Source organism: Vreelandella aquamarina, from assembly GCF_900110265.1.
GTDB lineage: Bacteria > Pseudomonadota > Gammaproteobacteria > Pseudomonadales > Halomonadaceae > Vreelandella > Vreelandella aquamarina.
The window spans coordinates 1-57,671 of the sequence record NZ_FODB01000010.1 but is presented as its reverse complement, the minus strand read 5'-3'; the positions used below and the strand labels follow the sequence as shown (position 1 = coordinate 57,671).

51 protein-coding genes (1 of these 51 running past the window's edge) are annotated in these 57,671 nt (G+C 56.6%); 44 read left to right on the top strand and 7 right to left on the bottom strand.

Annotated elements, in window-relative coordinates:
* From BMY49_RS04385 to lpxC, 13 genes are all read left to right on the top strand, one after another.
* On the top strand, window positions 1-825 hold the 3' end of the coding sequence (locus BMY49_RS04385) for a peptidoglycan D,D-transpeptidase FtsI family protein (RefSeq protein ID WP_044629183.1). 882 nt of this gene lie to the left of the window's left edge; 825 of the gene's 1,707 nt are visible here — the last part of the coding sequence; its start codon lies beyond the left edge, outside the window; it ends in the stop codon at window positions 823-825.
* Between the two features lie 16 nt (window positions 826-841).
* Window positions 842-2,332: a UDP-N-acetylmuramoyl-L-alanyl-D-glutamate--2,6-diaminopimelate ligase gene (locus BMY49_RS04380; RefSeq protein ID WP_089674979.1), complete on the top strand. Its 1,491-nt coding sequence runs from the start codon at window positions 842-844 to the stop codon at window positions 2,330-2,332.
* Window positions 2,332-3,687, top strand: a complete 1,356-nt coding sequence (locus BMY49_RS04375) for a UDP-N-acetylmuramoyl-tripeptide--D-alanyl-D-alanine ligase (RefSeq protein ID WP_089674977.1) — start codon at window positions 2,332-2,334, stop codon at window positions 3,685-3,687. Before BMY49_RS04380 ends, BMY49_RS04375 begins: the two co-directional genes overlap by 1 nt.
* 9 nt (window positions 3,688-3,696) lie before the next feature.
* Window positions 3,697-4,779 (top strand): phospho-N-acetylmuramoyl-pentapeptide-transferase, encoded by a 1,083-nt coding sequence (gene mraY / locus BMY49_RS04370; RefSeq protein ID WP_044629186.1) that lies wholly within the window; start codon window positions 3,697-3,699, stop codon window positions 4,777-4,779.
* Window positions 4,780-4,837: 58 nt separating this feature from the next.
* A complete protein-coding gene (gene murD / locus BMY49_RS04365) occupies window positions 4,838-6,217 on the top strand; it encodes a UDP-N-acetylmuramoyl-L-alanine--D-glutamate ligase (protein ID WP_089674976.1) in 1,380 nt (459 codons plus the stop codon).
* Window positions 6,214-7,410 carry a putative lipid II flippase FtsW gene (gene ftsW / locus BMY49_RS04360; protein WP_058577882.1) on the top strand — a complete coding sequence of 399 codons (1,197 nt, stop codon included), beginning with the start codon at window positions 6,214-6,216 and terminating at the stop codon, window positions 7,408-7,410. Before murD ends, ftsW begins: the two co-directional genes overlap by 4 nt.
* 18 nt (window positions 7,411-7,428) lie before the next feature.
* Complete coding sequence (gene murG / locus BMY49_RS04355) at window positions 7,429-8,526, top strand: undecaprenyldiphospho-muramoylpentapeptide beta-N-acetylglucosaminyltransferase (RefSeq protein WP_089674974.1); 1,098 nt, start codon at window positions 7,429-7,431, stop codon at window positions 8,524-8,526.
* A 17-nt stretch (window positions 8,527-8,543) separates the two neighbouring features.
* Entirely contained in the window at window positions 8,544-9,992 is a 1,449-nt protein-coding gene (gene murC / locus BMY49_RS04350; RefSeq protein ID WP_089674985.1) for a UDP-N-acetylmuramate--L-alanine ligase, read from the top strand.
* On the top strand, window positions 9,989-10,924 hold the full coding sequence (locus tag BMY49_RS04345) for a D-alanine--D-alanine ligase (RefSeq protein WP_044629190.1): 936 nt from the start codon (window positions 9,989-9,991) through the stop codon (window positions 10,922-10,924). Before murC ends, BMY49_RS04345 begins: the two co-directional genes overlap by 4 nt.
* A 25-nt stretch (window positions 10,925-10,949) precedes the next feature.
* Entirely contained in the window at window positions 10,950-11,678 is a 729-nt protein-coding gene (locus BMY49_RS04340; RefSeq protein WP_044629191.1) for a cell division protein FtsQ/DivIB, read from the top strand.
* Between the two features lie 309 nt (window positions 11,679-11,987).
* On the top strand, window positions 11,988-13,277 hold the full coding sequence (gene ftsA / locus BMY49_RS04335) for a cell division protein FtsA (protein WP_044629192.1): 1,290 nt from the start codon (window positions 11,988-11,990) through the stop codon (window positions 13,275-13,277).
* A gap of 34 nt (window positions 13,278-13,311) precedes the next feature.
* A complete protein-coding gene (gene ftsZ / locus BMY49_RS04330; RefSeq protein WP_044629193.1) occupies window positions 13,312-14,493 on the top strand; it encodes a cell division protein FtsZ in 1,182 nt (393 codons plus the stop codon).
* A gap of 158 nt (window positions 14,494-14,651) precedes the next feature.
* Complete coding sequence (lpxC, locus tag BMY49_RS04325; protein ID WP_054641053.1) at window positions 14,652-15,563, top strand: UDP-3-O-acyl-N-acetylglucosamine deacetylase; 912 nt, start codon at window positions 14,652-14,654, stop codon at window positions 15,561-15,563.
* Between the two features lie 110 nt (window positions 15,564-15,673).
* On the opposite strand, the gene BMY49_RS04320 is transcribed toward lpxC, so the two are convergent.
* Window positions 15,674-16,144: a DUF721 domain-containing protein gene (locus BMY49_RS04320; RefSeq protein WP_058577884.1), complete on the bottom strand. Its 471-nt coding sequence runs from the start codon at window positions 16,142-16,144 to the stop codon at window positions 15,674-15,676.
* A 547-nt stretch (window positions 16,145-16,691) separates the two neighbouring features.
* Between BMY49_RS04320 and secA the strand changes: the two genes are divergently transcribed.
* The 3 genes from secA to BMY49_RS04300 all read left to right on the top strand — a co-directional run bounded on the left by secA (window position 16,692) and on the right by BMY49_RS04300 (window position 21,715).
* Window positions 16,692-19,415, top strand: a complete 2,724-nt coding sequence (gene secA, locus BMY49_RS04310) for a preprotein translocase subunit SecA (protein ID WP_058577885.1) — start codon at window positions 16,692-16,694, stop codon at window positions 19,413-19,415.
* A gap of 36 nt (window positions 19,416-19,451) precedes the next feature.
* Window positions 19,452-20,681: a bifunctional glutamate N-acetyltransferase/amino-acid acetyltransferase ArgJ gene (gene argJ, locus BMY49_RS04305; protein ID WP_089674972.1), complete on the top strand. Its 1,230-nt coding sequence runs from the start codon at window positions 19,452-19,454 to the stop codon at window positions 20,679-20,681.
* Window positions 20,682-20,758: 77 nt separating this feature from the next.
* Window positions 20,759-21,715 (top strand): Nudix family hydrolase, encoded by a 957-nt coding sequence (locus BMY49_RS04300; protein WP_174524459.1) that lies wholly within the window; start codon window positions 20,759-20,761, stop codon window positions 21,713-21,715.
* A gap of 111 nt (window positions 21,716-21,826) precedes the next feature.
* Here BMY49_RS04300 and BMY49_RS04295 read toward each other — a convergent pair whose 3' ends face one another.
* Window positions 21,827-22,729: a carbon-nitrogen hydrolase gene (locus BMY49_RS04295; protein WP_044629199.1), complete on the bottom strand. Its 903-nt coding sequence runs from the start codon at window positions 22,727-22,729 to the stop codon at window positions 21,827-21,829.
* A 10-nt stretch (window positions 22,730-22,739) separates the two neighbouring features.
* Window positions 22,740-23,804, bottom strand: a complete 1,065-nt coding sequence (locus tag BMY49_RS04290) for an agmatine deiminase family protein (protein ID WP_089674971.1) — start codon at window positions 23,802-23,804, stop codon at window positions 22,740-22,742.
* A 204-nt stretch (window positions 23,805-24,008) separates the two neighbouring features.
* Here BMY49_RS04290 and BMY49_RS04285 point away from each other — a divergent pair, with 204 nt between their 5' ends.
* Together BMY49_RS04285 and BMY49_RS04280 are read left to right on the top strand one after the other, a co-directional pair.
* On the top strand, window positions 24,009-25,250 hold the full coding sequence (locus BMY49_RS04285; RefSeq protein WP_089674969.1) for a lipoprotein-releasing ABC transporter permease subunit: 1,242 nt from the start codon (window positions 24,009-24,011) through the stop codon (window positions 25,248-25,250).
* Window positions 25,251-25,260: 10 nt separating this feature from the next.
* Window positions 25,261-25,959: an ABC transporter ATP-binding protein gene (locus BMY49_RS04280; RefSeq protein ID WP_044629202.1), complete on the top strand. Its 699-nt coding sequence runs from the start codon at window positions 25,261-25,263 to the stop codon at window positions 25,957-25,959.
* A gap of 12 nt (window positions 25,960-25,971) precedes the next feature.
* Here the strand turns inward: BMY49_RS04280 and BMY49_RS04275 are convergent, their stop codons facing one another.
* Window positions 25,972-26,523 (bottom strand): DUF2062 domain-containing protein, encoded by a 552-nt coding sequence (locus BMY49_RS04275; protein ID WP_058577888.1) that lies wholly within the window; start codon window positions 26,521-26,523, stop codon window positions 25,972-25,974.
* Window positions 26,524-26,620: 97 nt separating this feature from the next.
* On the opposite strand from BMY49_RS04275, the gene BMY49_RS04270 reads away from it, so the two are divergent.
* The 7 genes from BMY49_RS04270 to murB are packed head-to-tail and all read left to right on the top strand — an operon-like array spanning window position 26,621 to window position 34,163.
* Window positions 26,621-28,891 (top strand): DNA internalization-related competence protein ComEC/Rec2, encoded by a 2,271-nt coding sequence (locus BMY49_RS04270; RefSeq protein WP_089674967.1) that lies wholly within the window; start codon window positions 26,621-26,623, stop codon window positions 28,889-28,891.
* A gap of 56 nt (window positions 28,892-28,947) precedes the next feature.
* Window positions 28,948-30,684, top strand: a complete 1,737-nt coding sequence (msbA, locus tag BMY49_RS04265) for a lipid A export permease/ATP-binding protein MsbA (protein ID WP_089674964.1) — start codon at window positions 28,948-28,950, stop codon at window positions 30,682-30,684.
* Window positions 30,681-31,697 carry a tetraacyldisaccharide 4'-kinase gene (lpxK, locus tag BMY49_RS04260; RefSeq protein ID WP_074210476.1) on the top strand — a complete coding sequence of 339 codons (1,017 nt, stop codon included), beginning with the start codon at window positions 30,681-30,683 and terminating at the stop codon, window positions 31,695-31,697. The genes msbA and lpxK overlap by 4 nt, the downstream gene beginning before the upstream one ends.
* Window positions 31,690-31,899, top strand: coding sequence for a Trm112 family protein (locus BMY49_RS04255; protein ID WP_044629207.1), 210 nt, complete (start codon window positions 31,690-31,692; stop codon window positions 31,897-31,899). Before lpxK ends, BMY49_RS04255 begins: the two co-directional genes overlap by 8 nt.
* Window positions 31,899-32,690 (top strand): 3-deoxy-manno-octulosonate cytidylyltransferase, encoded by a 792-nt coding sequence (gene kdsB, locus BMY49_RS04250; RefSeq protein WP_089674963.1) that lies wholly within the window; start codon window positions 31,899-31,901, stop codon window positions 32,688-32,690. The genes BMY49_RS04255 and kdsB overlap by 1 nt, the downstream gene beginning before the upstream one ends.
* Window positions 32,687-33,154, top strand: a complete 468-nt coding sequence (locus BMY49_RS04245) for a low molecular weight protein-tyrosine-phosphatase (RefSeq protein WP_044629209.1) — start codon at window positions 32,687-32,689, stop codon at window positions 33,152-33,154. Before kdsB ends, BMY49_RS04245 begins: the two co-directional genes overlap by 4 nt.
* Window positions 33,144-34,163, top strand: a complete 1,020-nt coding sequence (gene murB / locus BMY49_RS04240) for a UDP-N-acetylmuramate dehydrogenase (protein ID WP_244154911.1) — start codon at window positions 33,144-33,146, stop codon at window positions 34,161-34,163. Before BMY49_RS04245 ends, murB begins: the two co-directional genes overlap by 11 nt.
* A gap of 63 nt (window positions 34,164-34,226) precedes the next feature.
* Here the strand turns inward: murB and rne are convergent, their stop codons facing one another.
* A complete protein-coding gene (gene rne, locus BMY49_RS04235; RefSeq protein ID WP_089674962.1) occupies window positions 34,227-37,469 on the bottom strand; it encodes a ribonuclease E in 3,243 nt (1,080 codons plus the stop codon).
* A 690-nt stretch (window positions 37,470-38,159) separates the two neighbouring features.
* Between rne and BMY49_RS04230 the strand changes: the two genes are divergently transcribed.
* The 3 genes from BMY49_RS04230 to sppA are packed head-to-tail and all read left to right on the top strand — an operon-like array spanning window position 38,160 to window position 40,915.
* Window positions 38,160-39,101 (top strand): RluA family pseudouridine synthase, encoded by a 942-nt coding sequence (locus BMY49_RS04230; RefSeq protein WP_054645061.1) that lies wholly within the window; start codon window positions 38,160-38,162, stop codon window positions 39,099-39,101.
* A gap of 12 nt (window positions 39,102-39,113) precedes the next feature.
* Window positions 39,114-39,767, top strand: a complete 654-nt coding sequence (locus tag BMY49_RS04225) for an HAD family hydrolase (RefSeq protein WP_054641056.1) — start codon at window positions 39,114-39,116, stop codon at window positions 39,765-39,767.
* 32 nt (window positions 39,768-39,799) lie between these two features.
* On the top strand, window positions 39,800-40,915 hold the full coding sequence (gene sppA / locus BMY49_RS04220) for a signal peptide peptidase SppA (RefSeq protein WP_089674961.1): 1,116 nt from the start codon (window positions 39,800-39,802) through the stop codon (window positions 40,913-40,915).
* Window positions 40,916-40,917: 2 nt separating this feature from the next.
* Here the strand turns inward: sppA and BMY49_RS04215 are convergent, their stop codons facing one another.
* Window positions 40,918-41,520 (bottom strand): Maf family protein, encoded by a 603-nt coding sequence (locus BMY49_RS04215; RefSeq protein WP_074210477.1) that lies wholly within the window; start codon window positions 41,518-41,520, stop codon window positions 40,918-40,920.
* Between the two features lie 159 nt (window positions 41,521-41,679).
* Here BMY49_RS04215 and BMY49_RS04210 point away from each other — a divergent pair, with 159 nt between their 5' ends.
* The 15 genes from BMY49_RS04210 (at window position 41,680) to BMY49_RS04140 (ending at window position 54,749) form a co-directional block, all read left to right on the top strand.
* Window positions 41,680-42,228, top strand: coding sequence for a YceD family protein (locus BMY49_RS04210; protein WP_044629215.1), 549 nt, complete (start codon window positions 41,680-41,682; stop codon window positions 42,226-42,228).
* 36 nt (window positions 42,229-42,264) lie between these two features.
* Complete coding sequence (rpmF, locus tag BMY49_RS04205; protein WP_009099300.1) at window positions 42,265-42,435, top strand: 50S ribosomal protein L32; 171 nt, start codon at window positions 42,265-42,267, stop codon at window positions 42,433-42,435.
* Between the two features lie 40 nt (window positions 42,436-42,475).
* Window positions 42,476-43,489: a phosphate acyltransferase PlsX gene (gene plsX, locus BMY49_RS04200; protein WP_062373486.1), complete on the top strand. Its 1,014-nt coding sequence runs from the start codon at window positions 42,476-42,478 to the stop codon at window positions 43,487-43,489.
* 156 nt (window positions 43,490-43,645) lie between these two features.
* Window positions 43,646-44,605: an ACP S-malonyltransferase gene (gene fabD / locus BMY49_RS04195; protein ID WP_089674960.1), complete on the top strand. Its 960-nt coding sequence runs from the start codon at window positions 43,646-43,648 to the stop codon at window positions 44,603-44,605.
* Between the two features lie 52 nt (window positions 44,606-44,657).
* Entirely contained in the window at window positions 44,658-45,401 is a 744-nt protein-coding gene (gene fabG / locus BMY49_RS04190; RefSeq protein ID WP_058577892.1) for a 3-oxoacyl-ACP reductase FabG, read from the top strand.
* Window positions 45,402-45,525: 124 nt separating this feature from the next.
* Window positions 45,526-45,759 carry an acyl carrier protein gene (gene acpP / locus BMY49_RS04185; protein WP_008956801.1) on the top strand — a complete coding sequence of 78 codons (234 nt, stop codon included), beginning with the start codon at window positions 45,526-45,528 and terminating at the stop codon, window positions 45,757-45,759.
* A gap of 194 nt (window positions 45,760-45,953) precedes the next feature.
* A complete protein-coding gene (gene fabF, locus BMY49_RS04180) occupies window positions 45,954-47,192 on the top strand; it encodes a beta-ketoacyl-ACP synthase II (protein WP_044629218.1) in 1,239 nt (412 codons plus the stop codon).
* A gap of 6 nt (window positions 47,193-47,198) precedes the next feature.
* On the top strand, window positions 47,199-48,023 hold the full coding sequence (gene pabC, locus BMY49_RS04175; RefSeq protein ID WP_089674958.1) for an aminodeoxychorismate lyase: 825 nt from the start codon (window positions 47,199-47,201) through the stop codon (window positions 48,021-48,023).
* 18 nt (window positions 48,024-48,041) lie between these two features.
* Window positions 48,042-49,046, top strand: a complete 1,005-nt coding sequence (gene mltG / locus BMY49_RS04170) for an endolytic transglycosylase MltG (RefSeq protein WP_089674956.1) — start codon at window positions 48,042-48,044, stop codon at window positions 49,044-49,046.
* A gap of 52 nt (window positions 49,047-49,098) precedes the next feature.
* Window positions 49,099-49,752 (top strand): dTMP kinase, encoded by a 654-nt coding sequence (tmk, locus tag BMY49_RS04165; RefSeq protein ID WP_044629221.1) that lies wholly within the window; start codon window positions 49,099-49,101, stop codon window positions 49,750-49,752.
* Window positions 49,743-50,726 (top strand): DNA polymerase III subunit delta', encoded by a 984-nt coding sequence (locus tag BMY49_RS04160; protein ID WP_044629222.1) that lies wholly within the window; start codon window positions 49,743-49,745, stop codon window positions 50,724-50,726. The genes tmk and BMY49_RS04160 overlap by 10 nt, the downstream gene beginning before the upstream one ends.
* A 23-nt stretch (window positions 50,727-50,749) precedes the next feature.
* Window positions 50,750-51,085 carry a PilZ domain-containing protein gene (locus BMY49_RS04155; protein WP_089674954.1) on the top strand — a complete coding sequence of 112 codons (336 nt, stop codon included), beginning with the start codon at window positions 50,750-50,752 and terminating at the stop codon, window positions 51,083-51,085.
* Between the two features lie 36 nt (window positions 51,086-51,121).
* Entirely contained in the window at window positions 51,122-51,955 is an 834-nt protein-coding gene (locus BMY49_RS04150) for a TatD family hydrolase (protein WP_074210481.1), read from the top strand.
* 29 nt (window positions 51,956-51,984) lie between these two features.
* Window positions 51,985-52,545, top strand: coding sequence for a DUF1285 domain-containing protein (locus BMY49_RS04145; protein WP_089674952.1), 561 nt, complete (start codon window positions 51,985-51,987; stop codon window positions 52,543-52,545).
* Entirely contained in the window at window positions 52,542-54,749 is a 2,208-nt protein-coding gene (locus BMY49_RS04140) for an ATP-dependent helicase (RefSeq protein WP_089674949.1), read from the top strand. The genes BMY49_RS04145 and BMY49_RS04140 overlap by 4 nt, the downstream gene beginning before the upstream one ends.
* 40 nt (window positions 54,750-54,789) lie before the next feature.
* Here BMY49_RS04140 and BMY49_RS04135 read toward each other — a convergent pair whose 3' ends face one another.
* Entirely contained in the window at window positions 54,790-56,454 is a 1,665-nt protein-coding gene (locus tag BMY49_RS04135; RefSeq protein WP_089674947.1) for an electron transfer flavoprotein-ubiquinone oxidoreductase, read from the bottom strand.
* Between the two features lie 374 nt (window positions 56,455-56,828).
* On the opposite strand from BMY49_RS04135, the gene BMY49_RS04130 reads away from it, so the two are divergent.
* Window positions 56,829-57,578, top strand: coding sequence for an electron transfer flavoprotein subunit beta/FixA family protein (locus BMY49_RS04130; RefSeq protein ID WP_062373473.1), 750 nt, complete (start codon window positions 56,829-56,831; stop codon window positions 57,576-57,578).
* Window positions 57,579-57,671: the final 93 nt, after the last annotated feature.

Below are 57,671 nucleotides of genomic sequence, written 5' to 3'. Positions count from 1 at the left end.
CTAGTGGATGTATTCGAGCCTGGTTCGGTCATGAAGCCGTTAGCCATGGCAGCGGTGCTTGAAAGCGGTATTGTTGGCCGTGATGCTGTGGTAGATACATCGCCTGGATGGATGAGGCTTGATCAATTTACGATCCGAGACTTCCGTAACTACGGTGAACTGGATCTCGCGGGTATTCTTGAAAAATCTTCTAACATTGGCATGTCTCGCTTGGCTCTGCAGCTAAGCGATACGGCTATTTGGGAGAAGTATAACCAGCTCGGTCTGGGGCAAAGCCCCGGAACAGGCTTCCCAGGGGAGTCTACGGGCAATCTGCCGGCTCGGATTCAGTGGTCTAGAAGTGAGCGAGCAGCTCTCTCTTATGGTTATGGTTTATCGGTAACGGCCGTTCAGCTAGCCAGTGCTTATACTGCGTTGGCTAATAATGGTGAACGCTTACCCCCTTCGCTGTTAAGGTTGTCAGAGCCGCCCCAAGGTATCCCGGCCATTGAGCCGAGTGTTGCCAACGACTTACTAGAAATCTTAGAAACCTCGGTTGGCGCCTATACAGGTGGGCGACGTGCCCGTGTAGAAGGGTATCGCGTTGGCGGAAAAACCGGCACCGTGCGTAAAACGGGCCAGCAAGGCTACGCCACCGATGCGTACCGCAGTGTCTTTGCGGGGATTGCGCCCATTTCGGACCCGCGTATCGTGACGGTGGTGATGATTGACCATCCCAAAGCAGGCGAATTTTATGGTGGAGCGGTGGCAGCGCCGGTGTTCTCTAGTGTCACCGGTAATGCGTTGCGGCTACTGGATGTGCCGCCTGACTACGAGGTCGAATAGTGTTTAAGGAGATGGCATGACCATATGCCCAGACCAGTTATGGAAAGCGTTGCACCACGTCTGGCCCAGCGCCAAGCTGCCAGCATTGCCTGACCTGCCTCAGCAGCTCAGTTTAAGAACGGATTCTCGCGCCCTGGCCGCTGGAGACGTGTTCGTGGCCGTGCCTGGTAGTCAGCGCGATGGACGCGAATATATCGAACAAGCGCTGGCCAAGGGTGCCTCGCTGGTGCTGGCTCACACCAAGGATAGCGACATAGGGCTAGAGGAACGGGTGTTATTTCTCCCCCATCTTTCGCTACGCCTAGGCGAATTAGGTCGAGCGCTATTTGATGTTCCTCGTGGTCTGGAGGTCATTGCTGTTACGGGAACGAACGGCAAAAGTTCGGTGACTCACTATGTGGCCGAGCTAAGTGAGCAGTTAGGCACCCAAGCGGGTGTGATTGGGACGCTGGGCGTGGGTCGGCCAGGTAAGCTGCTTGAGAGCGGTCTAACCACGCCAGGCCCGTTGGCACTGCAAGCAACACTAGGTGAGCTAGCGCGTCAGGGCGTTAAGCGCGTTGCGCTTGAAGCCTCTTCTCATGCGTTAGATCAGCAGCGTTTGGACGCAGTCGATGTCAACGTCGCGGTCTTCACCAATCTGACGCGAGATCATTTGGATTATCACGGCAGTATGGCGGCTTACGCGGCCGCTAAAGCCAAGCTGTTTAGACGCACCGAGCTATCTCTTGCGGTGGTCAATGGTGATGATCCTCTCGCTAAGTTGATGCTGGCGGGCTGCGATAGCGATGTACGCGTACTAGCGACAGGTACCGATGAGGCAGTGACGCTGCGCGTTTTAGATTGGCAGCCCCATGCCCTTGGGCAGCAGGCGCTGATAGCCACCCCAGAAGGCGAAAAAGTCCTGCGGCTAGGGCTCGTGGGGCGTTTCAACCTGGATAATGTACTACTTGCCATGGCCGTACTTTACGGATTAGGTGAGCCGCTGGATGCGATCTTTGAAGCAGCAGCAGTGCTTTCTCCTGTGCCGGGGCGCATGGCCTGCTACGGTGGTGATAACGCCCCTAGCGTGGTGGTAGATTATGCCCACACGCCAGATGCACTGCAGAGTGCGTTGGGTGCTTTGCGTGCCCATTTGGGCAGTCAAGGCAAGCTATGGTGCCTGTTTGGCTGCGGCGGTGAGCGGGATACAGGGAAGCGCGCTGAAATGGCGAAAGTAGCAGAGCAACTGGCTGATCACGTGGTCGTCACCGATGACAACCCACGCAGTGAGTCTGCCGAGCAGATTCGTCAGCAAATCCACGCAGGCTTTGCTGGTAGTGTGCCAGTAGATGATAGAGGTGACCGCCGACAAGCCATTCTTTACGCGGTTCATCAAGCCGCTCCTGACGATGTGATTCTCGTTGCAGGAAAAGGTCATGAAACCTATCAAGAGATAGACGGAGTTCGCCACCCTTATCAAGATGTCGAGCAGGTGCTCCACGCCCTTGCCACACGGGGAACCCCCTAATGTGGGCGTTGGTAGAAGTAGCCGCCGCCCTTGGCTGCGATATCTCGGCTGAGAGCGCCAACTTGCCCATTTCAGCGGTAGTGACCGACACGCGTAAAATTGTGCCGGGCTGTCTATTTATCGCGCTAAAAGGGCCGCGCTTTGATGGCCATGAGTTTGTAGAGCATGCCAAAGAGCAAGGGGCCGCAGCAGCCCTGGTAGAGCGTGAGGTGGATAGCGCTCTACCTCAGTTGGTGTGCGCCGATACGCGGTTAGGACTTGGGCTGGTCGCGCGGGCTTGGCGTCAGCGCTTTATCCTGCCGCTGGTGGCGGTGACGGGTAATAGCGGTAAAACCACGGTAAAAGAAATGACTGCTGCGCTGTTAGCACCGCTAGGTTGCGTGCTGGCGACAGCAGGCAACTTGAATAACGATATTGGTGCGCCGTTAACCCTGCTGCGCTTATCGAGCGAACATCAAGCGGGCGTTATTGAGCTAGGCGCTAATCATTTAGGCGAGATCGCTTGGACTAGCCAGCTCACTGCACCGCAGGTCGCTATTATCACTAACGTGACTGGCGCTCATGTGGGCGAGTTTGGCGGCATGGGCCAAATTGCTCAGGCGAAGAGTGAAATTTTCTCGGGTCTTAGCGGTCATGGTACTGCCGTCATTAATAGGGATGACCGCTACTACGCTTTTTGGGCCGCCTGTGCTGCCCCTCGGCAAATTGTAAGCTATGGCTTACATGATGATGCGGACGTTCACGCGAGGGCACTTTCCTGCGACCCCCAGGGGCGGTATGCTTTCACGCTTGTTGCGCACGGCCAAATCATGGGTGAAGTGCAGTTGCCGCTTATCGGCAAACATAATGTCAGTAATGCCCTGGCCGCATCGGCAGCAGCGCTAGCGCTAGGAGTAACGCCAGAGCACGTCGTGACAGGATTAAGCTGTTTAACCTCGCTTTCGGGGCGGCTAAGCGTGGTGCCAGGGTTACGCAATGCAACGTTGTTGGATGACACTTACAATGCAAATCCAGGGGCGGTTAAAGCTGCCTTGGACGCGCTCGCGAGCTTCCCAGCGCCACGCTGGTGTGCACTCGGGGCAATAGGTGAGTTGGGTAGCGAGTCCCAAGCTTTACATGCAGAGATTGGCCGCTACGCCGCGTCGTTAGGCATCGATACGTTATTAACGTTTGGCGAGGCGGCGCGCGCGGCTTCAAGTGCCTTTGGTCGCGGGCAACACTTTGACGATCACGAGACGCTTGTGCGTCATGTTATTAATACTCTTCCGCCTAACACCACTCTGCTGGTGAAAGGGTCACGTAGTGCAGGCATGGAAACGGTCATTGCTGCGCTGCGTGCGGATGAAACAAGGTAAGCGCCGTTCATGTTACTTCACTTGGCGAATTTTTTAGCTCAATTCCAAACTGCGTTTCAGGTGTTCAATTATTTGACGCTGCGCGTCATTCTCGCCGCGCTCACCGCGCTGATGCTGTGCCTTTGGCTGGGGCCCTGGGTGATACGTCGCCTGGTCGAAGGGCAGATTGGCCAGGCCGTTCGCGACGACGGCCCACAGTCGCATCTTTCCAAAGCAGGTACGCCGACCATGGGCGGCGCCATGATCCTGCTGGCGATTGCGATCAGCACCTTGCTGTGGGGTGACCTGACCAACTATTACGTCTGGATCGTGCTGCTGGTGACGCTGGGCTTTGGCGCCATCGGGTGGGTCGACGATTATCGTAAAGTGGTTGAAAAGAACCCACGAGGCCTGCCTGCACGTTGGAAATATTTCTGGCAGTCGGTGGTCGGCCTGGGAGCCGCCATCATTCTGTACGCCACGGCCACCACGCCCGCCGAAACCAGTCTGCTCATTCCGCTGTTCAAGGACGTTGCGCTGTCGTTGGGCTTGTTCTACATCGTATTGAGCTACTTCGTCATCGTCGGTAGCTCCAACGCCGTCAACCTTACCGACGGTTTGGATGGCTTGGCGATTATGCCCACTGTGCTGGTGGCGATGGGGCTCTCTGTATTTGCTTATGCCAGCGGTAATGCGGTGTTTGCCAACTACCTACATATCCCTTTTATCCACGGCACCGGCGAGTTGGCAGTATTTTGTGCCACCATCGCGGGTGCAGGTCTTGGCTTTTTATGGTTTAACACCTATCCCGCCCAGGTATTTATGGGCGACGTAGGTGCCCTTGCCCTTGGGGCTGCGTTAGGGGTGGTCGCGGTCATTGTCCGTCAAGAGATCGTGCTCTTTATCATGGGCGGTATTTTTGTACTGGAAACCGTCTCGGTGATCCTCCAGGTAGGCTCCTACAAACTAACTGGACGCCGCATCTTCCGCATGGCACCGCTACATCACCACTACGAGCTGAAAGGGTGGCCAGAGCCGCGGGTTATCGTGCGCTTCTGGATAATTACCGTGGTACTTGTGCTGCTAGGCTTGGCCACGCTCAAAGTTCGTTAATCAAAGAAGATAGTAGGCGGCGCACAGGCCGCCTTTGGCGTATGGCAGAAGGAGCCACATGGTGCAGGTACCGAACGGATTTACGGTAGTCGTTGGGCTAGGGCTCTCTGGTCAGGCGATTTGCCGCCATCTTGCCCAGCTGGGTAGGCCGTTTATGGTGGCTGACACCCGTGAAGCGCCGCCAGGGGTGGAGGCTTTTCGCCAAACGTACCCGGATGTTCAGGTGCATTGTGGCTCTCTGGCTGCTGTAGATTTTTGTCAGGCCTACGAGGTCGTGATTAGCCCAGGTGTAGATCCTCGCACGGCTGGTTTGGAGGGGCTGCTTGAGCGCCATAACCCTGCCACTGGCGAGCCCATGCTGGTAGGCGAAATCGCGCTGTTCAAACGTGCCGTGAAAGCACCCATTGCGGCCATTACGGGCTCCAATGCTAAGTCCACAGTGACGACGCTACTTGGCGAGATGGCTGCCGCATCTGGCATTAATGCCGCTGTGGGCGGCAATCTAGGTACACCCGCGCTTGATCTTCTGGCGCAACAGCCAGACGCCGACCTATACATCCTAGAGCTATCCAGCTTTCAGTTGGAAACCACGCCCTCTTTAGGCGCGGCCTCGGCGGCCTTCTTAAATCTCTGCGATGACCATCTAGATCGCCACGGCGATCTAGAGGGCTACCGACAGGCCAAGCAGCGTATTTTTATCGGCGCAGAGCACGCCGTGGTGAATGCTGACGATCCGCAAACATGGCCGGATCAGCCGCTAGAGCATATCGAGCACTTTGGGGTGCATACTCCCCGTGATGCTGCGTGGGGACTGGTCGAGCAACAGGGCCATTGGTGGCTAATGCAGGGCAAAACGCCATGGCTGTTGGCCGATGAACTGCGTATAACTGGGCAGCATAATTACGCCAATGCGTTAGCGGCGCTGGCGATGGGGCGCGCATTAGGCTTTGATAAAGCCAGTATGTGCGGTGCCCTAAAAGCGTTTGTAGGTTTGCCGCACCGCAGTGAAACCATTGCCGAGCTAAACGGCGTTCGCTGGGTCAATGATTCCAAAGGAACCAATGTGGGCGCGACGCTGGCTGCCATCAACGGGATTGGCACCACCCTGCAAGGAAAGCTGCTTCTTTTGGCAGGCGGCGTTGGCAAGGGGGCGGATTTTTCTCCGTTGGCTGCACCGCTAGCGAATAGCGCTCGCACTGCTATTGTGTTTGGGGCCGATGCGCCGCGCCTTGCCGAAGCGCTTAATGAGGCGATTCCGGTTGAGCGTGTGGAAAACTTAACGCAAGCCATGGAGGTTGCTTTCGCCATGGCCAAGCCCGGTGATTGCGTGCTGCTGTCACCCGCCTGTGCGAGTTTGGATCAATTCGCCAACTATCAGGCACGAGGTGACGCTTTTCGTCACTGGGTTGAGCACAAACGCAGCGAGTTGACGCCATGAGCGATGAATCTCTCAGTAGAGTACAGCGGCTGCGCGCTGCCTTAACGACCCAGCACCTGCCTTGTGATATCTGGCTGATTGTTGCGGTGGTGGCGTTGGCGGGGCTTGGCTGGATTATGGTCAGCTCTGCGTCGGTGGGGCTGCTGGAAAACAGCTACCACTACTCCCGTCAGCACGGCATCTTTCTATTATTAGCCATTGTTGCCTGCCTCTTTATGTTATGCGTGCCTTTGGAGCTGTGGCGGCAGAACGCAGCGCTTATTCTACTCGTCAGCATTTTTATGCTGGTGGTGGTGCTAGTTATTGGCCAAGAGGTGAACGGCAGTAAGCGTTGGATTTCACTGCCTGGGCCGCTGCCGAGTTTGCAGGTGTCGGAACTGGCGAAAGTGGGCCTTATTTTTTACATGGCGGCATTTATGTCGCGCTTTACCTACGAGCTGCGGCAGCGGGCGTTTACCATGTGGCGGCCATTGGCCGTGCTTGCCGTACCCGCGAGCCTGCTGTTCTTAGCTCCAGATTTCGGTGGCATGGTGGTTTACGCCGTGTGTGTTATTGGCATGTTAATGATGAGTGGCGCCTCGCTGACCTTACTGCTCGGCAGTGGAAGCGTGCTGGGGGTTGGGGCGGTGATGATGGTAGTAATGGAGCCCTACCGCTTGGCCCGCTGGACAAGCTTTCTTGACCCCTGGGCCGATCAATTTGCCACCGGCTATCAGTTAACCCAGGCGTTGATTGCGTTTGGTCGTGGGCATGTAACAGGTACCGGTCTTGGCAATAGCGTTCAAAAGCTTCACTACCTGCCGGAAGCCCACACCGACTTTATTTTTGCTGTAGTGGCCGAAGAGCTAGGGATGATTGGTGCCATTTTAGTGGTGCTACTGTTTACTCTATTTATTGTACGCGCCATGTGGGTCGGCCGCCGCGCGGAGCTGGCAGGGCATCTGTTTGGCGCCTACGTTAGCTACGGCATTGGGTTTATTGTGGCGGCTCAGGCGTTCATTAACATGGCCGTAAGCTCTGGGTTGCTGCCCACAAAAGGGCTTACTCTGCCGCTAATCAGCTATGGCGGCTCAAGTCTGTTGGTGACGGGCATGATGATTGGGCTACTGCTGCGTGTGGATGCTGAGACTCGGCACCGCCCCCGGCGTACGCCCACCCCCTACCGAGCACGCCGAGAACCGCGTTTATCGTAATTATTCAAGGAGTCGTTTGTGGCGACGAACTCGCGTCGACGGATATTGATTATGGCCGGGGGAACCGGTGGGCACGTTATTCCTGCGCTCTCTTTGGCGCATGCTTTACAGGCCAAGGGTGTCGACGTTGAATGGCTGGGAAGCCCGCGTGGTATCGAAAATCGGCTAGTGCCTAATGCTGGTATTATGCTACACACGATTGCCATTGAAGGGCTGAGGGGCAAAGGGCTGGCAGGCTGGTGCAAAGCGCCCATCAATCTTTCCCGAGCGGTGATGCAGGCGCGACGCATCATTAAACGCTTTAAACCTGATGTTGTGGTCGGCCTGGGGGGCTTTGCCAGTGGCCCGGGTGGGCTGGCGGCGCGGCTGTCGGGTGTGCCGCTGGTCATTCATGAACAGAATGCCGTCGCAGGCCTCACTAATAAAGTGCTTTCGCGCTTGGCGACGCGTACTTACGCCGCCTTTGAGGATGCGTTTGGCAGTCGTGCAGTAGTTATTGGTAACCCCGTGCGTGAAGAGATTGCGGCGCTAGGCGAGAGCCCTAAGCAGGTGGCTGAGATGTCTAATAGGCCGCTTAGGCTGCTGGTTGTGGGTGGCTCGCTCGGTGCTGTAGCACTAAATGAGCGCCTGCCGCCAGCGCTTGCCGCGCTACCACCAGAGCGGCGCCCGGATGTGCGCCATCAAGCCGGTAAAGAGCGCGACGTAGCCACCGCCCAGGCATATACAGAACTTGGCATTGTGGCCGATGTTAGCCCCTTTATCGATGATATGGCGGCCGCCTACTCATGGGCGGATCTTGTGGTTTGCCGCGCTGGTGCGTTAACGGTTGCCGAGTTGGCTGCAGCGGCAAAGCCTGCGCTGTTAGTGCCATTTCCATTTGCAGTAGATGACCATCAGCGAGTCAATGCTGATGTGCTGGTGAAGGCGGGAGCGGCTCAGTGTGTCATCCAATCAGCCCTCACGCCTGAGCGCTTAACTCAATTATTAGACGAATTACTTCATCCCGACAGGCTGGCGGAAATGGCGTCTAAAGCGCGCCAAGCCGCTTATTTAGATGCCACCGAGCGTCTTGCAGCAGGCTGTTTGGGATTAGTGAAGCAAGGAGAAACTGCGTGACCGATTCAGTGACTAACATGTCGCCGCAGGGGGCTCGCCCAACTGGCCCCGGTATGCGTCGTATTAAGCGGCTGCATTTTGTAGGTATCGGTGGTGCAGGCATGTGCGGTATTGCCGAAGTATTAGCCAACCAGGGCTACCAAGTTAGCGGTAGCGACATGAAAGCCTCCGCCGTGGTTGAACGGCTGCGCCATTGCGGAGTAAGCGTGGCCATTGGTCATGCTGAAGAGCATGTGCAGGGGGCCGATGTGGTTGTTGTCTCCAGCGCAATTGATGAAACCAACCCTGAAATACGCTGGGCACATGAGCACCGCGTGCCGGTAGTGCGCCGTGCCGAAATGCTGGCAGAACTGATGCGCTTCCGTCACGGTATTGCCGTCGCGGGGACTCACGGTAAAACAACCACCACTAGCTTGACAGCAACACTATTGGCCGAGGGTGGCCTGGACCCTACTTTTGTGATTGGCGGAAAACTGACGAGTGCAGGCGCCAATGCTCGTTTAGGTGAAGGTGATTACTTAGTCGCTGAAGCTGATGAATCCGATGCCTCGTTCCTTCACCTTCAGCCCATGGTATCGATTGTTACCAATATCGATGCTGACCACATGGCGACTTATGGCGGCGATTTTGAGCGCCTGAAAAGCACTTTCATCGAATTTTTGCACAATCTACCGTTTTATGGCCTTGCGGTGTTGTGTATTGACGATCCTCATGTGCGTGGGCTGTGTGACCAAGTTAAACGCCAGTTTGTCACTTACGGCTTTGATGAAGATGCCGACTACCGCATCGTTGATTTTTCTCAACAGGCGGGAGAAGTCTCGTTTACCGCTCTGCGCCCTGGTGATGCGGCACCGCTGGCCATTCGGCTCGCTATGCCGGGCCGCCATAACGCCCTCAATGCGATGGCGGCTATCGTTGTGGCCACTGACGCAGGCGTAAGTGATGATGCGATCCAGCGTGGGCTAACTGGGTTCGCCGGGGTAGGGCGACGCTTTCAAGTGCATGGACACTTTCCAGCACCTTCCGGCGGTGGCGATATTATGCTAGTGGATGACTACGGTCACCATCCTCGTGAAGTCGATATGGTAATCCAGGCAGTGCGAGCAGGTTGGCCTGATCGACGCCTTGTGATGCTTTACCAACCCCACCGTTACAGCCGTACGCGGGATCTTTTTGAGGATTTTGTGCGTGTGCTTTCTCAGGTGGATACCCTGGTGCTACTGGATGTATACAGCGCAGGTGAGGCCGTGCTGCCGGGAGCCGAAGGGAAAACGCTGGCGGGCTCTATTCGACAGCGTGGTGAAGTCGATCCGCTGTTTGTCGAGCACAAGCAGGAGCTGCCTGCCTTGTTGAATAATGTGCTACGGCCTGGAGATATTTTGATTACTCAAGGGGCCGGCGACATTGGCGGTATTTCGCTGCGCCTTGCTCAGGCAAAACTTGAGATGGATGAGGTGGCGCTATGAACAGCGGGCAAACTGGTTCTCTAGACCGCGTCGTAGTGGTTTACGGCGGCACATCGGCTGAGCGGGATGTTTCCCTGAAAAGCGGCGCCGCTATTCTTGCCGCTTTAAAACGTCAAGGTGTGGATGCGCTCGGCTACGACCCTAAAGAGGGTGGTCTAGCAGGGCTTGAGCGTCTGGCGCCTAGCGCCGTGTTTGTGGCGCTACATGGGCGTGGTGGAGAAGACGGCACGTTTCAGGGCGCGTTAGAGCTGCTCGGCGTGCCCTATACCGGCAGCGGCGTACTGGCATCTGCATTGGGCATGGATAAACAGCGCACTAAGCAAGTGTGGCAGGCCGTTGGCTTGCCTACCCCTGAATGCATCATGCTAAGTGAAAACGCTGATTGGACGGCCGTAGTAAACCAGCTTGGGCTGCCTATGGTGGTCAAGCCAGTCCATGAAGGCTCCACCTTGGGCATCAGTATTGTCAAAAGCCGGGATGAATTAAAAGCTGCCTACACGGCTGCCGCAAAATTTGATGCGCGGGTAATGGCTGAGCGGTTTATTGTCGGGGATGAATACACGGTCGCGCTCCTGGGTGATGATGTGTTGCCCGCTATTCGCGTTGAAGTGCCGGGTGGATTCTATGACTACGAAGCCAAGTACATTGCTAACACCACGCAGTACCATCTGCCCTGTGGTTTGTCTGAGCAAGATGAGCAAGCGCTGGCAGCACTATGTAAAAAGGCCTTTTTAGCGGTAGGTGGCGAAGGGTGGGGGCGTATTGATGTAATGCGTGACGCAGCTGGTAAGTGTTGGCTGATAGAGGTTAACACCGTGCCCGGCATGACTGACCACAGCCTGGTGCCGCAGGCAGCCGCCTACGCCGGGATTGACTTTGATCAGTTGGTCATGCGTATTTTACAGACCGCCGTTCAGCCGAGCATGCCGTAATGAGTAGCTGGGCAATAGGAGCGTTATGAAAAAACGCAACGCATGGCTGGGCGTTGTGCTGCTGGCGCTGCTACTAGGTGCGGGTGGCCGTGCACTGTGGCTATGGCTTGATCGTCCCATTGAGCGCGTGTCGATTCGTGGCGAATGGGAGTACGTTAGTGCTGATTACCTGCGTACGCAGTTAGCGCCGCTTGTGCAGGATGCAACGTGGCTATCGGTAGATCTAGGCGAGCTACGCCAGCGTTCGCTACGTATTGGCTGGCTGAATGAAGTGCGAATTTCCCGCGAGTGGCCTAACGCTTTGGTGTTTGAGCTAGTGGAGCAGGTGCCTGTAGCGCGCTGGAACGATGATTTCCTGCTTAATCCTGAAGGAGAGCCGTTTGCATTTGCGCCGTTAGGTGCACCTGAAGGGTTGCCCGACCTCTCAGGGCCAGCGGGCAACAGTGAAGAGGTGTTGGCGTATTATCAGCGGTTGACTCCCCATTTTGCCAGTTTGTCGCTATCGCTTTCTCAGCTACGCTTAGAGCCTCGCGGTGCTTGGCGCTTACAGTTGGGAGACGGGGCCTGGGTCATGTTAGGTAGACGTCAGCATGGAGAGCGTTTGGCAAGGTTATCTGCTTCTTGGCAGCGCGAGCTTGCAAGCTTTAGTGAGCATATCCGCTATATTGATTTACGCTATCCTAATGGTGTTGCGGTGGCTTGGCATGGTGAAACGGATTTTCAAGAGCGTGAACAGCAAGAGGTCAATGAGTAACCGCTCGTGGCAATGTGCAAAAAGTAGGTAATGTGAGTGGTTGCCAACGCCGAAAAACCCATGAATGGGGTTTAAATTGCGATCCAGTCCAATTATCGTGGCTGTGCGCTAGTCGTATTGCGACTATTGTTTCTATACTATGTCCCTAGCGGTGATGTGGATGAGTTTTATTATCCTGTCAGCGGTTAGCTTGGTTAGATAGTATTCTAGTTAAAGCTATTAAACGCAAATTGGTTATTGCGTTGGCGTTTTAATGCCGATTGGCAATACCTACCCTATTAAAATGACGGCAAGGAGATTTACCGACTCATGGCAGGCTCACCCAACGCATCCAATATGGTTGTCGGGCTGGACATCGGAACGTCCAAGGTCGTCGCGATAGTCGGTCAACCCACCGATGATGGGGGGATTGAGATTGCCGGTATCGGTTCCCACCCCTCGCGCGGTATGAAGCGCGGCGTTGTGATTAATATTGAGTCAACGGTTCTGTCTATTCAGCGTGCGGTGGAAGAAGCCGAGCTGATGGCAGGATGCGACATCCACTCGGTTTATGTGGGCGTGGCGGGTAGCCATATTAGCTCCATGAATTCCGACGGTGTTGTCGCGATTAAGGAGCGTGAAGTAACACCTTCAGACATTGAACGGGTGATCGACTCGGCTCGCGCACGAGCGATTTCAGAAGGCCAGCGAGTGTTACATGTATTACCTCAAGAGTTTTCCATTGATACCCAAGGCGGCATCCGGGAGCCGCTGGGGATGTCAGGGGTAAGACTTGAAGCACAAGTGCACTTAGTAACGGCGGCCCAGAATGCTGTGCAAAACATTGAAAAGTGTGTACGGCGCTGCGGTTTAGATGTGGATGCCATTATTTTGGAACAGTTGGCCTCTAGTATGGCTGTGCTGACGGAGGATGAGCGTGAGCTCGGGGTATGTATGGTGGATATCGGTGGTGGTACCACCGATATGGCGATTTTCACAGAAGGTGCCATTCGCCATACAGCGGTGATCCCCATTGCAGGTGACCAAGTCACCAATGACATCGCGATGGCACTGCGAACGCCGACCCAGCACGCTGAAGAAATCAAGGTGAAATACGCTTGCGCATTAACCCAGCTTGCTGCAAGCGATGAGATGATTAAAGTGCCTAGCGTGGGTGATCGCCCAGCCAGAGATCTATCGCGTCAGGCGCTAGCGGAAGTGGTCGAACCTCGTTACGAGGAACTCTTTACGTTAGTAAGAGACGAATTACGTCGCAGCGGCTATGAAGATATGGTGGCTGCGGGTGTGGTGCTCACCGGCGGCACCTCGCGCATGGAAGGTGTAAGCGAACTGGCGGAAGAAATTTTCCATATGCCGGTTCGTATTGCCTGCCCGCAAAATGTCAGAGGCTTGGCAGATGTGGTTCGCAATCCTATCTATGCGACGGGCGTTGGTTTACTGCATTATGCACTGCAGGAAACTCGTCATGGGCAAGGCCTAGAAAGCCACGGGGGAGTCGTTTCGGCCCATAAAGGACGTAATGAGTTAGCCCGGCGTGATATCAAGGATGGCCATTCGGCGCTGGCAAGAATCAAAGGCTGGTTCAAAGGAAATTTCTGATAGGGCCGCAAGCGCGGTTCAGGAGACGGGGCTTATGTTCGAATTGGTAGATAACGCACCCTCGAGCAGTGCGGTCATCAAAGTAGTCGGTGTTGGCGGCGGCGGCGGTAATGCTGTCAACCACATGGTCGAGAGCAATATCGAAGGCGTTGAATTTATCTGCGCCAATACGGATGCTCAGGCACTTAAACGTGTATCCGCAAAAACGGTGCTGCAGCTAGGTGGCGAAATCACCAAGGGTCTTGGTGCTGGCGCTAACCCAGAGGTGGGTCGTCAAGCCGCGTTGGAAGATCGCGAGCGCATTGCTGAGCTGTTAAACGGCGCCGATATGGTCTTTATTACTGCCGGTATGGGTGGTGGTACAGGCACGGGCGGCGCCCCGGTGGTAGCTCAGGTGGCTAAGGAGTTGGGTATTCTGACTGTTGCGGTCGTTACGCGTCCGTTCCCGTTTGAAGGGCCCAAGCGTATGCGCGCTGCGGAAGAGGGCATGAAAGAGCTCTCTGAGCACGTTGATTCCTTGATCACTATTCCCAATGAAAAGCTGCTATCGGTGCTGGGCAAGAATGCCACGCTATTGACGGCTTTTAGCGCAGCTAACGATGTGCTTCTAGGTGCGGTACAGGGCATCGCAGAGCTGATCACCAGCCCAGGTATCATCAACGTCGACTTTGCTGATGTACGCACCGTGATGTCTGAAATGGGCATGGCGATGATGGGTACAGGCGGCGCGACGGGTGAGAACCGTGCCCGTGAGGCGGCAGAAAAAGCCATCCGCAGCCCGCTGCTGGAAGATATCGATCTACATGGCGCTCGCGGTATCCTGGTCAATATCACGGCTGGGCCGGATCTCTCCATTGGTGAATTCAACGATGTGGGGGCGACGGTACAAGAGTTCGCCTCTCAAGAAGCGACGATTGTGGTCGGTACTTCAATCGATATGGAAATGTCCGACGAGCTGCGTGTGACGGTAGTGGCAGCAGGGCTAGATGGCAGCAAGTCAAAAGCAGCAGCTCGCGAACCTGCGCGTCGCTCTGCGGCAGATACCTCCTCTTCCGACTACCGCAAGCTGCAGCAGCCGACGGTCATGCGTCAGCAGGCCGCTGCACGCGCAGAAGCGCCGGAAGCAGCGCCAAAGCCGCGTCCAGAAAAACGTCGTTCAGCGGATGCTGATGACTATCTCGATATCCCCGCATTTTTGCGCCGCCAGGCGGATTAAACCGCGCTATCAGGCTCATTGAGGCAGCAAACGAGAGTTTTATTGGTTAAAACGCTCGTTTGCTGTTAAAGTGAACACTGTTTGATAACTTTCTTTCCCCCTGCGGACTGTGTAGCGTTAGGCTACGAGCCGCCGTCATCAGAGCTTGACCACTACCCATGATCAGACAACGCACATTACAAAACGTCATCCGCGCCACTGGAGTGGGTCTGCACTCTGGCAAAAAAGTCCACATGGCTTTGCGCCCGGCGCCGGCCAACACCGGCATTGTGTTTGTCAGAACCGATCTGGACCCAGTGGTACACGTACCTGCCCGTGCCGAATTGGTGGAAGACACCATGCTATGCACAGCGCTCTGCCATGAAGGCGTCAAAGTTGCGACCGTTGAGCACTTGATGTCAGCCTTTGCCGGTTTGGGGATTGATAACGCCTACGTCGATATCAGTGCGCCCGAAGTGCCAATTATGGACGGCAGTGCCAGCCCCTTTGTGTTTCTGATTCAATCAGCGGGCATTTTAGAGCAGGAGGCAGCGAAGAAATTTATCCGCATTAAGCGTCGGGTTAGCGTTACCGATGGTGATAAAGAGGCTACCTTTTTGCCTCACCAAGGCTTCAAGGTGTCATTTGCTATCGACTTCGACCACCCGGTCTTTGAACAGCAGAAGCAAACGGCGCTGATCGATTTCTCAACCACATCGTTCGTGAAAGAAGTCTCTCGTGCACGAACCTTCGGTTTTATGCGCGATTTAGAGTACCTTCGCTCGAACAATCTGGCGCTGGGCGGTAGCTTAGAAAACGCCATTGTGGTGGATGACTACCGTATTGTGAACGAAGGCGGCCTGCGCTACGAAGACGAATTCGTCAAACATAAAGTGCTAGACGCCATTGGTGACCTTTATCAGCTTGGTTACAGCCTGATTGGCGAGTTCCGAGGTGTTAAATCCGGCCATGCGCTGAATAACCAGCTTTGCCGGGAGCTGATGGCACAGCCCGATTCGTATGAAATCGTTACGTTTGAAGAAGAGAAAGCAGTGGCGCCTATTTCCTATGCCGCTCCTGTCATGGCGTAATGAGGCATAAGGCAAAATGTTGGGGGGAGTTGAGTTGGCATAACGAAACGGCCCCCCACTTTATAAAGCATCGCTAAGGCGGTGCTTTATGCGTTTAAGGGGTCGCGTTGCTAAGGTTTTGGTTCTGTAGAGCGCGCGTGAGAAGCAAGCCGCTCCAGGGCGTTTTTTAACGCGGGGTTGTCGGTGTCTTTGGCGCATTCGGCCAGGGTCTTGCCAGCATCATCTGACAGTGTGCGCGTGTAACGCTTAGGTGACTCGATCGGGCGCACTGGACGAACTTTGAGCGTAAACCCTGTCACGCCTTCAAAGCCCGGTAATTGGTGAAGCAGTGACAGTAGCTGCGACTGCTCGTAGCGTAGCCACGTTAACCAGCTGGCTTGTCCGCTGATCAGCGTAAGGCGTCCGTTGCTGAAGCCGCCGACGAAAATGTGCTCGCGCATCTCTTCAGGCAAATGGGCGCGAAGGTGGCGTTGCGCTTGATCAATTAAGCGTGATTGGCGCATTAGCTGTCCAACGCCGCCAGACTTGGTCAGCAGTTGGGCAATGGGCTGTGCGCGAGAACGCTTAACCTTTATACTCATCAACTTAATTCCTAGGGTGTTGCTAGTGACGTCGTACTGGCGAATACAAACAGCGCCTGTGATTGACCGCCAATGAAAAGAGCCTAACACGCTCGGGAGCCAGTCCACAGCATGTCATCAACGTCAGAGATAGTATCTGCTTCGCCAAGGCGTCAACGACGCTATGGCTTAGCGCGTTGGTGGCTGGCTGGCCTGTTGGTGAGCTGCTTATTGCCCGCTAGTTTACACCCTTCAGATGCATTGAGAAGCAGTGGCCGCAATGTCTGCATCTGCTTTTGGATGCCTGCGATGCTACGGGCTCAATCGCACTGGATTGCCAAGAAGCGCCGTGCGCTTCGTCGCTGGGCTAGTCGCCAAACGCGCCGATTGCCCAGCGTTTGCAGCCGTCCTCTATTACTACCGCTGATCACGCTTCGACTTGTTGCTGCCAGCGATGTAGTGACCCCTCGTGGCCCGCCCGCCGAACAACGCATTGGTTAACATTACGCCTATTTGCCTTATATAAGGGCGCACCTGGATGGGGCGCTCACGATGATCTGGAAATTTCATGATTAATAACTTGCTACGTAAAGTGGTCGGCTCTAAAAACGACCGTGAAGTAAAGCGCATGTATAAAAGCGTGCAGAGCGTTAATGCGTTAGAAGAGACCCTGGCGGGCCTAAGCGATGCGGAACTTCAAGCGAAAACCACTGAGCTGCGTCAGCGGTTAGACGATGGGGCGACGCTGGATAGCCTGCTTCCAGAAGCCTTTGCTGTCGTTCGTGAGTCCAGTAAGCGAGTAATGGGCATGCGCCACTTTGATGTGCAGATGATCGGTGGTATGACCCTGCACCGTGGCCGTATCGCGGAAATGAAAACCGGTGAAGGTAAAACCCTAGTCGCCACGCTGTCAGTCTACTTGAACGCATTGACCCGTAAAGGCGTTCACGTGGTAACGGTGAATGACTACCTCGCCCGCCGTGATGCGGAATGGATGCGCCCGCTTTATGAATTCTTAGGGCTAACGGTAGGCGTTATCTTTGCAGGGCAGACCGGCGAAGAGAAGCGCTATGCTTATCAGTGCGACATTACCTACGGCACCAACAACGAGTTTGGCTTTGACTATCTTCGCGACAACATGGCGTTCTCGCTGGAAGATAAAGTCCAACGCGGCCTGCACTACGCGATTGTGGACGAAGTCGACTCCATCCTAATTGATGAAGCACGTACGCCGTTGATTATCTCTGGCGCGGTAGACGAGAACACCGACCTCTACGGCATCGTGAACCGCCTCGCCCAACAGCTCGAGCAGGGTGAAGTCTCCGAAGATGACGAAGCACCGGTGAGCGGCGATTTCGTGCTCGACGAAAAGCAGAAGCAGGTGGAGCTGACCGAACAGGGTCACAATAAAGTCGAAGAGCTCATGCGGGCCGAAGGGCTGCTGGGTGAGGGCGAATCGCTCTACGCAGCGCAAAACCTCAACCTGCTACAGCATATGCACTCGGCGCTGCGCGCTCTCCATCTCTATCATCCGGATGTTGATTACATCGTTGCCGAAGGGCAGGTGGTGATTGTCGACGAGCACACTGGCCGTACCATGCCGGGGCGCCGTTGGTCTGAAGGTCTGCACCAGGCCGTGGAAGCTAAAGAGGGCGTTACGGTTCAGCGTGAAAGCCAAACGCTGGCGTCTACTACCTTCCAGAACTACTTCCGCCTGTATGAAAAGCTATCGGGCATGACGGGCACGGCGGATACCGAAGCCTTCGAATTCCGTCAGATTTACGGTCTTGATGTGATCGTCATTCCCACCAACCGCCCGCTGGCGCGTAAAGATCTCAACGACCTTGTGTACCTGAGCGCGGAAGAGAAGTACGAAGCCATCATCAAAGACGTGAAAACAGAGACCGAAGCGGGCCGCCCAGTGCTGGTGGGTACCGCCTCTATCGAAACGTCTGAGTATCTGGCGCGCCTAATGCGTGAGGCAGGGCTTAAATTCAACGTCCTAAACGCCAAGCAGCACCAAAGTGAGGCAGAAATTATTGCTCAAGCTGGCCGGCCCGGTGCGATTACCATCGCTACCAACATGGCGGGTCGCGGTACTGACATTATGTTGGGCGGTAACTGGGAAGCCGAAGCCGCGAAGCTGCAAAACCCTAGCCAAGCACAAATTGATGCGCTAAAAGCCGAATGGCAAAAGCGCCACGACGCGGTGCTGGAAGCTGGTGGCTTGCACGTGGTGGGCTCTGAGCGCCACGAATCCCGCCGCATCGATAACCAGCTTCGTGGCCGTGCAGGCCGCCAGGGCGATCCGGGTTCCACACGCTTCTTCCTCTCTTTGGAAGATAGCCTGATGCGCTTATTTGGCTCCGACCGAGTGAAGCGCTTAATGCAGGCGCTGGGCCTTGAGCGTGGTGAAGCCATTGAACACAAAATGGTTTCTAATGCGGTAGAGCGCGCTCAAAAGAAAGTGGAAGGGCGTAACTTCGATATTCGCAAGCAGCTGCTTGAGTACGACGACGTAGCCAACGACCAGCGCCGCGTGATTTACGAGCAGCGTAACGAAATTCTAGCGTCTGACGATGTCTCCGCCGCGGTGGTGGGTATTCGTGAAGAGGTGATGGAAGACGCGATTAGCGAGTACGTGCCGCCCCAGAGCCTGGCTGAGCAGTGGGACCTGCCCGGCTTGGAAGCCCACTTGAAAACCGAGTTCAATCTCGACGCGCCAGTGACGCAGTGGGCCGAGGAAGACGAGCGCTTTAGCGAAGAGAAGCTGCGTGAACGTCTGCAAACCATGCACCGCGAGGCCTATGAGGCTAAAATCGAGTCCGCAGGTGCGGCATTGATTCGCCGCTTCGAGAAGCAGGTGATGCTCCAAGTGCTGGATACCCGCTGGAAAGAGCACCTGCAGTCCATGGACCACTTGCGTCGCGGTATCCACCTGCGTGGTTATGCACAGAAGAACCCCAAGCAGGAGTACAAGCGCGAATCCTTCGAGCTGTTCCAACATCTGCTGACCAATATCAAAGCCGATGTCACGCGTATTCTCAGCCACGTTCAGGTGCGTCAGCCAGAAGAAGTGGATGCCCTAGAGCAGAAACGCCGTGAAGAGCTTGCTCGTGAAAAAGCGACAGCCGCCAGCCGCCACGATGCGCCTGATGCCGGTACTAGCGAGACAGCGCCCGGGGTTGATGGCCGTCCGCTGCGCCGGGAAAACCCGAAAGTTGGCCGCAACGACCCCTGTGTGTGTGGCTCGGGTAAAAAATATAAGCAGTGCTGCGGCAAATTAAGCTAATCACGTATGGCGTAAGCGAACGTAGAGGAGAGAAACATGGCGGTGGGAAACCTTCCCTTTCCGGAATTGCCACCCCTCAGCGGGGTGCGCCTGGGCACTGCAATGGCGGGCATTAAGAAGCCGGGTCGCCGTGATATGGTGCTGATTGAGCTACCTGAGACTGCCACTGTGGCGGGTGTTTTCACCCGCAATGCGTTCTGTGCTGCTCCGGTAGTGGTTGCCAAGCAGCATCTTGAGCAGTGCGCCAGTAGCGGCCTTGCGCCTCGTTATTGGTTAATTAATACCGGTAATGCCAATGCGGGGACGGGTGAGGCTGGCTTGCAAGATGCTTATGCCAGCTGTGCTGCTGTCGCTGAGCAGGCAGGTGTTGAGCAGGCTCAGGTGCTGCCGTTCTCAACGGGGGTGATAGGTGAGCCGCTGCCCATGGAGCGCCTGCTGGCAGGCTTGCCGGGTGCGTTTGATACGCTGGCCGACTCAAGCCAAGCATGGCAGCAGGCAGGTGAAGGTATTCTAACCACCGACACCCGCGCAAAGGGAGCCACGGTGACCGTTGATATTGGCGACCATCAGGTCACCATCAACGGGATTACCAAAGGCTCGGGCATGATTAAACCCAACATGGCCACCATGTTGGGGTTTGTGGTCACCGATGCGGCGATTGAGCAGCCCTTGCTCGCCACGCTACTGCGAGAAACGGTGGATCGCTCGTTCAACTGCATCACTGTGGATAGCGATACCTCTACCAACGACGCCTGCATGTTAGCGGCGACCGGCACGGGCGCGCGTATCGAAAGCGACGAGCACATTGCTGTTTTCCGTAACGCTCTGCAGCGGGTGATGACCGAACTCGCCCAGGCGATTATTCGCGATGGCGAAGGGGCGACCAAATTCGTCACACTACAGGTGAATGAGGCCAGCACTCGCCAAGAGGCGCTGGATGTGGCGTTTACCGTAGCTCACTCGCCTCTAGTAAAAACCGCGCTCTACGCCTCGGATGCCAACTGGGGGCGTATTTTGGCGGCGGTGGGTCGAGCGCCGGTTGAGGCGTTTGATGTTAGCCGGGTCGTGATTGACTTAGGCGATGTGCGCCTAGTGGAGAACGGTGGCCGCGCCGGTAGCTATACCGAAGCGGCTGGCAGTGCCGTCATGGCCGAGGAAGAGATCACAATTCGCATTAATTTGGGGCGTGGTGACGAGGCCGCTACCGTGTGGACCTCGGATCTCTCCCATGACTATGTGTCCATCAACGCGGATTACCGCAGCTAAGGCTGCGGCAACGTGCTAACGCAGCGAGATAGCGCCGTGCAATATAAAGGCGGCGCGCACAAAGTGGATAAGACGTAATGAGTGTAATGGTAAAACGACGGGTTCATGTCGCGGCAGCTGCGATGATCAGCGCCGATCAAAAGCACGTGCTGATCGCGCGCCGGCCTTCCAACGTCGATCACGGCGGTCTTTGGGAGTTTCCCGGTGGCAAGCTAGCCCCTTATGAAACTGGGCTGGAAGGCCTTAAACGTGAGTTGCATGAAGAGTTAGGCGTTGAGATTGTTCGTGCCCAACCGCTCATTCGCGTTCACCATGAGTATCCTGATAAGCACATTCTGCTCGATGTGTGGCAGGTGCATGAGTTTGCTGGCGAACCGTTTGGTCGTGAAGGCCAGGCGGTGCGCTGGGTGCCGATGAATGAGTTGGTGAACTACCCGTTCCCAGCGGCGAACCTGCCCATTCTGCGTGCGGTGATGCTACCCACCGAGTACTTGATTACCGGTGAAGAGCCTGACGATGAGCGCTTCGCGTCGCTGCTGGAGCGCGCTCTGCGCGAAGACAGTATTCGCCTTGTGCAACTGCGTGCCAAAAGCTTAGATGACGCGGCCTATGTTGCCCGTGCTGAGCGAGCGCTCAAGCTTTGCCGTGAATACGGTGCGAAGTTGCTGCTCAACGGTGAGCCAACGCTGCTGGATCGGGTCGATGCGGATGGTATTCATCTGACCAGTGCGCGCTTAATGCAGCTGGACCGACGCCCGATTGCGGAAAACAAGTGGCTGTCCGCCTCCACGCATGATCAAAAGCAGCTCTCCCAAGCGGCAGTGCTGGGCTGTGATTTTGTCACGCTTTCTCCGCTGCGCACCACGCCATCACACCCGGAAGTGGCTCCGATGGGCTGGCACGACTTCCAACAGCTGGTGGAACGTGCCGGTATGCCGGTATTCGCGCTGGGCGGTATGACCCGCTTTGACGCCAACCACGCTCGCGCGGTGGGTGCTCAGGGTATTGCGTCGATTCGCGACTTCTGGAAATAAATTTCTGGATATAAGCGATGTCGGCTTGGTACTTATAGAAAAGCGCTGATAGCAAAACGCCTGCTCTGGTAACAGAGCAGGCGTTTTTGATTTTCAGATGCTCGAATAAGCTTAATCGCGGTAGCGGCGGGTTAGGTCGCCATAAGCGTCGACACGGCGATCGCGCAGGTAGGGCCAAATACGGCGGGTGTTTTCGCTACGCGCCATATCCAGGCTCACGACCAACTGCTCAGTCTCTTCACCGGCATGGGCTAGTAGCTCACCTTGTGGGCCGCAAATAAAGCTACCGCCCCAAAACGCGATACCATCACCCACGCCGGAGTGGTCGGCCTCAAAGCCTACGCGGTTTGCCACCAAGACGGGCAGGCCATTCGCGACGCCGTGGGCGCGCTGAATCAGCGTCCAGGCATCTTTCTGGCGGGTTTTTTCCGCGTCGTCGTCATTAGGATCCCAGCCAATAGCGGTGGGGTAGAGCAGTAGCTCAGCACCCGCCAGCGCCATTAAGCGGGCGGCTTCCGGGTACCACTGGTCCCAGCACACAAGAATGCCTAACCGACCCACTGAGGTGTCAATCGGCGTAAAGCCCTCTTTGCGTGCGTCGTCGGCGTCGCCAGGGGTGAAGTAAAACTTCTCATAGAACCCTGGGTCATCTGGAATATGCATCTTGCGGTACTGGCCAACCCGCCCTTTGGCGCGGTCGTACACCACGGCGGTGTTGTGGTAGAGCCCCGCCGCGCGCTTTTCAAACAGCGAGCCCACCAGCACGATATCCAGCTCTTTTGCCAGTGCCGCCAATCGCTGTCCCGTCGGGCCATCCAGCGGTTCGGCGAGATCAAACAGTGCCGGGTCTTCATATTGACAGAAGTAGTGGGTGGCGTGCAGCTCTTGTAATAGTACGAGCTGTGCCCCTTGGCTGGCTGCTCTGCGAATGCCCGCCTCGCTTTCGGCCAGGCTGAGCGCTTTATCGGGCCATGCGGCTTGTTGAATCACCGCCACGTTAAGTGTCTGGGACATGCTGCCCTCCTTAAGAGTGAGTGGTCGCAGGCACAAGCGTACCTTTGGGTAGCTGCATGGTTAAACAGTGCAGGCTGCCGTGCTGACGAATCACGCTGACGCACTCAATGGGGATCAGCGTATGTTCTGGAAAAGCGACGGCCAGCGCCTGCAGTGCGGTGACATCCGCTGGGTCGCCATAGGTAGGCACCAGCACCGCATCGTTGATAATCAAAAAGTTCGCATAGGTGGCCGGTAGGCGATGCCCATCTTCCGGGTCAAAACAGGCCTGGGGCCAGGGTAGCGGAATAAGCTGGTAGGGCTCTCCGTTACGCTGACGGAAGGCTTTTAACTCCTGCTCCATTGCCTGCAGGGCCGTGTAGTGCGGGTCAGTGGGGTCGTCACAACGTACATAGGCAATGGTCGAGGGGTTACAAAAACGTGCCAGCGTATCCACATGGCTGTCCGTGTCATCGCCTTCTAAATGCCCATTGGCTAGCCACAGCACGCGGTCTACGCCAAAGTCATCTGCCAAAAGCGCTTCAACGTCTTCTCGAGAGAGCGACGGATTGCGGTTTGGGTTGAGCAGGCACGCTTCCGTGGTGAGCAGCGTGCCTTCGCCGTCAGTCTCGATAGCCCCACCTTCTAACACCATCTCCCGAGAAGAGACTGGGCAGGCCCATAAGCCCGCATCGGCTAGCCACTGGGTTAGCTGATTGTCCCGCTCAGCAGGGAATTTACCGCCCCAGCCGGTAAAGGTGTAATCCAGCAGCAGCGGCTGGTTATCTTCGTCCAATACCGTGATCGGCCCATGATCTCGCGCCCAGGTATCGTCGGTGGGTGCGACAATCAGCAGCAGCTGATGTTTGGGGATGCCGTAGGCATCGAACGTGGCGGTCAGGCGCTGATGGGTCGCCTCGTCTGGCACGCTGATGATCACGCGCTGATAGCGCGCCGTGGCAAGCACAATGCGCTCAAGCGTTGCTTCGATACGCGACAGCATATAAGCCCAGTCTCCGTCTGGACGGGGCCAGGTGAGCTGTAGGCCATCTTGAGGGTGCCATTCGGGCAATAAGCGGTGAGTCTTGGTAGCCAACGTAAAAGGTGCTCTCACTAGTCAGAATAAGCTTGCCCGGCGGGCAAGAGGGTCGGGCGCAATTTAGGGGGTTGCTCCTCAACTTGCAAGCGATACCGTTATAAAGGGAACGGCCTTGGAGAGGGCGACTCTAAGGCTGCGTTTGCACATGCAGCCATGTTAAAAAAACCGTACCATGGACGCCCATTATTAAGGAATGTAGCCATGCTTGATCGTTTGCCTTTTCTGGTGGGGCTGCGCTATGTGCGCGCTAAACGCCGGAACCACTTTATTTCGTTTATCTCCTTAACGTCGATGCTGGGGCTGATGCTAGGGGTGGCGGTACTGATTCTTGTACTGTCGGTTATGAACGGATTTGATCACGAGCTGCGCACGCGCATTTTAGGCATGGTGCCCCACACCAAAATTGAGTCCCAGGAAGGACTGGTAGAGTGGGAGGCGTTGGCAGAGCAATTAGTACAGCGCGATCGAGTGATTGGTGTGGCCCCTTACGTTGAGCAGCAGGGTATGTTCTCCGCTGGCGGCCGCAACCAAGGCGCGATGGTCAACGGCATTCATCCGGATTGGGAAGACCAGGTCTCTATTATTGGCGAGCACATGCGCCAGGGTGAGTTGGCCGACCTTGTGCCCGGTGGGTGGAATGTTGTGCTGGGTTCGATGCTCGCCCGCAGGCTAGGCGTTGGCGTGGGTGACCGCGTGACGCTGCTGGTGCCCGAGGCATCGATTACTCCGGCAGGCGTTTTCCCCCGACTGAAGCGGTTTACCGTCAGCGGTATTTTCAGCGTAGGTGCCGATCTAGACGCCAATTTGGCCTACGCCAATATTGAAGATATGCAAACGCTGGCACGTATGGGCGATGCGGTTGGTGGTTTGCGCCTAGAGCTAGACGACCTGTTTATCGCCGGTAGCGAAACTCAGGCCATTGTGAACGAGTTGGGCCCAGGCTACAGCGGTTCCGACTGGACGTTCTCCCATGGCAATCTCTTCCAAGCTATTCAGATGGAAAAACGCATGATCGCGCTGCTGTTGACCGTGATTATTGCGGTTGCCGCGTTCAATATTGTGTCGACGCTAGTGATGGTGGTGACGGATAAGCGTGCGGACATTGCCATTTTACGCACCATTGGTGCCACGCCGGGCTCCATTATGGGTATTTTCATTGTGCAGGGACTAGCGATTGGCCTGATCGGCATTGCGGTAGGGGTTACCGTGGGCATTCTGCTGGCGCTCACCATTTCCGATTTGATTGGCTGGTTTGAAACGGCGTTTGGTATTCAATTCCTGGATGCGGGGGTTTACTTCATCAGCGACCTGCCGTCGCGTCTGGAATGGAGCGATGTGCGTGACATCGTGCTGGCCGCGTTTGGCCTGACGTTCCTCTCCACGCTCTATCCCGCCTGGCGAGCTGCTCGCGTTCAGCCTGCTGATGTACTGCGCTATGAATAAGGATGCCCCGATGACGTCAACACCCTCTAACGCCGTCATGCTGGAGTGCCGTGGGCTCACCCGCATTTACAGCGAAGGCCCTCAGGATCTCACCGTACTGGATCAGCTTGAACTGACCGTCCGTGCCGGTGAACGCGTTGCGATTGTAGGAAGTTCGGGTTCAGGCAAGACCACGCTGTTAAACCTGTTGGGCGGCCTAGACCGCCCGAGCAATGGCAGCGTCGTGATTGGCGGTGAGGCACTTTCGGGCCTGAATGAAGCCGCGCTGGGCCGCTTCCGCAATCAATATATTGGTTTTGTTTATCAGTTCCACCATTTGCTGGCGGAATTTACGGCGGTGGAGAATGCTGCGCTGCCGCTGATTATTCGCGGCCAGTCTAAAAAAGTGGCTGAACAGCGCGCTATGCAGATCCTAGAGCGGGTGGGGATGAAAGCGCGTGCCGACCATAAGCCGGGTGAGCTATCGGGCGGTGAGCGCCAGCGAGTGGCGATTGCCCGGGCGCTAGTGACCGACCCCAGCCTCGTATTAATGGATGAGCCGACCGGAAACCTGGATCAAACTACCGCAGCGTCTATTCTGGCGCTGATGGATGAGCTGGCCAAAGAGAGCGCCTGTGCATTTGTGATTGTGACTCACGATGTGGGCTTGGCTGCCCATCAAGACCGTGTCATGAAGCTGGATGGGGGGCGCTTGGTCGCTCAGGCATAGCGATGCGCTAGTTTAGTCGTCAAACTCTGATTCGATGCGAGCCCTGCGCCGCCGTCTTTTAAGGCGGCGGCGCTTCCAGTTATGGGAGACGTGCCAGCGCCAGATAAGGCGAATGCCAATGTTAGCGACGACCGCAAGCACAATCGCAGTAATCAGAGAGCCCAGTAGCAGCGGTGGCAAGATGTCGTGCATCTGCTCAGCTATCCAGCGGGTTGAGATGCGGGAAGGGGCCTCCCGCGCGGGCGCCCCAAGCAAAAAAGTGCCTATTCGATAATTCACATAAAAAATCAGCGGCATGGTAAGTGGGTTGGTGACCCACACAAGCCCTACCGAAAGTGCCAAATTGCAACGACTTAGCCGCGCACCCAGAGCCGCCACCACCATCTGAAAGGGGATGGGTAGCATCGCGCAAAACAGCCCGACGCTAAACGCGTTCGCAACGCTGCGTCGAGTTAGTAGCCATAAGCCCGGATCCGCAATCAGCGGTGCCATAAAGCGCAACGAACGCTGGCGCCTTAGCGTATCGGGTTTTGGCATGTAGCGCTGCAGGAAACGGCGCGGCATGTCAGGTACTCTTACTTTAGATCGTTTCTATTATCCATATAGCGTAGGGCTTCGGCTACGGCGTGCGCAGTAATGGTTGAGCACCAGGGAGGGGCGGATGGGGCAGGGCATTGCAATGCCTGCGGCATTAGCAGCGCTTGGCGGTAGCCTGTTGGCTTGGTGGGCCGGTGGGCAGGGCGGTACATGGCTGCTGCCACTGGTCCTCATGATGGCGGGGCTAAGCGTTGGCGTATGGCGGCCACGGGCCCTAGTATGGTTTCTCTTAGGCGGGTCCGTTGCCTTTAGTATTCAGCAGGAGTGGGTGCGTCGGCTGCCCGTTGGGCTGAGCGGGCAGGATATAGCGGTGCATGCCAAAGTGACCGCTGTACAGCAGCAGTCAGGGGTTCAGCGGTTGCGATTGAGTATCGAGCGCTGCACAGCCCCTGCCCATCTTCCCCGTTGTGATCAATTAAACAGCGTTCGGGTGAGCGCTTACGACCATGAGCATGAGTATGTGGTTGGCGAGCGCTGGCAAATGACGCTGCGCTTACGGCCGCCCTATGGCTTTATCAACCCCAATACTTTTGATTATGAGCAGTGGTTATGGCGTGAAGGCATCCACGCTACTGGATATATTCGCCCCGATCCTGCGCCGCAGCGGCTTACGCACGCTTCTCCTCGGCTGCGCCAATTGGCATCCGACTTTCTAGCACAGCTGCCTTTAGAGGCACGTACCCAACGCTGGCTGGCCGCATTGACGCTTGGCGATAGCGAACAGCTTAACCAAGATGACTGGGCGCTGTTAAACGCTACGGGTACCACGCACCTCGTGGTGATCTCGGGCCTGCATGTGGGGCTGGTGGCGTCATTCGTGCTGCTGCTAGGGCGTTATGCTGCGCGTGTCGTTTCGCCTACCAACTGGCGGCTGCGCACTTGGCCCTGGTGGCTTGCTGGCGCGGCCGCCGTTGGCTACGCCGTGTTGGCCGGGTTGGCGCCACCGGCAATGCGCGCGATGATTATGACGTTGCTGGGGTTGTGGGTTCTAAGTGGCCGCCATGCACCGGGGCCCTGGCAAGCTTGGTGGCTTGCACTGGCACTGGTGCTGATAGTTGACCCGCTAGCACTTTGGCGGCCTGGGTTGTGGCTCTCGTTTATGGCGGTAGGGTGGCTGATTATTATCTGGCAGGGTCGGTCCAGGCCGCGCGGTGTAAAAGGCTGGTGCTGGGCACTGCTGCGTTCTCAACTGTTATTGGCCCCTTTAATGGCCGCAGCGGTGTTGTTTGCCTTTGGGCGTGTAGCCCCTACGGCCCCTTTGATCAACTTAGTGGCGGTGCCATGGGTCAGCTCGGTCATGGTGCCTACCGCGCTACTCGGCTGGCTGCTGTCACCCCTTCCGTTTGTTGGTCTAGTGCCCTGGTGGGTGTTTGAGCAAGCCTTAGCGGTATTTCATCAGCTGTTGGTTGTCGCTGTGGAAGCCGCACCGCTCTGGCAGCCTCCCGCGCATTTGGCCTATCCATTGGCGGGGAGCTTGGTGCTGCTGTCGCTGTGCTGGGGCTTGCCCGCCGTGCCGCGTTGGTTACGCGTGGGTGCGGCGGTACTCTTGGTGACAATTCCCTGGTGGCCGAGAGAGCAGGCGATTCCGCCGGGGCAGCTTCACGTGACGGTTTACGATGTGGGCCAAGGGCAGTTAATAGAGCTGCGCAGTGCCAATTTTCGGCTGCTCTATGATACGGGGCCACGTTTTCGCAGTGGCTTTATGCCCCTGCAAAGCCTATGGCCCCCAGGTCAAGATTTTGACCAAGTAATGGTCAGTCACGCGGATACTGACCACGCCGGAGGCGTAGATGCGCTACTAGCGGATCACCAAGTAGCGCAGTGGTGGGCGCCAGCAGGGGAGTCGCTATCTATCCCAAGCCAGCGCTGCGAGCAGGGGCAACGCTGGCAGCGTGACGGTATTACGTATCGAATACTCTGGCCACCGAGCGGTGAGAACACTCTATCCTCTAATGATCGCTCTTGTGTGTTAGCAGTGTATGCGGGTGAGCATAGCCTGCTGATCACCGGTGACGTAGGGCGCCAAGTGGAGCGACAGCTTCTACCGCAGCTGAATGGCAACGTGAGTGTATTGGTGGCGGGCCACCACGGCAGCGGCACCAGCTCGGGTGTTCAGTTTGTGCGCGAGACGCAGCCACATCACGTGGTTTTCAGCGCTGGGCGAGACAATGCGTTCCGCCACCCTGCCGACGACGTTGTGCGGCGCTTTCGGCAGCAGCATAGCTGCCTATGGAGCACCGCCCAGGACGGCGCGCTTAAATTTACGCTGATACCGCAGCAGCCAGTCACCTTTCAGCCGCTGCGGGCCTTGGCAGGTGGCCATAAGCGGTGTTGAAGCGCGCCACCATCAGGTAGAATCGCCCACACTGCACACTACTGCTGGGAGCGCGTGTGACTGATTCAGGTTGGATGCTATATAAACGGTTATTGGGTTACGTTAAGCCACACTGGCGTGCGTTTGCGCTGGCGGTGGTGGGTTTTGTGATTTACGCAGCTTCAAGTACCGCGCTGGCGGAAATGATGAAGCGGCTGATTGATGGGATTCAAAACCCAGACGCCGATTTTCGGTTTTTCCTGCCGCTGTTTGTAGTGCTCATGTTTGCCTCTCGCGGGCTGGGCACTTTTCTGAGCACCTACTTTATGGCCTACGTGGGGCGCTATGTGATTCATACGCTGCGCTGCGATGTGTTTGCCCACTTGCTTCACCTGCCGGGTCGTTTTTTCGATCAGCACTCCAGCGGCCACTTGGTATCAAGGGTCACTTACCACGTTGAGCAGGTAGCGGGTGCAGCGACCAATGCGGTGACGATCATCCTGCGTGAGGGGTTGTTTGTCGTGGGGCTGGTAGGCTATCTATTCTGGACCAACTGGATGCTAACGCTGCTGTTTTTGGGTGTTACTCCGATTATTGCCGGTGTGGTGAGCTATGTGAGCAAGCGCTTTCGGCGTATCTCCAAGCGTATTCAACACTCCATGGGCGATGTGACTCATGTGGCTTCTGAGGCGCTTTCGGGCTATCGCGTGGTACGTACCCACGGCGCAGAAGCGTACGAGAAACAGCGTTTTGAGCGCGTGAGTGAAGAGAACCGTCGCCAGAGTATGAAAGAGGCCATGACCCGAGCGGTTAGTTCGCCTGTCGTGCTCATGCTGGTGGCGATCTCTATGGCGCTGCTAGTGTGGCTGGCCATGGCGCCCTCGCTGATGGAAAACATGACGCCGGGGGAGTTTGTCGCCTTTATCACCGCCGCTGCCCTGATGATTAAGCCGGTGCGCCAGCTCACCGAGATTAACAGCGAGATTCAGAAGGGCATCGCAGCGGCCTCTGAGCTGTTTGGCCTGTTAGACCTCACCCCTGAACAGGATGAAGGCTCTCTCATTCCCAGCAAGCTAACGGGCAATGTGGTGATTGAGAACGTCAGCTTCCGCTATGGTGACGACCAGCCCAGCGTACTGCACAACGTGAATCTTAACGTTGCTCCCGGCGAGCTGGTGGCTATTGTGGGCCGCTCGGGCAGCGGTAAATCAACGCTCGTCAGCCTGCTGCCGCGTTTCTATCGCCCCAGTGAAGGGCAGATTTTGATTGATGGCGTGAATGCCGATGAGTACGCCTTAGGGCCGCTGCGCCAGAATATTGCCCTGGTGTCCCAGCAGGTCACCCTGTTTAACGCCTCCATTGCTGACAATATTGCTTACGGCGTGGCTGACCCAGACCCGGCCGCCATTAAGGCGGCTGCCGAGGCAGCCTACGCCAGCGAGTTTATTGAAAAGCTGCCAGAAAGTTACGCCACGGTCGTCGGCGAGAATGGGGTGATGCTCTCGGGTGGGCAGCGCCAGCGGCTCGCCATCGCCCGGGCCATTTTTAAAGATGCGCCCATTCTGATTCTGGATGAAGCGACCTCCGCACTGGATACCGAGTCAGAGCGCTATATCCAAAAAGCGTTGGAGCACGTGTGTGAAGGGCGCACCACCCTGGTCATAGCTCACCGACTCTCCACCATTGAGCGTGCCGACCGCATTCTAGTGATGGATCAAGGGCGGATTATTGAGCAGGGTACCCATCAGGCGCTGCTTGAAAAAGGTGGGGCCTACGCCGCGCTGCACCAGCTTCAGTTTCAGGAGAGTGAATGAGTCTTGCTCAGCGCTGGATAAAGGCTGCCTATGGCGGCAGTAACTGGCTAGTACCGCTCTATCCGTTGGGTAATTTATACCGTTATCTTATGGGGCGGCGAGCACAGTGTTACCGCGAGGGAAATAAACCAGTTTGGCAAGCACCGGTGCCGGTGATCGTGGTGGGCAATATTACGTTAGGCGGTACGGGTAAGTCACCGCTTGTGGCCTGGCTTAGCCGTTGGCTGGTACAGCAGGGATTTTCACCCGGTATCGTCACCCGCGGCTATGGCGGTAAAGCGCCGCACTATCCTCTGTTAGTAACGCCTTCTACAGACCCAGCGCATAGCGGTGATGAACCACTGATGCTGGCACAGCAAACCGGAGTACCGGTGGTGGCGGACCCGCAGCGAGCGCGGGGTGCTGAAAGGTTGGTGCAACAGGGCTGCGATGTACTGATTAGCGATGACGGCTTGCAGCACTTGGCCTTAGGGCGCGATATTGAACTGGTGGTTATCGATGGTGCTCGTGGGCTAGGCAATCAGCGCTGCCTGCCCGCTGGGCCTTTAAGAGAGGCGCCCGGGCGACTTGCAAGTGTGGACGCTGTGATTGTCAACGGAGCGCTACAACGCCCGCTGGAAATATCTAGTGTGGCTATGCAGCTGGTACCTCAGCGCTGGCGCCAGCTGCCTACTGGGCAGCACTATCCGTTGCAGCCGCTGCCATTTGCGCTGCCGGTGCATGGGCTGGCAGGTATTGGCAACCCTCAGCGTTTTTTCAATACGCTACGGGAGTTAGGCGTGGAAGGGGAGATGCATCCCCTGGCAGACCACCAGCCATTTGATGAACACACGTTTCAATTTATGCCGCCACGACCAATCATTATGACGGCGAAAGACGCCGTAAAGTGTCAGGCGTTTGCACCGTCTGATAGCTGGGTATTAGAGGTGGAGGCGCAGCTTCCACAAGCATTTGAGGACTGGCTGGCAAACAGGCTGTCCGTACTGACACAAAGGGGATGCACCGATGGATAAGGAACTATTGGCAATGCTGGTTTGCCCGCTCTGCAACGGCAAACTGAAGTATGATCGTGACGCCCAGGAGCTTTGCTGCCACTACGACGGTTTAGCCTATCCCATACAGGATGGCATTCCTGTCATGCTGCCTGAAGAGGCGCGGCAAATGGATGCTGATGAAAAGTTACCTACCTCGCCTGGCCGCACCGGAGAGGCGTGATGTCTGATGTTACGCCGCAATTTATTGCCGTTGTCCCCGCTCGTTTTGGCTCCTCTCGCTTGCCGGGCAAACCGCTATTAGAGATCGCCGGTGAGCCCATGGTGGCCCATGTGTGGCGGCGAGCCTGTCAAAGCCAGGCCAACCGCGTAGTGGTGGCGACAGACGACACGCGGATTCGCGATGCCATGCTGCCCTATGGGGCTGACGTAGTGATGACTCGCGATGACCACCCCTCGGGCACTGACCGGCTCGCCGAGGTCTCCGACCATCTAGGCCTAAGTGATGACACACTGGTCGTGAATGTGCAGGGGGATGAGCCGCTGATTCCTCCGGCACTTATTGATCAGGTCGCACTGCGCCTGGCGGATGACCCCGAGGCGGCGATTGCCACCCTAGCCGAGCCGATTGCGGATGTTGATACGCTGTTTAATCCTAACGTGGTGAAAGTCGTGCGGTCGCTACAGGGGCGGGCGCTCTACTTCTCGCGAGCGCCGATTCCCTGGGATCGCGAGCACTTTAAAGCACAGCCAAGCCTACTAGAAACCGATGCTTGGCTGCGCCATATTGGGATCTACGCCTACCGAGCGAGTTTCTTAGCCGCCTATCGGGATCTAGCGCCCTCCAGCCTGGAGCAGTTGGAGCAGTTGGAGCAGCTTCGGGCACTACAGCATGGCTACGCTATTCAAGTGGCGCTGGCGAGCGCGATAAACCCCGCCGGAGTCGATACGGAAGAGGATTTGGCGCGGGTAAGGTCGCTGTTGTCTGCCGAGCGTAAAGGAGGCATTTCATGACGCGTGTTCTCTTTGTTTGCCTGGGCAATATTTGCCGCTCACCAACCGCGGAGGGCGTTTTTCAGCAGGCGCTCGACCGTGCAGGGTTGAGCAAACGCGTGGAAATCGACTCCTGCGGTGTTGGCAGTTGGCATGTTGGCAAAGCGCCCGATCCCCGTGCCCAGGCAGCTGCGCTGCGTCGTGGTATCGATATTAGCCATCTGCGCGCCCGTCAGTTAAAAGCGAGTGACTTCCTGGAATTCGACTACGTGCTGGGCATGGACAGCGATAACCTGGCGGCGATGCAGGCGCTAAAACCGGCCGACAGCCAGGCTAAGGTAGGGCTGTTGTTGGAGTATGCAGGACTCGCGAATACCGATGTTCCTGATCCTTATTACGGCGGAGAAGCGGGCTTTGAGCAGGTATTGGATATGATTGAGCAAGCCAGTACCGGACTGATTGCAGAGCTGACCTGTGGGCGCTGATAGCTTGGATGGGGCATCCGTCTGGGTGGACCTCACTACAGCCAATACGCTTCGCCTACCTTGCCAAGCGGCGCGCTACATTGCACCGACAACGCTCTCTAGCCTGCAGGCTGCCTTGTATAGCGCGCGTATTCATCAGTGGCCAATTACCCTGCTAGGCGGTGGCAGTAATGTGCTGCTGCCACCAACGCTTCACGGTATGGCGCTTCGCCCGGCACTTCGCCATTGGTGGCTGGAGCGCAGTGGTGATGACGTCACCGCCTATGTGGGTGCCGGTGTGAGCTGGCATGCCTTGGTAATGGCATTGGCGACGCATGGCTTGTGGGGGGTTGAAAATTTAGCGTTGATCCCTGGCGATTGCGGCGCTGCACCGGTACAAAATATTGGTGCTTATGGTGTCGAGCTCAGCGATGTGTTGAAAGCAGTCCAGGTTGCCGAGTTGGCCACTGGCGAGATGTACTGGTTGAACGCTGATGCGTGCCAGTTTGGCTATCGCGACAGTATTTTCAAGCGAGCACTAGCGGGTAAGGTAGTGATCACCCAACTTGCGCTGCGGCTGTCCGCCACGCCGAGGCCCGTGCTGGGTTATGGCGATTTGGCGGCTCGCGTGTCGGAGTCACCGACCCCTTTGTCCGTGGCTCAAGCGGTCTGTGCGATTCGCCAGGAAAAATTGCCTGACCCAGCTGTGCTAGCGAATGCGGGCAGTTTCTTCAAGAATCCGCTAGTGAGCAATGAGCATACGCATCGGCTGTTGAAGGAGTATCCAGACATGCCGTATTTTCCTCAGCCCAATAACCAAACTAAGCTGGCAGCAGGCTGGCTGATTGACCAGTGCGGCTTAAAGGGGCAGCGCCTGGGAGCATTTGGCGTCCATGAGCGCCAAGCGTTAGTGCTGGTGCACTTTGGGGGAGGAGATCGCCCAGGACTGCTGAGTTTTGCAGACACTATTGCTCAGACCGTGTTTGATCGGTTTGGTGTATTGCTAGAGCTAGAACCGCGGGTGATCTAACGTCTGCTTATCTTTATCACCCATAAACAACCCCGCCGAAGCGGGGTTGTTTGTTGCGAGCACTTACTCTTGCGAGTTTTGCTGTGCCTGCTGCTTGCGTAGTTCGCGCGGGTCGTTATGGGCACGACGGCGACGACGCGGTTTTGGCGCCTCCTCATCAGCTGTCGGGGCCTCGCTAACGGGATTTGCCGCTGGCGCATTGTCGGCGGGTTGCGCTGACACGTTCTCTTGCTCTTCTGGAGCAGGGGCCGCTTCCATCTTGGTAGCCGTCTCGTCGTGAGCTTCAGCAGCTGGCTGCTCGCTCGCTTCTGTTGAAGGCTCTTGATCCGCCGCCGGTGAAGGCGCTTTCGCCGTTGAGGGCTCTTCACTGACTGTTGGGGCTGAAGCTTCTTCATCCGTAGAAGCCGCTGCTTCGGCGTTGGCAACCGGAGTGTCTTTAACGCTGTCCTGCTCAGCAGTCTCATTCGCTACTGTCTGAGTCTGAGGCTCTTCCGTGGGCACTGTGCTTTCAGCAGCAGCTTCTGCTGTACTTGCTTCTGCAGCTGCGTCATTCGCTTTCGGCTCGCTCTCTGCGACGTGCTCGGCAGCGGTTTGCGGCGCTTCCGTGGCGTCTTGGGCTGCGGTTTCTTGAGCCACCGGCGGCTGTTCCGCTTTGAGGTCGTCAGTTTGAGCATCGGCGGCCTTGGTCTCGTCAGCGTTTGGCGCGCTCAAGGCTGCTGCATCGCTGCTGTCAGCCGCTGGTGTGCTGGTGGCTTCGTGCTGCACTGACTCAGGCTGAGCCTGACGGCGCTGGCGCGTCGACTTGCGTGCTTTGTCGGCGCTGTTGGCCGGGCGCTCAGCAGTTGTGCTGTCGTCCGCTGCCGCTTGAGCCTGCTCAGCGCTATCGTCTTTTTCGCTGCTTACTTGCTCAGTTGCTGGCTTGTCAGCCGGTGTTGGCGATGCTTCCGTGTTGTTGTCAGGCGCGCTAGCGGCTTCAGATGTCGCTGTGGCTGCCGGGGCTTCTTGGGGCTGAGGTGCCTGCTCCGCTTCTGCCTGCAGTTTCAGCTGTTCTGCTTCCGCTTGAGGGTTTAGCGCCTGCTTGCGCGAACGATGACGCGGGTTGTTACGCGTACGCTTCGGCTTGCCGTCGTCTTGCTTGCTGTCGTCAGCCTGGGCCGTAGGCGTGCGTTCATCGCTTTTGGGCTTGGCATCACGTGGCTTGTCACGACGGTTATCCGGCTGGACGGCAGGCTTGGCTGCCTCCTCTTTAGGAGCGTCCTTGTTTACGGGCTCTTTCTGATGCGTGTTTTTCGCGCTCTCTTGGGCCTTGGCATCGTCCTGCTGCGGATGACGACGACGGTTGCGGGTGCGGCTGGGGCCGCTGCGCTTATCGCTTGCATCGTCATTGCGAGGAGTGGCATTACCGGATGGCGTGCTGCTGCGCTGCTCGTTTTTGGCCCTGGTGTCGCTGCGCTCCTGAACAGGTTTGGAGCGGCGTTCACTGCGTTGCGGGCGGCTACTCTTCGGCTGTTCAGTCTGCTTACTTGGTGCCTGGGCTTCCTGAGCTGGCTGCTGGCTGCCGTCATCGCCGCCTAGCAGTTTAGCAAAGCCGCGGATAAAGCGGCCAAGCACGCTGGGCTGTTCAGCAGCAGCGGCGGGTGCAGGGGTGGCTGCAGCCGCTTTAGCAGGCGTTTCTTCTGTTTGTAGCGATGCCGGTGCTGGGGCGTTGTGTACTACGCTCTTAACGGCCGCTTCGGCCCGCTGTGCAGGCGGTGCAAAGCTAGGGTCAGGTTCTTTGCCAACATCGGTGTCGGTAGACAGCTCGAAGCTGGAGAGCGTATGGCTCTCGTCTTCGTCCAAATGGTCATCCCGCAGGCGTTGAACATCGTAGTGCGGAGTATCCATTTCTGGGCTGGGTAGCAGCACCACGCGAACGCCTTGGCGAGACTCGATATCTGCCAGTACGCTGCGCTTTTCATTTAGCAGGTAAGTGGCCACCGGTACCGGCAAGATGGCGCGAATCTGCGCGCTGCGCTCTTTCATTGCCTCTTCTTCAATCAGGCGCATGATCGAGAGCGATAGTGAACGCACGTCGCGGATGGTGCCTTGGCCGTTACAGCGTGGGCACACTACGCCGCTTGTTTCGCCCAGGGAGGGGCGTAGGCGCTGGCGCGACATTTCCATTAAGCCAAAGCGTGAAATGCGCCCAATTTGTACCCGAGCACGATCTAGCTTCAGAGCATCGCGCATGCGGTTTTCGACTTCACGCTGGTTGCGCGCAGGGCCCATGTCGATGAAGTCGATCACGACCAAGCCGCCAATATCTCGCAAGCGAAGCTGACGGGCAATTTCGTCGGCCGCTTCGGAATTGGTTTGCAGCGCTGTTTCTTCGATATCACTGCCCCGCGTAGCACGCGCGGAGTTGATGTCGATGGACACCAGGGCTTCAGTGTGGTCGATTACAATCGAGCCACCAGAGGGCAGTTTTACTTCCCGCTGGTAAGCGGTTTCAATTTGCGACTCAATCTGGAAGCGAGAGAAGAGGGGGACCTCATCTGCGTACAGCTTAATTTTCTGCTGGTAAGAGGGCATCACCTGGCGGATAAATGCCAGCGCCTCGGCGTGAATCTCGGGGCTGTCGATCAGCACCTCGCCGATATCCTGACGAAGGTAGTCGCGCATGGCGCGAATGATGACGTTGGATTCACGGTAGATTAAGAACGGTGCAGAACGCTTACCGGCTTCTGTGGTGATGGACTCCCATACCTGAACGAGATAATCCAAGTCCCACTGAAGCTCTTCTGGGCTACGGCCAATACCTGCGGTGCGAACAATGAGGCCCATTTTGTCGGGCACAGTAAGTTGGCCCATGGCGTCTTTTAACTGGCTGCGATCATCCCCTTCAATACGGCGCGAAATACCGCCCGCACGAGGATTGTTGGGCATCAAGACGAGGAAGCGACCTGCCAAGCTAATAAAGGTGGTCAGCGCTGCCCCTTTGTTGCCGCGCTCCTCTTTATCGACCTGAACAATGACTTCTTGGCCTTCTTTGAGCACTTCTTTAATGCTCGGACGGCCAGAGACATCTTTGACAAAATATTCGCGGGAGATTTCTTTCAGCGGAAGGAAGCCGTGGCGCTCGGCGCCAAAGTCAACAAAAGCAGCTTCGAGCGAGGGTTCTACACGGGTGATTTTACCTCGATAAATATTGGCTTTTTTCTGTTCCCGAGCGCCAGATTCAATATCTAAATCATACAGGCGCTGTCCATCTACCAGTGCGACCCGCAGCTCTTCCGGCTGGGTCGCGTTAATTAGCATCCGTTTCATGTTGTCTCACGTAGCATGGCGTGCCGAAGCGCTTTTAAAGGCTAGCGTCGGCGAATCGCTGGGTGCTGCGTGCTTGTGCTCGGCGCATGGTTATGCTGACGCATTAAGCCGGGAAGGCAGTTTTGCCGACCCGGCCGAAAGGGCGTTGAGTACGTGGCGGCGGCAGAACATGTTTCGGTGGCTGTCACGTCCATCCGGCTCTGCTGACACCGCCCACACCTGGCATTCATCGATTCACCAACGCCGGTATCGGCACAGCGTTGATCTTTGCGCCCCAGAATTGGCAGTGCCTTGTGACGAAAAGGGGCTGCCACTCTGAAGCGTAACGTTTATTTAGTGACGGGCCTGCCGTTGCTGGCATGACCTGACGCTCTCTGTCGTTACCCATTTACTTAACGGCAGAGTTACTACATTTCAATACGTGATAAGCAGGTAGTGCGTACACTGATCCATGCTTTTTCGCTCTGACCTGCGTGTTTGTCGGGCAGGTGCGAAGGCAAAACGTGGGCAATCATTCGCCATACAAGGATTATATAAGCGGGCCACGTTCGGCCCGGCCACGTTGGCCGATGAGCGCTTTGGAATATAACAGTAAAGACAACCACCAGCAATTGACGCAATGCCGGTGGGTCTACGTTAGAATGCCGTTTTTAGCCTGACGTTAAAGAATGTCACCAGGAGTGCGCGGCAATGTCCGAAGGGCGTGAAGTACAGTGGGTGGATATCGCCCCGGAACAAGCGGGTCAGCGAATCGATAATTTTTTAATGACCCGGCTAAAAGGTGCACCTCGTGCATTGATCTACCGCATCGTGCGTAAGGGTGAGGTTCGGGTCAATAAGAAACGGGTAAAAGTGGATTATCGCCTGCAAGCGGGCGATTTAGTACGTGTTCCGCCACTGCGCCTAGCGCCTAAAGAGGCGGTGAAAGAGGTGAGCGATAATCTGCGCGACCTGCTTGTCGGCAGCGTCATTATGGAAGGGCCCGACTGGATGGTGCTGAATAAGCCGTCAGGCTTAGCAGTCCATGGTGGCAGTGGCGTTAAGATTGGTCTCATCGAGGCGTTGCGCCAAGTGCGGGACGACCTAACGTTCCTGGAGTTAGTGCACCGCCTGGATCGTGATACCTCAGGTTGTTTGCTGCTCGCCAAGTCTCGCGATGCGCTGGTAACCCTTAATGAGGCGTTGAAAAAGCACGGCATGGATAAGCGCTACTTGGCGCTGGTGGCCGGGCGCTGGCCGGCCCGTAAAACTTATGAAAGTGCTCGGTTGGACCGTTTTGATGCAGGTAACGGCGAACGGCGCGTGCGGGTAGATCCCAACGGTAAAGTGTCGCGCACCCACTTCTCTGTAGTGGAAACCTTTGAAAAGGTCACGTTAATTGAGGCTGAGCCCGTTACGGGGCGCACACACCAGATTCGTGTGCACGCAGCCCATGCTGGCCATGCGCTGCTGGGGGATGATAAGTACGCTACTCGTGAGAGCGGCTTGTTAACCAAGCAGCTGGGGTTGGGGCGACTTTTCCTCCATGCACGCTCGTTAACATTCCCCGAGCCTGGCAATGGCAGGCCGGTGACGGTAAAAGCGCCGCTTCCGGAGGCGCTTGAAGAGACGCTCAAGCGCGCACGTCAATAAAAGAGAACTGTTATGCGCTATGAGCTAATTATTTTCGATTGGGACGGCACACTCATGGATTCTGTGCCGAAGATTGTTTCCTGTATGCAAGCAGCAGCGGCAGACGCTGAATGGGGTGAGCTTGAAGTCAGCGCCATTGAAGACATTATTGGGCTGGGTCTTCCTGAGGCGATTGCCAAACTCTGCCCAGGCATTGAGCCAGAGCAGGCGGAGCGCTTGCGCCAGCGCTATTCCCATCACTTTGTTCATGGTGACACTACGCCTATGCCCTTTTTTGATGGGGTTGAAGCGCAGTTGGCAAGGCTGAGAGAGCGGCCCCAGCAGCGGCTTGCGGTGGCGACGGGTAAGAGCCGTCGTGGGCTTGATCGGGTTTTTAATGAAACAGGTAGCGGGGGGCTGTTCCACACTAGCCGGACTGCTGACGAAACGCGCTCTAAGCCCCACCCGCAAATGCTGCTAGAGATTTTGGCTGAGCTTCAGGTTCCAGCAGAGCGAGCGGTAATGGTGGGCGATACTGAGTATGATCTTGAAATGGCGCGTGCTATCGGTATGGATCGGGTGGGCGTAACTTACGGAGTGCATACTCCCGCTCGGCTAGCCGCTAGCCAGCCGGTGTGGGTCGCTGAAGACGTGCCGTCGCTATTTGACTGGCTGCGTCATGCATAAGGGCGTCCTTAAACGAAGAGTAGGAGCTGACGATGAGTGATGAGCAGCAGCGCGGTGGTGACAGTGAAGAGGCTTCTCAAGGTGAAGATCAGCGTGGTGTTCATGATCGCTGGACCCAGGGGCCGGATGTCTCCACCAAGGCACAAGAGTCTCCGTTGCCAGGTGGGCAGGATGACGATGCGGAAATACTCAGAGAGCGTCAGCGCCTAGCGCAGCTTGAAATGATGGATCGCTGGATTGGTGGCGTCTTGACCGAGCAGCGTAGAACACGCCGTTGGAAGCTGTTTTTTCGGCTGATGCTGCTGGCGCTAGTGCTGGTATCACTCACGGTTACGTTATATCGCGTGTTTTTAGCCGAGCCGTCAGCCGTGGTGCCTGCGCAGCAACATCTTGCATTGGTGGAAGTGCATGGCGTGATCGCCAGCGATTCGCCCGCTAATGCTGAGCGTATTATTCAAGGGTTAAACCGGGCTTGGGAGAGTCAAAGCGCGTCGGCAGTGGTGCTGCATATTGATAGCCCTGGTGGAAGCCCAGTGCAGTCGCAGCGTATTTACTCGGAGGTTATGCGGCTGCGTGAGCAGGGAGATAAGCCGATTATTGCCGTGATCGAGGATATCGGTGCCAGCGGGGCGTACTATATTGCCGCTGCGGCGGATGAGATAGTGGCATCTCCCGCCAGCTTGGTGGGCTCCATTGGGGTGATCTATGCCGGTTTTGGCTTTCAAGAAGCTATTGATGAGCTGGGCGTCGAGCGGCGGGTGATGACTGCAGGCGAGAACAAGGCGTTTTTAGATCCATTCCAGCCCTTGGATGAGGAGGTGGCTCGTTTCTGGCAGAGCGTGCTCACTCAAACTCATGAGCAGTTCATCAATGATGTACAGGCTGGGCGTGGTGATCGTTTGAGTGATAGCCCGGAGATCTTTTCCGGGCTGATCTGGAGCGGTGAGCAGGCGCTTGGCTTGGGGCTGGTCGATGAGTTGGCAAGCCTTGAACAGGTGGCGCGTGCTCAGGTGGGTGAGGCATCATGGGAGAACTATACGCCCCGCCTGGATCCCTTTGAGCGCCTAACGCGGCGTTTTACCCAGGCCGCAGCGGAAGTGCTTGGCTTGCACAGTAGTCATGCGCCTATAAAGTTTCAGGCGCAGTAGCATTAGGCATCGCCAAGCGGGTTCATGCCTGCTTGGCGAAGCATGTCGCACAAGGCAATCAGCGGCAGACCGATCAGCGCATTGGGGTCACGCCCCTCTAAGCGCTCAAACAGAGCAATGCCTAAGCCTTCCATGCGAAAACTGCCGGCGCTATCCAGTGGCTGCTCTATTGCTACGTAGCGCTCAATCTCCCGCTCGCTCAGCGTGCGGAACACCACGTCAAACGGTTCGATATGGACCTGATGGCGCTGGTGGCGCGTGTCTAATAAGGCCAGGCCAGTTAAAAAAGTGACTCGTTGGCCTGAGAAGCGGGCTAAGTGAGCGCAGGCCCGCTCCGTAGTATGGGGTTTGCCGAGAATATCCCCTTCAAACAGAGCAATCTGATCAGAACCAATAATGCAGTGATTGGGGAAACGTTCCGCGACGGCATTAGCCTTGCTCAATGCTAGGCGGTGAACGAGTGCCTTTGGTGACTCGTCTGGAAGTGGCGTTTCGTCAATATCGGGCGAGTAGCATTGGTAGGGCAGGTGTAGCCTGTCCAGCAGCGCTTGGCGGAAGCGCGAGCTGGAGGCGAGCACAAGAGGGGCGTTTTGCGTTTGCGGCACTATCGTCTCCTTGTGGCCTGAATGGCGCAATATGTACTGGCAATGAGTGTAGCGAAAGCCCAGCGGCATGCCTATTGACGCTGTTTTCATCGATAAACCGATAAGAATTATGCCATGAGCTTTGACACCAGGAGGGCGAGTGCCTATCATTGCGCGCCTATGTTGACCTCACAACTCCCCAGCCGGGTTGAGCCTTATAAGCTTGCAGCCCGCCGCGAACGACTTGAAGGCTTAGTGGCGCTGAATAAGCTGCCCCGCCTCGCTGAAGAAGCGGGTGACCAAACCGGCGACTGTCACGTCGTGCTTGGGTTTGGTGTAGATGCCCAAGGCCGTCGCGAAATTCGTGGCCATTTGCAAGCGACCCTGGCGCTGCCTTGTCGCCGCTGTATGGTGCCGCTTAGCCAAGACGTTTCCAGTGACTTCCTGCTTGGAATGATTACCGACGAAGCCTTGGCGGCCGAGCTGCCTGCCAGTCATGAGCCGGTGCTGGTGGAAAATGAACAGCTGGACTTGCTGACGGTAGTTGAGGATGAATTAATCCTCAGCCTGCCGCAGGTGGTCTATCACGATGAGACCGAATGCCATGTCTCGGCGGAGCAGCTGGTCAGCAAGACCGAAGGCGCGGCGGATGAATCCGCTTCAGCCAAGAATCCTTTCGCGGTGCTCAATGCTTTGAAAAGCAGTGGCGCTTTGAAAGGCAAAAAGTAAGCATCACTTACCCTACATACCTTGGAGTAAACACCCATGGCAGTTCAACAGAACCGTAAAACTCGTTCCAAGCGCGGCATGCGTCGTAGCCACGATGCGTTGAGCGCACCGACTCTTTCCCAGGACAAAGAAACCGGTACCACTCACCTGCGTCACCACGTTTCTCCGGATGGTTTCTACCGTGGTCGTAAGGTAGTTGAGGTTTAATCCTTAACTCTCTAACGAGTGGCGAAACAGAGTGGGTGCATTGCGCCTAGCGATTGATGTCATGGGGGGTGACCAAGGCCCTCGTGTCATCATAGAAGGCTCTGCAAGGGCAGTAATTGAACGTCCTGACCTAGAGCTCGCTCTGTTTGGCCCGCGTCAGCGTGTTGTCGCTGAGCTTTCGCGCTTGCCGCAGCCCTTGGCTGCGGCAGCGTCACGTTTAGTCGTCTGCGATGCGCCTGATACTGTGTCACAAGATGCTTCTGCTGCCTGGGCGTTACGCTCTGGGGGTAAGACCAGCATGGTGCATATGTTGCGTTATGTGGCACAAGGTTATGCCGCAGCGGGTGTTAGTGCAGGAAACACAGGTGCGCTAGTTGCGCTTGCAAGGCGTGAGCTTGGTATGCTGCCAGACTTTTCCAGACCTGCTATCAGTACGGCGATTCCTGCACGGGGTGGTCGTCGCTGCTATTTGCTGGATTTAGGTGCAAATGTGGATTCGCCCGCATCACGGCTAGTGGATTTTGCCATGATGGGTGCGGCAATGGCGCAATGTATGGATGGTATTAATTGCCCTCGAGTCGCGCTATTGAATGTTGGCGCGGAAGCGACCAAGGGCAGTGCGACGGTGCGAGAGGCTGACCGGCTGCTGCGTGAGCGCGCTACCACATTAAGTTTTGCTTATCAGGGGTATGCCGAAGGTGGTGACATCTTCCAGGGCGATATTGATGTCATGGTCTGCGATGGCTTTGTTGGTAACGTGGTGCTCAAGGCGAGTGAAGGTTTGACCCGTATGCTGGTGGAGCGTGTGCAGATGGCGTTTGAGTCACGCCTATGCGGGCGCTTAGCAAGTTTACTGGCCAAACCTGTGCTGAAGCGGCTAAAGCAGGAGCTTGACCCCGTTCGTTATAATGGCGCAAGCCTACTTGGGTTAAAACGTATTGTGGTGAAAAGCCATGGTGGCGCCCGTGCAGATGGGTTCTACTATGCTATTCAGCGAGCGCTGCAGGAAGTAGAACATGACTTGCCTACTCAGCTTGCCAAACACTGGGCTTAGCTCAGTGGGCAGATGAGTGGGTTACAGCAATGCGTTGCACGACTTTTGCGGGTTATCGGCGGCAGTAGGATGTGCCAACAGCCGTTTTATAACGGGGCCGATAGCCACGCCTATCGCTCAACTGAGCAAATGCCTACAAGAGCAAAGGTGAACGACATGTCTCAACCCCTTGCCCTCATTTTTCCCGGGCAAGGCTCTCAGCAGCTTGGAATGCTGCGAGAGCTAGCCGAGCGCTACAGTGTGGTGGGAACGACATTTGAGGAAGCGTCTGACGCGCTGGGCTACGATTTATGGAAAGTAGTCCAAGAAGGGCCGGAAGAAGCGTTGAATTCCACGGCTTGCACGCAGCCTGCGCTGCTGACATCAAGCGTTGCCATCTGGCGCGTCTGGCAGGAGCTGGAAGGCCCTCGCCCCAGCGTGATGGCGGGCCATAGCCTGGGTGAGTATAGCGCTATGGTCTGTGCGGGCGTGATGGGCTTTGCAGAGGGTGTCCAGCTGGTGCGCCTGCGCGGAGAGGCAATGCAAGAAGCTGTACCTGCTGGTGAAGGCGGAATGGCCGCCATTCTTGGGCTTGATGACAGCGCGGTGGAAGCCGCTTGCACAAGCGCTGCCCAGGGCGATGTCGTTTCTGCAGTTAACTATAACTCCCCGGGTCAGGTCGTCATTGCTGGTAGCAAAGCAGCCGTTGAGCGTGCCATTGCTGCTTGCCAAGAAGCGGGCGCTAAGCGCGCACTTGCCCTCCCTGTGTCTGTTCCTTCTCACTGCGCGCTGATGCGACCTGCTGCTGAGCGTCTTGCCGAAGCGATGCAGGCGATTGAGCTACGTGCCCCTCGCTATACTGTTATTCAGAACGTCGATGGCCAGGCGCATGCAGATGTTGATACGCTGCGCACTCGTTTAATTGAGCAGCTCTACCAGCCAGTACGTTGGTCCTCCTGCGTTGAAGCAATGTCTGAGCAAGGTGCTAATGTCTTCATTGAGTGTGGCCCAGGCAAAGTGCTGACAGGTCTTAATAAACGTATTGTGCGCGGTGCCAAGGGGCTAGCGGTGAATGACCCCGATAGCTTGGATGCAGCGCTTGAGCTTGCGCGAGAAACATTAGCAGGTAGTGCGTGATAAACGGCTATTTTCAGCTACCCTTGCTTAGTTCAGTGGAAGGAAACGTGTTATGACGCAAGAAAAACGAGTTGCCTTGGTGACCGGTGCGAGCCGCGGCATTGGTCGCGCTATCGCCCATGAACTGGGCCGCCAAGGGCGTATTGTCATCGGCACAGCGACCAGCAAATCTGGCGCAGAAAAAATCGATGCCGACCTGAAAGCTAACGGGGTTGAAGGCGCTGGTATGTGCCTGAACGTGACGGACCAAGCGAGCATCGATGAGGTCCTGAAAACCATTGGCGAGCGTTTTGGCGCCCCGACTATTTTGGTTAACAATGCGGGTATCACTCGTGATAACCTCCTGATGCGGATGAAAGAGGAGGAGTGGGATTCCGTCATGGATACCAACCTCAAATCTGTATATCGCGTCAGCAAAGCGTGTCTTCGTGGCATGACCAAGGCGCGTTTCGGGCGGATTGTATCGATCAGCTCTGTAGTGGCAACCATGGGCAACCTGGGCCAAACTAACTACGCTGCTGCTAAGGCAGGTATGGAAGGCTTTAGCCGGGCGTTGGCGCGAGAGGTTGCTTCCCGTGCCATTACCGTAAACGCCGTTGCGCCTGGTTTTATCGCCACCGACATGACCGAAGCGCTGCCTGAAGCCCAGCATGAAATGCTGCTAAAGCAGATTCCGCTGGCACGCTTAGGTGGGCCGGAAGAGATCGCCGCAGCGGTTGGCTTTTTAACCAGCGATGCCGCAGGCTATATCACTGGTGAAACGCTGCACGTGAACGGCGGTATGAATATGCGTTGATGGCCTTAGGCTTGGCGGTTGCGTCAACTTAAGGGCGTCTATAAACTACCCCGCAGCTTTTGGCTTGCGGTTTCCAAATAGCTGGTTATCTCTAACAGCTAATGTGAATGACTGGAGTACGTTGATGAGTACTATTGAAGAGCGCGTTAAGAAAGTTGTGGCAGAGCGCCTGAACGTTAAAGAAGAAGACATCCAGAATAGCTCTTCTTTCACTGAAGACTTGGGTGCCGACTCTCTGGACACCGTTGAACTGGTGATGGCTTTGGAAGAGGAGTTCGATACTGAAATTCCTGACGAAGAAGCTGAAAAAATCACCACGGTTCAAGAAGCCATCGACTACGTAAACGCCCACCAGTAAGGGCGCGGTCGATGCTGTGAACCAGGGTGGGGTGCTCACCCATCCGTCTTAAAAAAGCCGTCCTGATATGGGGCGGCTTTTTTGCTTTACGCTCACAATGAATATAACGTTCAATCTCCGTTATACTAGTCACCAAACTTCTGCAGCAAATGACCCAGATGGGTCGTGTCACCATGGATGCCTGGAGGAAACTGATGGCGCGAAGAAGGGTAGTGGTAACTGGGTTAGGCCTGGTGACCCCAGTGGGCAATAGTGTCAATGAGTCGTGGGCGAACATTGTCGCCGGTAAAAGCGGCATAGCGCCTATTGAGCACTTTGATACCAGTGGCTTCAATACGCGGTTTGGCGGTTCGGTAAAGAATTTTGATATCAGCCCTTACCTGAACCCCAAAGACGCTCGCAAAATGGATCTGTTCATTCAGTACGGCATGGCTGCCGGTGCTCAGGCGGTACAGGATTCAGGGATAGAGTGCACAGAGGAGAATGCTGAGCGAATCGGCGTGGCGATTGGCTCTGGAATTGGCGGGCTGCCAATGATTGAGCATAACCATAATGCGCTCAATAAAGGCGGTGCACGTCGGGTATCACCGTTTTTTGTGCCTGGTTCTATTATCAATATGATTTCCGGCAACATGGCGATCCAGCATGGCTTTAAAGGGCCGAATATTGCGATTACCACGGCTTGCACCACCGGTACCCATAATATTGGCTACAGCGCTCGCACCATCGCCTACGGCGATGCGGATGTCATGATTTGTGGCGGCGCAGAAATGGCCACCACACCATTAGGTTTGGGTGGCTTCTCTGCCGCGCGCGCGCTCTCAACGCGCAACGATGACCCGCAAGCAGCGAGCCGTCCTTGGGATGCCGACCGCGATGGCTTTGTGCTGTCTGATGGTGCAGGGGTGCTGGTGCTAGAAGAGTACGAGCATGCGAAAGCCCGTGGCGCCACTATCTACGCGGAGCTGGCTGGCTTTGGTATGAGTGATGACGCCTACCATATGACCGCTCCGCCCGAGGATGGTCGCGGTGCCGCACTCTCCATGCGCAATGCGATTAAAGATGCCGCTATTGATCCGGCAGACGTGCAGTATATCAACGCCCATGGCACATCAACTGCTGCCGGCGATTTGGCTGAAAGTCGCGCTATTGAAAAAGTGTTGGGCAGTGCGGCCCAGCAGGTGGCCGTTAGCTCAACCAAGTCGATGATTGGCCACCTATTGGGTGCCGCCGGTGCGGTAGAGGCGGTATTCAGCATTCTAGCAATCCGTGACCAGGTCGCCCCGCCCACCATCAACCTGGATAACCCCCAGGAGGGCTGCAACCTCGACTACGTACCCCATACCGCGCGGGATATGCGTATTGATATCGCGCTCTCCAACTCGTTCGGGTTTGGTGGCACTAACGGCTCCCTGCTGTTCAAAAAGGTATAACTTTTTATGCCCATGCCCCAGGTGCCATTTGATGACCGCGGGCTAGCGTATGGCGACGGTGTATTTGAAACAGTGCTGCTGCGCGATGGGGTACCCGTACTTTGGGATTATCACCTCGCGCGCTTGGAACAGGGCTGTCGGCGCTTGAATATCCCGTTGCCTACCTCTCAACAGCTGGCGCAGGTGTGGCAGTCGCCCCCTGCGGCAGCGCTGGAAGTACTTAAATTAATATTGACACGCGGAAGCGGTGGCCGAGGCTACGCGCTGCCTGATCATCCTGAGCCCAGGCTGATCTTTCGGCGAACGCCTTTTGTTACCAACGGGCAGCGGTGGCAACACGGTGTCTGCGTACGTTTGTGCCATCTTCGTTTAGGGCATCAACCGCTGCTTGCGGGCATCAAACACCTTAACCGTTTGGAGAATGTGCTAGCTCGCCAGGAGTGGCAAGAGAGCCATATTGCCGAAGGTCTGTTAGCGGACCAATCAGGCGAAATGGTGGAAGCAACCAGTATGAACCTCTTCTGGTCAACGGAAGGGCGTCTTTTGACCCCTCGGGTAAACCGCTGCGGCGTGGCAGGTACTCTGCGCGCTGCGCTATTGGCTAACGGCGTTATTGAAGAAGAGGGGCTGACAGTCTCGGAACTACCACAGGTTGAGCGCCTTTGGGTAGGTAATTCGGTACAGGGCGTGTGGCCTGTGTGTGAATTGCTTGATACGCAGGGCGGCCTGATCGCGACTTGGCCTGTGTTAGCAGGGCCAGACCCACTGCAGGGTGAGGCTCACCGCCTGCTGGGCTATCCCAGTGTGTTTCCCGCATCAGAATCCAAATAAATAGATTGAGGTGTCAACGTGAAACGGTTACTTACCGTCTTTGGAATATTGGTTGTGCTGGCCGTTGCCGCTGCGCTCGGCGGTTATGCTTATTGGCAGCAGCGTCTAGCGGCGCCAATTGCGGTAGAGGAACCCACCCTATATCAAGTGCCTGCCGGAGCTGGTTTTAATCAAGTCATTCGCGATTTAGAGGCGCAAGGAGTGCTTGAGGATGCCTGGGCATTTAAGCTACTGGCGCGGATAGACCCAGAGCAGATGCCAAGTCTACGGGTTGGCGAGTACCGCCTCACACCGGGGATGAGTTGGCGAGAGGTGATGGCCCTGCTGGGCAGTAATAACGTGGTGACTTATTCGCTGACCGTGCCTGAAGGATGGACCTTTCGCCAAATGCGTGCGCTGCTAAATAGTGCGCCGAAGCTTGAACACCGTACGGCAGACATGAGTGACGAAGAAGTCATGACGCTGCTGGACCGTGAGGGCACCTTTCCTGAAGGTTGGTTCTTCCCCGATACCTACCGCTATCATCTGGGCATGAGCGATGTCGATATTTTGAGCCAAGCGTTAAATCGGATGGAGCGCATTTTGGAGCAAGTGTGGGCGGAACGGGATGACGATTTAACCATTGAAACGCCCTATGAAGCGCTAATTATGGCATCGCTGATTGAGCGGGAAACCGGGGCGCCTGAAGAGCGCAGAGAGATTGCTGGAGTATTTAAGCGCCGGATGGAGCGTGGCATGCGTCTGCAAACAGACCCCACGGTAATATACGGCATGGGCGAGCGCTATGATGGCCGCATCACACGGGCAGACCTACGTGAAGCCACCCCTTACAATACTTATGTGATTGACGGCATGCCGCCGACGCCGATTGCCATGCCAGGGCGAGCCTCATTGGAGGCGGCGGTGAAGCCGCTACCCGGCGAAACGCTCTATTTTGTGTCCCGAGGTGACGGCACGCATCACTTCTCGCGCACATTACGCGAGCATAACAATGCCGTGAATCGCTATATTCGAAACCGTTAAATAGCTAAACACTGAACATGTCGATGGCGTATCTATTGAGTAAGGGGCAGCAATGAGCAAGCGCGGACGCTTCATCACCCTAGAAGGCGGTGAGGGAGTCGGTAAGTCTACCAATATGGCGTTTGTCGAAGCATGGCTAACGGCCCAGGGAATGGAAGTGGTGCGAACCCGTGAGCCGGGCGGCACCCCCCGCGCAGAAGCAATTCGTGAGCTGTTGCTTGACCCTGCCCCCCAAGAGCCGCTGAGCGTTGATGCCGAGCTGTTACTGGTCTTTGCGGCCCGTGCACAGCATCTAGCGGAAAAAATCCTGCCAGCGTTGGCACGAGGTGCCTGGGTAGTATGTGACCGTTTTACCGATGCCACCTTTGCCTATCAAGGCGGCGGGCGCGGGATCAACCCCGCACGCATTGCGCAGTTAGAGCAATTTGTACAGCAAGGCCTTGCCCCTGATCTCACTCTGCTGCTGGATATGTCGCCCGAAGCTGCCAAAGAGCGGTTAGAGGGCCGCCTACGCGAGCTAAATACCCAGCGTGACCGGTTTGAGCAAGAGCAGACGGATTTCTTTATGGCGGTACGCCAAGCTTATTTGGATCGCGCGGCCGCTTCGCCTGAGCGCTTTGCGGTGATTGATGCAGCTCAGCCGCTAGAGGTGGTTCAAGCGGCGCTAAGCCACGTATTGGAAGAACGGGTTGCCCAATGGCAATAACTGGCGTATTGCCCTGGCATCAGGCCACTTGGCAGCAGCTGGTGCGCCTTGCCAACAGCGGGCGCATGCCCCATGCCTTGCTGATTAGCGGTGCCCACGGGGTTGGCAAGCAGCAGTTGGCAGAAGCGTTGATCGCTAGAACGCTATGTGCCCAGCCCGGCGAGCAGGCTTGCGGGCAGTGTCACAGCTGCGCCATGTTGGCCTCTGGCTATCACCCTGATCTACTGCGGGTGTCGCCAGAAGAGGGCAAGCGCCAAATCCGCATTGACCCCGTTCGCGAAGTGAATCGGTTTGTCTCGCAAACGGCGCAGCAGGGTGGCTACCGAGTGATTGTGATCTCACCTGCTGAAGCCATGAATATTGCCGCCGCCAACGCGCTGTTAAAAAGCCTGGAAGAACCCGGCGATAAAACGTTATTTATCCTACTTTCAGATGTGCCCTCCCGCACGCTGCCAACGATTCGTTCGCGCTGCCAGCAGTGGCCCCTAGCAAGCGTGCCCTTTGATGACTGTAAAGGGTGGCTGACCCAGCAGCTGGGTGGTGATGAAGCTCACTTCTGGTGGCAAGTATCAGGCGGCCTTCCCCTGTTAGCGGTTGAGCTGGCCGCTCCCGATGAACGGGCGCTGCGCCACCAGATTCACGACTGTTTCGAACAGTTAGTGCGCGGGGCAGAGCCTGTTTCAGAGGCGGCGAGGCTGGATCGCCAAGCGATTGATGCGATCTTATGGTACGGTATTGCTTGGCTTGAAGACTTGATTCGTCTGGGACTATCGGGCGAGCAGAGCGTGCTACACAATCCTGATTTAACGCCGCTTTATCGCCAGGCGGTGAAAAATGGCCGCGTACAGGACTGGTTCCGGCTATTAGATTACGCCAGAGAGCAGCGCCGCTTGCTGGCCGTTGGAGCAAACCCGAATCCACAGCTGGTGCTTGAAGCTTGGCTGGTGCGCTGGTCTGCGCTGCTGCGCTCCTGACAATCTAATGCAATGAGGTAGTGATGGCTGCTCAAAAAGCACTCTCTTTAACGATACCCGACGTGCCCACGCTGCTATCTGCCTATATGCCGTTTTTGGATCGAGGCGGTATTTTTGTGCCTACCAAAACATTGTATAGCCTCGGGCAACCCGTTGTACTGCTGCTAACGCTGCCAGGGGTGAGCGAGCGACTCTCCGTCACCGGTCAGGTGATTTGGATCTCGCCAGAAGGTGTTAGTGGCCGAAGACTGCCAGGCATTGGCGTGCACTTTAGTCAGCAAGATTACTTTGTGCGTGACCGTATCGAGACCCTGTTGGCCGGGCAGCTTGATAAAGCGCCTCCCTCGTTTACGCTCTAAGCTAGCCACCTCCTATTTACTTCCAAAGAGCACTGCATGTTTGTCGATTCTCACTGTCATCTAGACCGTTTATCGGAGCATACACATGGCGGCGATGTGGCCGCCACGTTGGATGCTGCCCGTGCTGCCAACGTTAGCCAGTTTTTAGCCATCTCTACGACGTTAGAAGAGCTGCCGGGCTTGGCCGCCATTGCCAGAGCACATCACGATGTGGCTATTTCTGCGGGCCTTCACCCGCTCCACCAAGCGCCAAATGAGCCGACGGTGGACGATATCGTAGAGGCTGCTGAACAGTATGGGGCGGTAGCGATTGGTGAGACAGGGCTGGATTATCACTACCAGGAGAGCGTGTCTGTCAGCGTTCAGCATGAGCGATTCAAACGGCATCTCATCGCTGCGAATGAGCTAGAGTTGCCGGTCATCATTCATACCCGCGAGGCCAAAGAGGATACGCTGGCGCTGCTGCGTGAATACAGCAATCCTCAGGTGGGCGGCGTCATCCACTGCTTTACTGAAGACCTGGACATGGCGCGGGAGGCGGTTCGGCTTGGATTCTATATTTCTCTTTCCGGCATTATTACGTTTCGTAATGCGGCATCGCTGAGAACACTGGCGCGTCAGCTTCCGCTGGATCGGCTGTTAATTGAAACCGACAGCCCTTATTTGGCCCCTGTCCCTTATCGCGGTAAGCCCAATGAGCCTGCCTGGGTCGTTGAAGTCGCGGAGTGTATTGCGCGTGAACGAGGCATCAGCGTGGATGAAGTTGCCATGCAAACGACCGTTAATTTTTACCATCTGTTCCGCGCTGCGGCACCAGACGCGCCTGCCCATGTCAAAGAGGCCTTGGCACAGTCTGGGCTAGTGGTGTAACACGCGGTGACAACCACTGGAGGTCGGTGATGAGTATTGATCGACTATTGCAGCAGTCAGAAGGCTCAGCATCTATTCCCCCTGTTGATACCTGGCAGCCCGCGCTATCAGGAGAAATGGATATCCTGATTCAGGAGGATGGCTCCTGGCTGCATGAAGGGCAGCCGTTTGCTCGTCCTGCGATTGCCAAGCTGCTCTCCAGCCTGCTGCGTCTGGATGCCGATGGATACTGCCTGGTCACTCCCGTGGAGCGCTGGCGCATTGCCGTAGTGGACCGCCCCTTTGTCGTGGTCGAAGCGGATTTCCACGATGGTGCCTGGTGGCTAAAGACTCAATTTGACGATGTAGTACGTCTGGATGCCGAGCACCCCATGAGGTTGACTGCTTCTCCCAGCGGCGAGATGGCGCCCGAATGTGCTATCCGGTTCGGTTTAGCGGCTCGACTGCACCGCAACGTGTTCTATCGCTTGGTAGAGCAGGCGCGCGTGCAAGAGAATTCGTCAGGCCAGAGCGAGTGTCAGCTCTATAGTGCGGGAAGCTGGCACCTGCTTGGCCAGTGGAGCGATAGCGTGCCAAGTGAGGCGCCGTGAAGTTAACCGCCGAGCAGCAAGCTGTTGTTCACCATAGGGAAGGGCATGCGCGTGTAGCCGCCGTGGCGGGCGCAGGTAAAACCACGACCATGGCTGCCCGAGTGCTTCACCTGTTAGGCAGTGGCGTTTCTCCCAAGCGAATGCTGGTGCTGATGTTTAACCGCTCAGCGAAAGATGACTTCCAGCGTCGCCTAGCCAGCATGGCCCCCGCAGGCCAGCCGTTGCCCGACGTTCGTACTTTTCACTCCCTAGGCCACCGGCTGACCCAAAGCCTGTGCCGCTGGGGGGCGCTCGCCCCCAGGCGGCTACTCTCTGCTGAATGGCAAATGGAGCGCTTGCTTCGTCAAGCTAGCCTAAATGTGCTTGCCGGCCAGGTAGATCGTCGCGACGCTGCGCTGGAAGGTGATCGGCTAGAGGCGTTGGCGCATTTTTGTGGCCTAGTGAAGGCCGAAATGCTGCCTGCGGCGGCGCTTTATGAGCGCCTTAATTACGAGCCGGATACCGACTATTTTCCTACGGCCTTCGAAGAAGCTGAGCGTCTGCTGCACGCTGAAGGCGTCATGACCTATGCGGACCTGCTCTACCGCCCACTGCAGGCCCTGGAAGCGGACGCCACGCTCCGCAAGCGGGTCGAAGGTTTCTTGGATCATGTGATTGTTGATGAGTACCAGGATATCAATACGGTTCAGCAGCGGCTGCTGGCCGTGCTTGCTGGGCCGAGTGCGAATGTGATGGCTGTGGGCGATGCTAACCAGTGTATTTATGAGTGGCGCGGTGCTCGTCCAGACACGATGCTGGAGAACTTTACCGCCACCTTCGGCAAAGCCACCGACTATCCGCTCTCCATGACCTTTCGCCACGGGCATGCCTTGGCGCTGACGGCTAACCACGCCATCATGGCCAATCAGCGTCGGCCCGATCAGCTCTGCTTGGCCGAAGCAGGTAATCCCGATACTCGCATAACCGTAGGTCAAGGAAGCCGACTGTTACTGGATGCCTTGATGGACTGGCAGGCCCAGGGGAGGGCGCTCAGTGATGCTAGCCTGCTAGTGCGAAGCTGGGCGCTCTCGGTGCCTTTCCAGCTTGCCTTGCTGCAGGCGGGTATCCCCTTTCGTCTGCTGCGAGAAGATCGCTTCGTGTTCCGCTTGCCCCTGGTGCAGGCGTTGGCAGGTTATCTGAAACTCTCCAGGCGTCCAGAACTGCTTCACGACCCAGAGCAGTTGCTGCTGCTGTTATCTCAGCCAACCCCCTTTGTCGCCCGTGAACGCCTGCAGCGTCTGGCTTACCAGTTAGCGACAACCCAGCAGTGGCCGGAGCGGCACGAGCCCGTTCTGGCAGCGCTAAAACCGTTACAGCGGCGCACGCTAAAAAAACGCTGGGAGCTACTGTGTGAGCTGCCCAAACTTAACGTATGGCCCCCGGCCAAATTGCTCGGCCATGTGGTAGAGGCGATTGACGCTGAAAAAACGCTGAAACGTGCCGCCGCTAGACGCGATAAAGGAGAGGAGGACGTGCGTTTGCTCGACGTGCTGATTGAGCAGGCTGAGAGCGTACAAGATCCAGATGCCTTCATTGAGCTACTTGAACGTCCGGTGGAGAATCAGGCTGGCGGCGTGCTGGTCAGTACCGTGCACGGTGCCAAGGGCCTCGAGTGGCCGCTAGTGGCCGTTGCAGGCGTTAATGAAGAAGACTTTCCCCACTATAGCCGCGATAACCCGCTGAATGATGAGCGCTTAGAGGAGGAGCGGCGGCTGTTTTATGTGGCCATCACGCGTGCCAAGGAGCAGTTGCTGGTTCTTCACGACGGAGGTGCACATCGGCCAAGCCGTTTTATTGCCGAAAGTGCCTGGCAGGATGGTATGCGTGTCGCCGCTTGTTTAGCCAATCAGCAGGCGCCAGATACGCCGTTAGAAGTGCAATCCCCTAGCTTAGTGGCCCGTTACTTGGAAAGAGTAGGGCGCGCCGACATTGCCTTAGCCGCACCACAGGTGAAGGAGTCTTCAGCTGGTTACCAAGCGGGTAGCCACTACTACCCCGGTCAGCGCTTGCTGCACGCAGTGTTTGGAGAAGGCGAAGTGGCGGCAGTAGAGGGTAATCCGTCCGACCCGGTGATTGATGTGCGGTTTGTGCAAGCCGGGCGACGTCGTCTCATCGCCCGCCGTGCACCTATTGAGGTGATGGAGCCTCCGGTGCAGCCAGCGTAGCCAGCTGCACCATTGCTATCCCTGTTATATATTTGGCCTGTTACATATTTGGATAGTTCGGACCGCCACCGCCTTCAGGGGCTACCCAGGTAATATTCTGGGCGGGGTCTTTGATATCGCAGGTTTTGCAGTGCACGCAGTTCTGGAAGTTAATCTGGAAGCGTGGCTTGCCCTGATCATCCTCAACCACCTCATACACCCCTGCCGGGCAGTAGCGCTGAGCGGGTTCAGCATACTTGGGCAGGTTGTCACGAATCGGCAGCTCTGGGTCTGCGAGGCGCAGGTGGCAGGGCTGATCCTCTTCATGGTTCGTATTGGACAAGAACACCGAGGTGGATTTATCAAACGACAGTTTGCCATCTGGTTTCGGGTAGTTGATCTTCTCGAACTCAGCGGCTGGCCTTAACGCGCCGTGGTCGGTAGTGGTGTCATGAACGTTGGGGAGCTTATTGCCCAGCAACTGGTTCACAAAGTTATAGGCGCCACCGCCAACCGTGCCATATTTGTGAATGGCAGGGCCGAAGCTCGCGCTCTCTTTTAGCTCCTGATAGGCCCAGCTGGCTTCCCACTTGCTGGTAAAGTTGGCAAGCTCTTGCCCGCCTTCATCGCCGCCTTTGATCGCTTCAAATACACTTTCTGCCGCCACCATGCCTGATTTCATTGCCGTGTGCAGGCCTTTGATCTTGGCAAAGTTCAGGGTGCCCGCGTCACAGCCAATCAACAGACCGCCAGGGAAGGTCATTTTCGGCAGGCAGTTGAACCCGCCTTTGGCAATGGCCCGTGCGCCATAAGCCACGCGTTTGCCGCCTTCCAGGTACTGGCTCAGCACCGGGTGGTGCTTCATACGCTGGAACTCATCGAACGGGGAGAGCCACGGGTTCTGGTAGCCGAGATCCATAATCAGGCCAACGACGACCTGCTGGTTTTCCGCATGGTAGAGGAACCAACCGCCGTGGGTCTTGCTGTCTAGTGGCCAGCCGGAGCCGTGAACTACCAAGCCGGGTTCGTGCTTCTCGGCGGGCACATCCCACAGCTCTTTCAAGCCGATGCCGTAATGCTGCGGGTCGCGTCCAGCATTCAGTGAGAAGTCATTGATCAGTCGCTTGCCTAGGTGGCCCCGTGCGCCCTCTGCAAACAGCGTGTACTTAGCGCGCAGCTCCATGCCGGGCATATAGCCATCCTTGGGGGTGCCATCGGCACCTACGCCCATATCGCCAATCAGGATGCCGCGCACCACATTATCTTCAATGATGACTTCCTGAGCAGCAAAACCAGGAAATATTTCAACGCCCAGCGATTCCGCCTGCTCGGCCAGCCAGCGGCACAGGTTGCCTGCGCTAATCACGTAGCGAGTCAGTTCACCCCCGGTGTTGTGCATGCTCTTGGGTACCAGCGCATTGGGGATTTTCTGCGCCTTTTCGGCATCCTTCAGCAAATAGACATCGTCGCGCGTGGCGGGCGTATTCAGGGGAGCGCCGCGCTCTTCCCAGTCGGGAAACAGCTCCGCCAGGGCGCGGGGTTCGAATACCGCGCCAGACAGAATATGCGCTCCCACTTCAGATCCCTTCTCGACCACGCAAACGGTTAGCTCTTGCTCCGCCTCGTTGGCCTGCTGCATCAAACGGCAGGCGGCGGCCAAGCCAGAGGGGCCTGCGCCCACGATGACCACGTCAAAGTCCATTACATCGCGTTCAACGTTTTCCACCCGGTTTCTCCTTATTCTCATAAGCGCCATCTGTATCTGGCTAGCGAATGGGCACTAGCTTATGAAAAGATGGCCTTAATTTAAAACGGTCGTTTGCTTCTGGTTATCTCCCATGATAGGCATAATACCCGTGTCAGGTCACCCCTACGATGGCAAAAGCACACTTTATAAGTGTCGGTACGAATAGCGATACCGGCGGGCTACGACCAAGGCCGCACGAAGAGAAAGTTGTTGCTGGTGGGTAGGCTGTGGCAAATTGATAGGGTTTTTCATTTGCTAGCCTATCAAACGCTTGCATGAATTTTGAGCGCAGCCACTAGGTGGCGGCGCCTAGTCAGGTTAACGGCTTCTATCACGAGCCAAGCGAGGAACCTATGAAAGTACTCGTCGCGGTGAAACGCGTCATCGACTACAACGTCAAAATCCGCGTCAAAGCGGACCACTCTGATGTAGACCTTACCAACGTTAAAATGGCCATGAACCCCTTCTGCGAAATTGCCGTGGAAGAGGCGGTGCGCCTGAAAGAGAAGGGCGTGGCCACCGAGGTCGTGGCCGTGACCGTGGGCCCCAAGGCCGCCCAAGAGCAGCTGCGCACTGCGCTGGCGCTGGGGGCCGACCGCGCCATCCACATTGAAACCGACGAGCGCGCCGAATCGCTGGCGGTGGCCAAACTGCTGGCCAAAGTGGTAGACGAAGAGCAGCCCGGCCTCGTCATCCTCGGCAAGCAGGCCATCGACACCGACAACAACCAGACCGGCCAGATGCTCGCTGCGCTGACCAATCTGCCGCAAGGCACCTTCGCCTCAGAAGTCGCGGTAGATGGTGACAAGGTCAACGTGACCCGTGAAATCGACGGCGGCCTGCAAACCGTCGCGCTGACACTCCCGGCCATCGTCACCACTGACCTGCGCCTCAACGAGCCGCGCTACGCCAAGCTGCCGGACATCATGAAGGCCAAGAAAAAGCCGCTGGATGTCAAAACCCCCGCTGACTACGGCGTGGAAGTGGCTTCCAAGGTCACGCTGCTCAAAGTGGAATCCCCCGCCGAGCGCAAAGGCGGTATCAAAGTCGCCTCGGTTGATGAGCTGATCGACAAACTGAAAAACGAAGCCAAAGTGATCTAAGGTCGGCGTGACGTTGATCGACATGCTTTGAAAGGAGTGAATTCTATGAGCATTCTGGTACTTGCCGACCTGCATGAAGGTCAGTTGGCCAGC

Excerpts from the sequence above, each read along its gene's own strand:
- BMY49_RS04380 (WP_089674979.1), top strand. The coding sequence starts at position 842 with ATGACCATATGCCCAGACCAGTTATGGAAAGCGTTGCACCACGTCTGG.
- BMY49_RS04375 (WP_089674977.1), top strand. The coding sequence starts at position 2,332 with ATGTGGGCGTTGGTAGAAGTAGCCGCCGCCCTTGGCTGCGATATCTCG.
- mraY (WP_044629186.1), top strand. The coding sequence starts at position 3,697 with ATGTTACTTCACTTGGCGAATTTTTTAGCTCAATTCCAAACTGCGTTT.
- murD (WP_089674976.1), top strand. The coding sequence starts at position 4,838 with ATGGTGCAGGTACCGAACGGATTTACGGTAGTCGTTGGGCTAGGGCTC.
- ftsW (WP_058577882.1), top strand. The coding sequence starts at position 6,214 with ATGAGCGATGAATCTCTCAGTAGAGTACAGCGGCTGCGCGCTGCCTTA.
- murC (WP_089674985.1), top strand. The coding sequence starts at position 8,544 with ATGTCGCCGCAGGGGGCTCGCCCAACTGGCCCCGGTATGCGTCGTATT.
- BMY49_RS04345 (WP_044629190.1), top strand. The coding sequence starts at position 9,989 with ATGAACAGCGGGCAAACTGGTTCTCTAGACCGCGTCGTAGTGGTTTAC.
- BMY49_RS04340 (WP_044629191.1), top strand. The coding sequence starts at position 10,950 with ATGAAAAAACGCAACGCATGGCTGGGCGTTGTGCTGCTGGCGCTGCTA.
- ftsA (WP_044629192.1), top strand. The coding sequence starts at position 11,988 with ATGGCAGGCTCACCCAACGCATCCAATATGGTTGTCGGGCTGGACATC.
- ftsZ (WP_044629193.1), top strand. The coding sequence starts at position 13,312 with ATGTTCGAATTGGTAGATAACGCACCCTCGAGCAGTGCGGTCATCAAA.
- lpxC (WP_054641053.1), top strand. The coding sequence starts at position 14,652 with ATGATCAGACAACGCACATTACAAAACGTCATCCGCGCCACTGGAGTG.
- BMY49_RS04320 (WP_058577884.1), bottom strand. The coding sequence starts at position 16,144 with ATGAGTATAAAGGTTAAGCGTTCTCGCGCACAGCCCATTGCCCAACTG.
- secA (WP_058577885.1), top strand. The coding sequence starts at position 16,692 with ATGATTAATAACTTGCTACGTAAAGTGGTCGGCTCTAAAAACGACCGT.
- argJ (WP_089674972.1), top strand. The coding sequence starts at position 19,452 with ATGGCGGTGGGAAACCTTCCCTTTCCGGAATTGCCACCCCTCAGCGGG.
- BMY49_RS04300 (WP_174524459.1), top strand. The coding sequence starts at position 20,759 with ATGAGTGTAATGGTAAAACGACGGGTTCATGTCGCGGCAGCTGCGATG.
- BMY49_RS04295 (WP_044629199.1), bottom strand. The coding sequence starts at position 22,729 with ATGTCCCAGACACTTAACGTGGCGGTGATTCAACAAGCCGCATGGCCC.
- BMY49_RS04285 (WP_089674969.1), top strand. The coding sequence starts at position 24,009 with ATGCTTGATCGTTTGCCTTTTCTGGTGGGGCTGCGCTATGTGCGCGCT.
- BMY49_RS04280 (WP_044629202.1), top strand. The coding sequence starts at position 25,261 with ATGACGTCAACACCCTCTAACGCCGTCATGCTGGAGTGCCGTGGGCTC.
- BMY49_RS04275 (WP_058577888.1), bottom strand. The coding sequence starts at position 26,523 with ATGCCGCGCCGTTTCCTGCAGCGCTACATGCCAAAACCCGATACGCTA.
- BMY49_RS04270 (WP_089674967.1), top strand. The coding sequence starts at position 26,621 with ATGGGGCAGGGCATTGCAATGCCTGCGGCATTAGCAGCGCTTGGCGGT.
- lpxK (WP_074210476.1), top strand. The coding sequence starts at position 30,681 with ATGAGTCTTGCTCAGCGCTGGATAAAGGCTGCCTATGGCGGCAGTAAC.
- BMY49_RS04255 (WP_044629207.1), top strand. The coding sequence starts at position 31,690 with ATGGATAAGGAACTATTGGCAATGCTGGTTTGCCCGCTCTGCAACGGC.
- kdsB (WP_089674963.1), top strand. The coding sequence starts at position 31,899 with ATGTCTGATGTTACGCCGCAATTTATTGCCGTTGTCCCCGCTCGTTTT.
- BMY49_RS04245 (WP_044629209.1), top strand. The coding sequence starts at position 32,687 with ATGACGCGTGTTCTCTTTGTTTGCCTGGGCAATATTTGCCGCTCACCA.
- rne (WP_089674962.1), bottom strand. The coding sequence starts at position 37,469 with ATGAAACGGATGCTAATTAACGCGACCCAGCCGGAAGAGCTGCGGGTC.
- BMY49_RS04230 (WP_054645061.1), top strand. The coding sequence starts at position 38,160 with ATGTCCGAAGGGCGTGAAGTACAGTGGGTGGATATCGCCCCGGAACAA.
- BMY49_RS04225 (WP_054641056.1), top strand. The coding sequence starts at position 39,114 with ATGCGCTATGAGCTAATTATTTTCGATTGGGACGGCACACTCATGGAT.
- sppA (WP_089674961.1), top strand. The coding sequence starts at position 39,800 with ATGAGTGATGAGCAGCAGCGCGGTGGTGACAGTGAAGAGGCTTCTCAA.
- BMY49_RS04210 (WP_044629215.1), top strand. The coding sequence starts at position 41,680 with ATGTTGACCTCACAACTCCCCAGCCGGGTTGAGCCTTATAAGCTTGCA.
- rpmF (WP_009099300.1), top strand. The coding sequence starts at position 42,265 with ATGGCAGTTCAACAGAACCGTAAAACTCGTTCCAAGCGCGGCATGCGT.
- fabD (WP_089674960.1), top strand. The coding sequence starts at position 43,646 with ATGTCTCAACCCCTTGCCCTCATTTTTCCCGGGCAAGGCTCTCAGCAG.
- fabG (WP_058577892.1), top strand. The coding sequence starts at position 44,658 with ATGACGCAAGAAAAACGAGTTGCCTTGGTGACCGGTGCGAGCCGCGGC.
- acpP (WP_008956801.1), top strand. The coding sequence starts at position 45,526 with ATGAGTACTATTGAAGAGCGCGTTAAGAAAGTTGTGGCAGAGCGCCTG.
- fabF (WP_044629218.1), top strand. The coding sequence starts at position 45,954 with ATGGCGCGAAGAAGGGTAGTGGTAACTGGGTTAGGCCTGGTGACCCCA.
- pabC (WP_089674958.1), top strand. The coding sequence starts at position 47,199 with ATGCCCATGCCCCAGGTGCCATTTGATGACCGCGGGCTAGCGTATGGC.
- tmk (WP_044629221.1), top strand. The coding sequence starts at position 49,099 with ATGAGCAAGCGCGGACGCTTCATCACCCTAGAAGGCGGTGAGGGAGTC.
- BMY49_RS04160 (WP_044629222.1), top strand. The coding sequence starts at position 49,743 with ATGGCAATAACTGGCGTATTGCCCTGGCATCAGGCCACTTGGCAGCAG.
- BMY49_RS04155 (WP_089674954.1), top strand. The coding sequence starts at position 50,750 with ATGGCTGCTCAAAAAGCACTCTCTTTAACGATACCCGACGTGCCCACG.
- BMY49_RS04150 (WP_074210481.1), top strand. The coding sequence starts at position 51,122 with ATGTTTGTCGATTCTCACTGTCATCTAGACCGTTTATCGGAGCATACA.
- BMY49_RS04145 (WP_089674952.1), top strand. The coding sequence starts at position 51,985 with ATGAGTATTGATCGACTATTGCAGCAGTCAGAAGGCTCAGCATCTATT.
- BMY49_RS04130 (WP_062373473.1), top strand. The coding sequence starts at position 56,829 with ATGAAAGTACTCGTCGCGGTGAAACGCGTCATCGACTACAACGTCAAA.